The sequence below is a fragment of the Rhodococcus sp. BS-15 genome (assembly GCF_000813105.1).
GTDB lineage: Bacteria > Actinomycetota > Actinomycetes > Mycobacteriales > Mycobacteriaceae > Rhodococcoides.
Window position 1 is genome coordinate 1 of the sequence record NZ_BAOX01000010.1, and the last position, 45,449, is coordinate 45,449.

The 45,449-nt window shown below is 64.4% G+C and carries 35 protein-coding genes and 9 pseudogenes; 23 read left to right on the forward strand and 21 right to left on the reverse strand.

Annotation, left to right across the window (positions count from 1 at the left end):
• From RHBS_RS28675 to RHBS_RS02600, 7 genes are all read left to right on the forward strand, one after another.
• On the forward strand, positions 1-659 hold a 659-nt coding region (locus RHBS_RS28675), incomplete at its 5' end, for an alpha/beta hydrolase family protein (RefSeq protein ID WP_374700519.1).
• 184 nt (positions 660-843) lie between these two features.
• Positions 844-1,794, forward strand: a complete 951-nt coding sequence (locus RHBS_RS02575; RefSeq protein WP_094630578.1) for a carbohydrate ABC transporter permease — start codon at positions 844-846, stop codon at positions 1,792-1,794.
• 5 nt (positions 1,795-1,799) lie between these two features.
• The gene (locus RHBS_RS02580; RefSeq protein ID WP_128644744.1) at positions 1,800-2,681 is read left to right on the forward strand and encodes a carbohydrate ABC transporter permease; all 882 of its coding nucleotides are present in this window, start codon (positions 1,800-1,802) and stop codon (positions 2,679-2,681) included.
• Between the two features lie 26 nt (positions 2,682-2,707).
• Positions 2,708-4,030 carry a sugar ABC transporter substrate-binding protein gene (locus tag RHBS_RS02585; RefSeq protein WP_237668949.1) on the forward strand — a complete coding sequence of 441 codons (1,323 nt, stop codon included), beginning with the start codon at positions 2,708-2,710 and terminating at the stop codon, positions 4,028-4,030.
• Between the two features lie 13 nt (positions 4,031-4,043).
• The gene (locus RHBS_RS02590; protein ID WP_128644746.1) at positions 4,044-5,204 is read left to right on the forward strand and encodes an enolase C-terminal domain-like protein; all 1,161 of its coding nucleotides are present in this window, start codon (positions 4,044-4,046) and stop codon (positions 5,202-5,204) included.
• Between the two features lie 45 nt (positions 5,205-5,249).
• Positions 5,250-6,065: an IclR family transcriptional regulator gene (locus RHBS_RS02595; RefSeq protein WP_237668950.1), complete on the forward strand. Its 816-nt coding sequence runs from the start codon at positions 5,250-5,252 to the stop codon at positions 6,063-6,065.
• A 102-nt stretch (positions 6,066-6,167) separates the two neighbouring features.
• Positions 6,168-7,436, forward strand: coding sequence for an EAL domain-containing protein (locus RHBS_RS02600; RefSeq protein ID WP_187298336.1), 1,269 nt, complete (start codon positions 6,168-6,170; stop codon positions 7,434-7,436).
• A gap of 16 nt (positions 7,437-7,452) precedes the next feature.
• Here the strand turns inward: RHBS_RS02600 and RHBS_RS02605 are convergent, their stop codons facing one another.
• From RHBS_RS02605 to RHBS_RS02615, 3 genes and pseudogenes are all read right to left on the reverse strand, one after another.
• On the reverse strand, positions 7,453-8,652 hold the full coding sequence (locus RHBS_RS02605) for a mandelate racemase/muconate lactonizing enzyme family protein (RefSeq protein WP_128644749.1): 1,200 nt from the start codon (positions 8,650-8,652) through the stop codon (positions 7,453-7,455).
• Between the two features lie 72 nt (positions 8,653-8,724).
• Positions 8,725-9,678: a 2-hydroxyacid dehydrogenase gene (locus RHBS_RS02610; RefSeq protein WP_187298339.1), complete on the reverse strand. Its 954-nt coding sequence runs from the start codon at positions 9,676-9,678 to the stop codon at positions 8,725-8,727.
• 14 nt (positions 9,679-9,692) lie between these two features.
• A pseudogene (locus RHBS_RS02615) lies at positions 9,693-11,038 on the reverse strand (enolase C-terminal domain-like protein).
• 288 nt (positions 11,039-11,326) lie between these two features.
• On the opposite strand from RHBS_RS02615, the gene RHBS_RS02620 reads away from it, so the two are divergent.
• The 4 genes and pseudogenes from RHBS_RS02620 to RHBS_RS02635 all read left to right on the forward strand — a co-directional run bounded on the left by RHBS_RS02620 (position 11,327) and on the right by RHBS_RS02635 (position 16,150).
• Positions 11,327-12,925: an aldehyde dehydrogenase (NADP(+)) gene (locus RHBS_RS02620; RefSeq protein WP_128644751.1), complete on the forward strand. Its 1,599-nt coding sequence runs from the start codon at positions 11,327-11,329 to the stop codon at positions 12,923-12,925.
• A 33-nt stretch (positions 12,926-12,958) separates the two neighbouring features.
• A complete protein-coding gene (locus RHBS_RS02625) occupies positions 12,959-13,885 on the forward strand; it encodes a 5-dehydro-4-deoxyglucarate dehydratase (protein ID WP_128644752.1) in 927 nt (308 codons plus the stop codon).
• A pseudogene (locus tag RHBS_RS02630) lies at positions 13,885-15,152 on the forward strand (glucarate dehydratase family protein). Before RHBS_RS02625 ends, RHBS_RS02630 begins: the two are co-directional and overlap by 1 nt.
• Before the next feature lie 50 nt (positions 15,153-15,202).
• Positions 15,203-16,150 carry a GGDEF domain-containing protein gene (locus RHBS_RS02635; protein ID WP_128644753.1) on the forward strand — a complete coding sequence of 316 codons (948 nt, stop codon included), beginning with the start codon at positions 15,203-15,205 and terminating at the stop codon, positions 16,148-16,150.
• On the opposite strand, the gene RHBS_RS02640 is transcribed toward RHBS_RS02635, so the two are convergent.
• Positions 16,151-16,699 carry a TetR/AcrR family transcriptional regulator gene (locus RHBS_RS02640; protein ID WP_128644754.1) on the reverse strand — a complete coding sequence of 183 codons (549 nt, stop codon included), beginning with the start codon at positions 16,697-16,699 and terminating at the stop codon, positions 16,151-16,153.
• 82 nt (positions 16,700-16,781) lie between these two features.
• Here RHBS_RS02640 and RHBS_RS02645 point away from each other — a divergent pair, with 82 nt between their 5' ends.
• Entirely contained in the window at positions 16,782-17,714 is a 933-nt protein-coding gene (locus RHBS_RS02645; protein WP_128644755.1) for an alpha/beta hydrolase, read from the forward strand.
• On the opposite strand, the gene RHBS_RS02650 is transcribed toward RHBS_RS02645, so the two are convergent.
• The 4 genes from RHBS_RS02650 to RHBS_RS02665 all read right to left on the reverse strand — a co-directional run bounded on the left by RHBS_RS02650 (position 17,711) and on the right by RHBS_RS02665 (position 22,295).
• A complete protein-coding gene (locus RHBS_RS02650; RefSeq protein ID WP_128644756.1) occupies positions 17,711-18,370 on the reverse strand; it encodes a TetR/AcrR family transcriptional regulator in 660 nt (219 codons plus the stop codon). The two genes, RHBS_RS02645 and RHBS_RS02650, sit on opposite strands and share 4 nt — an antisense overlap.
• A complete protein-coding gene (locus RHBS_RS02655) occupies positions 18,367-19,212 on the reverse strand; it encodes an SDR family NAD(P)-dependent oxidoreductase (protein ID WP_128644757.1) in 846 nt (281 codons plus the stop codon). Before RHBS_RS02655 ends, RHBS_RS02650 begins: the two co-directional genes overlap by 4 nt.
• The gene (locus tag RHBS_RS02660) at positions 19,209-20,699 is read right to left on the reverse strand and encodes an NAD(P)/FAD-dependent oxidoreductase (RefSeq protein WP_128644758.1); all 1,491 of its coding nucleotides are present in this window, start codon (positions 20,697-20,699) and stop codon (positions 19,209-19,211) included. The genes RHBS_RS02655 and RHBS_RS02660 overlap by 4 nt, the downstream gene beginning before the upstream one ends.
• Positions 20,700-20,804: 105 nt before the next feature.
• Positions 20,805-22,295: a SulP family inorganic anion transporter gene (locus RHBS_RS02665; protein WP_128644759.1), complete on the reverse strand. Its 1,491-nt coding sequence runs from the start codon at positions 22,293-22,295 to the stop codon at positions 20,805-20,807.
• A 340-nt stretch (positions 22,296-22,635) separates the two neighbouring features.
• On the opposite strand from RHBS_RS02665, the gene RHBS_RS02670 reads away from it, so the two are divergent.
• From RHBS_RS02670 to RHBS_RS02675, 3 genes are all read left to right on the forward strand, one after another.
• A complete protein-coding gene (locus RHBS_RS02670; protein ID WP_128644760.1) occupies positions 22,636-24,261 on the forward strand; it encodes a ribonuclease J in 1,626 nt (541 codons plus the stop codon).
• Between the two features lie 212 nt (positions 24,262-24,473).
• A complete protein-coding gene (locus RHBS_RS31375) occupies positions 24,474-25,175 on the forward strand; it encodes a lipase family protein (protein ID WP_272913836.1) in 702 nt (233 codons plus the stop codon).
• A 2-nt stretch (positions 25,176-25,177) separates the two neighbouring features.
• On the forward strand, positions 25,178-25,729 hold the full coding sequence (locus RHBS_RS02675; RefSeq protein ID WP_272913837.1) for a lipase family protein: 552 nt from the start codon (positions 25,178-25,180) through the stop codon (positions 25,727-25,729).
• An 8-nt stretch (positions 25,730-25,737) separates the two neighbouring features.
• Here the strand turns inward: RHBS_RS02675 and RHBS_RS02680 are convergent, their stop codons facing one another.
• Together RHBS_RS02680 and RHBS_RS02685 are read right to left on the reverse strand one after the other, a co-directional pair.
• A complete protein-coding gene (locus tag RHBS_RS02680; protein WP_128644761.1) occupies positions 25,738-26,145 on the reverse strand; it encodes a MerR family transcriptional regulator in 408 nt (135 codons plus the stop codon).
• A 34-nt stretch (positions 26,146-26,179) separates the two neighbouring features.
• Positions 26,180-27,687, reverse strand: a pseudogene (locus RHBS_RS02685) (SulP family inorganic anion transporter).
• A 151-nt stretch (positions 27,688-27,838) separates the two neighbouring features.
• On the opposite strand from RHBS_RS02685, the gene RHBS_RS02690 reads away from it, so the two are divergent.
• The 3 genes from RHBS_RS02690 (at position 27,839) to RHBS_RS02695 (ending at position 30,307) form a co-directional block, all read left to right on the forward strand.
• The gene (locus tag RHBS_RS02690) at positions 27,839-28,732 is read left to right on the forward strand and encodes a LysR substrate-binding domain-containing protein (protein WP_128644762.1); all 894 of its coding nucleotides are present in this window, start codon (positions 27,839-27,841) and stop codon (positions 28,730-28,732) included.
• 185 nt (positions 28,733-28,917) lie between these two features.
• Entirely contained in the window at positions 28,918-29,094 is a 177-nt protein-coding gene (locus tag RHBS_RS28680; RefSeq protein ID WP_187298337.1) for a hypothetical protein, read from the forward strand.
• 139 nt (positions 29,095-29,233) lie between these two features.
• Entirely contained in the window at positions 29,234-30,307 is a 1,074-nt protein-coding gene (locus RHBS_RS02695; protein WP_237668952.1) for an NAD-dependent epimerase/dehydratase family protein, read from the forward strand.
• Positions 30,308-30,393: 86 nt separating this feature from the next.
• On the opposite strand, the gene RHBS_RS02700 is transcribed toward RHBS_RS02695, so the two are convergent.
• The 3 genes and pseudogenes from RHBS_RS02700 to RHBS_RS02710 form a co-directional block, all read right to left on the reverse strand.
• On the reverse strand, positions 30,394-31,812 hold the full coding sequence (locus tag RHBS_RS02700; protein WP_128644763.1) for a xylulokinase: 1,419 nt from the start codon (positions 31,810-31,812) through the stop codon (positions 30,394-30,396).
• Between the two features lie 39 nt (positions 31,813-31,851).
• Positions 31,852-33,547: pseudogene (locus tag RHBS_RS02705) on the reverse strand (SulP family inorganic anion transporter).
• A gap of 108 nt (positions 33,548-33,655) precedes the next feature.
• Positions 33,656-34,000: a helix-turn-helix transcriptional regulator gene (locus tag RHBS_RS02710; protein ID WP_128644764.1), complete on the reverse strand. Its 345-nt coding sequence runs from the start codon at positions 33,998-34,000 to the stop codon at positions 33,656-33,658.
• A 116-nt stretch (positions 34,001-34,116) separates the two neighbouring features.
• Here RHBS_RS02710 and RHBS_RS02715 point away from each other — a divergent pair, with 116 nt between their 5' ends.
• The 3 genes and pseudogenes from RHBS_RS02715 to RHBS_RS02725 all read left to right on the forward strand — a co-directional run bounded on the left by RHBS_RS02715 (position 34,117) and on the right by RHBS_RS02725 (position 36,923).
• The gene (locus RHBS_RS02715) at positions 34,117-34,764 is read left to right on the forward strand and encodes a TetR family transcriptional regulator (protein WP_121871343.1); all 648 of its coding nucleotides are present in this window, start codon (positions 34,117-34,119) and stop codon (positions 34,762-34,764) included.
• A gap of 139 nt (positions 34,765-34,903) precedes the next feature.
• Positions 34,904-36,069, forward strand: a pseudogene (locus RHBS_RS02720) (acyl-CoA dehydrogenase).
• Between the two features lie 5 nt (positions 36,070-36,074).
• Positions 36,075-36,923 carry a 3-hydroxybutyryl-CoA dehydrogenase gene (locus tag RHBS_RS02725; RefSeq protein WP_272913838.1) on the forward strand — a complete coding sequence of 283 codons (849 nt, stop codon included), beginning with the start codon at positions 36,075-36,077 and terminating at the stop codon, positions 36,921-36,923.
• A 78-nt stretch (positions 36,924-37,001) separates the two neighbouring features.
• On the opposite strand, the gene RHBS_RS02730 is transcribed toward RHBS_RS02725, so the two are convergent.
• The 5 genes and pseudogenes from RHBS_RS02730 to RHBS_RS02750 form a co-directional block, all read right to left on the reverse strand.
• Positions 37,002-37,760: an SDR family oxidoreductase gene (locus RHBS_RS02730; protein ID WP_032396725.1), complete on the reverse strand. Its 759-nt coding sequence runs from the start codon at positions 37,758-37,760 to the stop codon at positions 37,002-37,004.
• A gap of 67 nt (positions 37,761-37,827) precedes the next feature.
• A pseudogene (locus RHBS_RS02735) lies at positions 37,828-38,564 on the reverse strand (lysophospholipid acyltransferase family protein).
• 15 nt (positions 38,565-38,579) lie between these two features.
• Complete coding sequence (locus RHBS_RS02740) at positions 38,580-39,335, reverse strand: ABC transporter permease (RefSeq protein WP_128644766.1); 756 nt, start codon at positions 39,333-39,335, stop codon at positions 38,580-38,582.
• A complete protein-coding gene (locus RHBS_RS02745) occupies positions 39,332-40,315 on the reverse strand; it encodes an ATP-binding cassette domain-containing protein (RefSeq protein ID WP_128644767.1) in 984 nt (327 codons plus the stop codon). The genes RHBS_RS02740 and RHBS_RS02745 overlap by 4 nt, the downstream gene beginning before the upstream one ends.
• 96 nt (positions 40,316-40,411) lie before the next feature.
• On the reverse strand, positions 40,412-41,272 hold the full coding sequence (locus RHBS_RS02750; RefSeq protein ID WP_374700521.1) for a lysophospholipid acyltransferase family protein: 861 nt from the start codon (positions 41,270-41,272) through the stop codon (positions 40,412-40,414).
• Between the two features lie 234 nt (positions 41,273-41,506).
• Here RHBS_RS02750 and RHBS_RS02755 point away from each other — a divergent pair.
• Positions 41,507-42,911: pseudogene (locus tag RHBS_RS02755) on the forward strand (GntP family permease).
• An 8-nt stretch (positions 42,912-42,919) separates the two neighbouring features.
• On the opposite strand, the gene RHBS_RS02760 reads toward RHBS_RS02755, so the two are convergent.
• Positions 42,920-43,882, reverse strand: a complete 963-nt coding sequence (locus RHBS_RS02760) for an SMI1/KNR4 family protein (RefSeq protein ID WP_128644769.1) — start codon at positions 43,880-43,882, stop codon at positions 42,920-42,922.
• A 129-nt stretch (positions 43,883-44,011) separates the two neighbouring features.
• On the opposite strand from RHBS_RS02760, the gene RHBS_RS02765 reads away from it, so the two are divergent.
• Positions 44,012-44,494, forward strand: a complete 483-nt coding sequence (locus RHBS_RS02765; RefSeq protein WP_128644770.1) for a YdeI/OmpD-associated family protein — start codon at positions 44,012-44,014, stop codon at positions 44,492-44,494.
• A 16-nt stretch (positions 44,495-44,510) separates the two neighbouring features.
• Here the strand turns inward: RHBS_RS02765 and RHBS_RS31705 are convergent.
• Positions 44,511-45,214: pseudogene (locus tag RHBS_RS31705) on the reverse strand (M50 family metallopeptidase).
• 61 nt (positions 45,215-45,275) lie between these two features.
• Positions 45,276-45,449: pseudogene (locus RHBS_RS30085) on the reverse strand (acyl-ACP desaturase); the annotation flags it as partial.

A 45,449-nucleotide genomic window follows, 5' to 3' on the forward strand; every position in this document is an offset into this window, starting at 1 on the left:
GTTTCGCGGTCCTGATCCACGACGTGTTCCCGTGGGGCTCCCGCCGGGTGCCGTGGGAGCAGCTTCCCGAGCGGGCTCGCCGGGCCGGAGCACACCTGGACGGACTGGAGCGATACGAGGCGGCCGCCCGCGAGCACGAGCACGGCCTGGCGAAAGTTGCTGCGCTGCAGAGCAGCTCGCTGGCAGGCCGGATACTGACCGAAGATCTGACGGCGCTGCACGTGCTACGCGCCTGCGCCGAGGTGGACCCCGATCGCATCGCCACCGCCGGATTCTCCGGCGGCGGAGCCCGCGTCGCACATCTACTGGCCTGCAGCGACCGACTGCGAGCCGGGGTGATCACCGCCTCGATGAGCACGTACGCCGACATCGCCGACGGTCGTGCGGACGACACCAGCTGGCTGATGATCACGCCGGGCATGCCCGCGGTCTGCGACTGGCCGGAGATCGCGGGCTCGGCCGCCCCGACTCCACTGCTGGTCCAATTCGCCGAGCGGGACTCACATTTCGGCACGGCAGGCATGCACGACGCCGAGGCATCACTGCGCCGAGACTATGAGTGCTCGAAAAGCTTTCTTACTCAATGGTATTCGGAGCCGCACCGCTTCACGACGGCGATGCAGGACGCCGCAGCGAGCTGGTTGAGGCTGCACGTGTGACCGGCCATGCTTGACAGCGCTTGTGACTGCGTCATAGTTGGTCCAGAAATTCACATAGCAGACGACAGTTCAGATATGTGAACAGCACAGACTTTCCACAGCCCGGCTCCTCAGGGCCGGAAGAATCCGCCAGACCCACTCGCCGGCTCCCCGATCCGGCCCCGAACGCTTCGGAGCGTCCCCCATGGTCACCACCACACCACCTCGGTCGGGAGGCACCCGTGCGCAGAGCTCGGCCGTCCCTCCCGTCCGGCCGAAACGCAAGCGCCGCATCTCGGCCCCGTACATTCTGATCGCACCGGTCGTCATCCTGCTCGCCGTGTTCATCTTCTACCCGGTCGGCAGTGTCTTCTACTACAGCCTGCAGTTCTACAACCCGACGACGCCGTGGGACAACGGCTTCGCCGGCCTCGAGAACTTCAAGTTGATGTTCGCCGACGACCTGTTCTGGAACAGCCTGCTCGTCACCGCCAAGTGGGTCGGCGTTCAGGTCGTGTTCCAGCTGATCCTCGGCCTCGGACTGGCTCTGCTGGTCAACGAGGTCTTCCGTGGACGCGGACTCGCCCGAGCCCTGGTGTTCTCTCCCTGGGCCGTCTCCGGTGTGCTCACCACCGGAATCTGGCTGCTGATCTACAACCCGTCGACCGGTTTGTTCAAACTACTCGGAGACATGGGCATCGGCGACGGCACCGCCGCCCCGATCGCAGATCCGGACACCGCGTTCTGGGCCACCAGCGTCGCCGAGCTCTGGCGCGGCGTTCCGTTCTTCGCCATTCTCATCCTCGCCGAACTACAGAGTGCACCGAAGGACCTGTACGAGGCAGCAAACGTGGACGGTGCGAACCGGTGGCAGCGCTTCCGATTCGTGACACTGCCGCACCTGAAGGCCGTGATCATCCTGTCGACCCTGCTGCGCGGGGTCTGGGAGTTCAACAACGTCGATCTTCTGTACACCCTCACCGCAGGCGGACCGGCCGACGTCACCACGACGTTGCCGCTCTACGTCTCTCAGCTCGCCACCACCGCGCAGGACTTCGGATACGGGTCGGCTCTGACCACCGTGGCCTTCGTCATCCTGCTGTTCTGCTCGATCCTCTACTTGCGCCTCAGCAAATTCAACAGCGATAAGGCCTGACGCACATGACCACTACCGCAGACCGTCCCGTCGTGACCACTCCGCCGCAGGACCACCCCGAGAAGGTGCGCGTGCATCGCACCAAGCCCCGCGTGTTCAGCGTCGGCCTTCCGTTGGCCGTCTACCTGCTCTTCACCCTTGTCCCGTTCTACTGGATGATCGTCTTCGCATTTCGGCCCGCCGGTTCCAATTCGATGCTCCCCTGGCCCATCACGCTCGACCATTTCGACACCGTCTGGAACACCCTCGGTTTCAGTTTCTTCTTCAAGAACAGCCTCATCGTGGCCGGCCTGTCTCTCGTGCTCACCACCTTCGTCGCGCTGGCGACCGGCTATGCGTTGGCACGCTTCAAGTTCCGCGCCAAGATACCCCTGGTGATGGCCCTGCTGTGCAGCCAGTTCGTGCCCGGCGCGATGCTGCTCATCCCGCTGTTCCAGGTGTTCCGCGAGATGGGACTGGTGAACAACCTATTCGGCCTCATCGTCGCCGACACTGTCTTCCAACTGCCGCTGGCGGCAATGTTGATGGCCGGCTTCATCTCTCAGATTCCCGTGGAACTCGAGGAGGCCGCGATGGTCGACGGCTGCTCACGCCTGAAGGCCTTCCGCATCATCATGCTCCCGCTGCTGCGCCCCGGCCTGATCGCCGTCGGTTCCTTCGCGTTCATCGGCAGTTGGAACAACTTCCTGTTCGGCCTGATGTTCATCAGCAGCCAGGACAAGTTCACCCTCCCAGTCGGATTGAGCTACACGATCGGTTCCTACAACGTCGACTTCGGCGTCCTCGCGGCCGGCGGTCTGATCGCCGCGGTACCGGTGGTCGCTGTGTTCGCCGTCATCCAGAAGTACCTCGTCCAGGGCCTCAGCGCCGGCGCGGTCAAGGGCTGATCATGACGCACGGAAAGAGAATCGACATGAATCGACGCACCCTGCTGCGCACCACCCTCGTCGGCGCGGTCGCGACGCTGGTTCTGGCATCCTGCAGTTCCGAGACCTCACTGCCCGACGGTGAACTCGGAGATCCGAACAGCGGCACCCTCACCTTCTGGGACAACAATGCCGGACCGGATCGAACCCCGTTGTACGAGGAACTGATTCGACGCTTCGAGGAGGTCAATCCCGGCATCGACATCCAGTACGTCGGGCTACCATCCGACAGTGCTCAGCAGAAGTATCAGACGGCCCTCGCCGGTGGGTCGGCACCCGATCTGGGGATCGTGTCCACCGCATATCTGGCGCCTCTCGTCGCGCAGGATGCCGTCGTTCCGCTCGACGACTTCATGGCATCCTCTCCGCAGCGCGGCGAGTACGACCCGAAGATCATCGAGTCGGCGATGGAATCCGGTGGCGGTGAGAACCTGTACGGTCTGCCGTTCACCAGCAACAACGCGACGCTGTGGTATCGGGCGGATTGGTTCGACGAGGCCGGCATCGAGCCTCCGGAGACCTGGGACGAATTCTACGACGCTGCAGACGAACTGACCGACAAGTCCGATGGCCGCTACGGGTTCACCATCCGAGGCGGTGCCGGTTCGATCTACCCGTTGCTGCAGCACATGTTCGCCACCACCGGCATCGACAACTTCTTCGACGGCAGCGAATCCACCGTCAACCGGCCCGAGATGGTGCAGGCCATCGAACGTTTCGCCGCCCTGTACGACGTGGACACCCCCACCGCCGACGTCAACAACGGCTTCCCGCAGATGGTCGCCAGCTTCGGCGGTGGCTCGGTGGCGATGATGCAGCACAACCTCGGATCGTTGAGCAATCACCGTAAGGCGCTCGGCGACAACGTCGGTGCCGTCGCACTGCCCCGCGCGGACAACGGTGTCCGTACGGTGATGACGGACCCGTTCCCGTCCTACACGGTGTTCAAGAGCAGCAAGCATCAGGCTGCGGCCTGGAAGTTCCTCGAGTTCATGACCTCGCCGGAATCGCAGACCTACTGGAACGAGAACGTGGGTCAGATTCCGGTCAACGCCGCCGCTCGCTCCGCTCCCGCCTTCCAGGCGATGCCGTCGGTGCAAGCCGCTCAGGCCGCCCTAGACGATCCGGAGACAGTGCTTGTCACCCCACCGGACTACCTGCCGGATTTCGGCAAGATCGTTCAGGTTCAGATGCTGGGCCAGTGGCAGAAGGTCCTCATCGGGCAACTCAGCGCTCAGGACTTTGCCGACGACTTCGCCGAGAAGCTCGACCGCTCCAAGGCCAAATACGATGCCCGACAGGGTAAATAGGGGATTCGCAGCCATGTCCAGCGTCATCACCGAGGTTGCCGTCCAGGTCTTCAAGACCGAGGCGCGCACCGCCGTCGATTCCTACGGACATCGACACCCCGGACCGTCCGTCCCGACCACCCAGGCACTGTTGCGCATCACCGATTCCGACGGCGTCAGCGGCTACGTCCTGGGCAAGCCCAACTACCTGCGCGAAGACCAAGTGGAGCAACACTTCCGGCCGGTCATGATCGGCACCGACCCGTTGCACCGCGAGGAGATGGACCGCAAGTTCGCGATCCGACAGCGCACCAGAGCCGTCGAACTCCCCGAGCACACCTGCAGCTACCTCGATCAGGCACTGTGGGATCTGGCGGGCAATCGGTTCGACACCCCGGTGTGGAAGCTGCTCGGCGGGGCCCGCAGCGAGGTCAAGGCCTACGCGAGCACCATGTGTGGGGACACCATCGAGGGCGGACTGTCGAGCCCGCAGGAGTACGCGGATTTCGCTGTGGCGCTGAAGAATCAGGGCTACCAGGGAATCAAACTGCACACCTGGATGCCGCCGCTCGAAGGGGCACCGAGCCTCACCAGGGACATCGAGGCCTGCGCCGCGGTGCGAGATGCCGTCGGGCCCGGGTTCTCGTTGATGCTCGACGGCTATCACTGGTACTCGCGTACCGATGCGCTCGAGCTCGGCCGCGAACTGGACGCGCTGAAGTTCGATTGGTTCGAGGAGCCGATGGACGAGTTCTCGATGCGCTCGTACAAATGGCTGGCGAATCAGATCGACACCCCCGTGATCGGCCCGGAGACCACTCCCGGTCGGCATCGTTCGCGGGCGGACTGGATCGCCGACGAGGCATGCGACATCCTGCGTGTCGGCGCGATGAACGGCGGCGGCATCACGCCTGCACTCAAGACGGTGCACATGGCCGACGGGTTCGGGCTCGAGTGCGAGATCCACGGCAACGGTGCGCCCAATCTGGCACTCGTCGGCGGTGCCCCCAACATCCAGTGGTACGAGCGCGGCCTGCTGCATCCGCTGGTGGACTACGACTGGGTGCCACCACACCTGAAGTCCATCGTCGACCCGATCGACGCGAACGGAATGGTGCAGATGCCGACCCGTCCGGGCCTGGGCGAGGACATCGACCTCGAGTACATCTCGAACAATCTGATCGCCGAGTACTGATGGCCGTCGACAATATCGGTGTCCGCGTATGAAACATCGTTCATCATGAGGGACACTGTCTTCATGGTGAACGATGTCACGGCCACAGCTGCGCCGGATAGTCAGCCGGTGAAGTCGGCCGAACGCACGATCCACATCCTCGAAACCCTGGCCGCGTCCCCCACGCGCATGAGTCTCGGCGAGCTCCAGGAGGCCTGCGGGTACCCACGGTCGAGTCTGCACGCCCTGCTCCGGACGCTCAAGGACCTGCGCTGGATCGAGGCCGACGAGTCCGGCTCGCGGTACGGCATCGGCACCCACGCCCTGCTCACCGGCACGTCCTACCTCGACAAGGACTCCGTCGTCGGCCGAGCCGCGGCGGTGCTCGAAACACTGCGCTCCGATGTGCGGCACACCGTGCACTTCGCCAGACGCGACGAGGACTGCGTCATCTACCTCGCCAGCCGCGGTTCCAAGCTCGAGGTGCGTCGCATGCACCGCGTCGGACGCAAGTTGCCGTGCCACGTCACCGCCCTCGGGCAAGCGCTGCTCGCCGAGCTGACGACCGACGAGGTGACGACGCTACTTCCGAAGAAGCTCGAGCGGTACACCGCGAACACCATCGTCGACCGACATGCCCTCATCGCCGAACTCGCTCAGGTGCGCAGGCGCGGCTGGTCGCTCGAGCAGGAGCAGGGCACCGTCGGCGTCGTGTGCATCGCGACCGTCGTGCCGTATCGAATCCCTGCCACCGATGCGCTGAGCGTCTCGATGCCGGCCGAGATCGCCTCCTACCCCGGCGAACTGGAACGCATCGCCGGGGTGCTCACCGAACACGCCGCCGCCTGGGCACGAGAACTGCGCGCCGAGGGAGTTCGCTGACGTACCCGGATGCGTGTCCTACGTCTACCGAACGCCGACCAGGCGGGTAACGTCGGAAATGAGCTGAAAACTTACTGTTCGATCGCGAAGAAGGACACCTTCATGCCGGACGACGCTGTGCGCGGGCGTTCCTCGCACGAGGCGATTTCCTCTGTCCTCGCCGATGTGAACGCTGTCCGCCCGGTGTTCCAACCCGTGATCGAACTCGCCACCGGAACCGTCCTCGGGTACGAGGCTCTGGCGCGGTGGCCCGAGTGGCCCTTACTGGACCTGGATTCCGTGTTTTCGACGGCGGCAGATCTGGGCGTGGTGGACGATCTCGATTGGGCGTGTCGCACAGGCGCGGTCGACGCGGCACTCGCTGCAGGGATGGCACAGGAACTGTGTTTGTTCGTCAACGTAGAACCCCATACCGCGACCGGACCGACCGACGCCGCCAAGCGCGCGTTCGCAGCAGCCGAGGGCCGATTTTCCGTGGTGCTGGAGTTGACGGAGAGGTCACTGCTGGCCGATCCCGCAGTGTTGTTGGCCGTGGTTGCCGACGGTCGGCGGGCAGGATGCCGCATCGCTCTGGACGACATCAGCGTGCATCCGGACACGGTGACCATGCTCGAGTTCGTCGCACCGGACATCATCAAGCTCGACCGTTCGTTGGTCCAGCGAGATCCGAATCGAGCGCAGGCGCGCGTGATCGCCGCGGTACGGGCGCATTCCGAGGCGACCGGGGCGACCGTTCTGGCAGAGGGGATCGAAAACGACGAACACCTCGCCCGCGCTCACTCACTCGGGGCGGTACTGGGCCAGGGATGGATGTTCGGAAGGCCCGGTCCGCTGCCCGAGTCGGTGCGGACCGCACCGGGTGCGCTGTCGATTCTGAGCGAGCCCGTTGCCAACTCCGGTCTGGTGCCGAACATGCCATCGGATCTGTTCGAGCTCGTGGCTCCGTCGATCGGAACCAAAGCCTTCATCCGCGCCATCTCCCGCCAGATCGAGGACCACGCCCGCGATACCAACGATTCGCTGGCCCTCATCTCCACCTTCCAGCATTCCCGTTGGTTCAGCCCGTCTGTCGCCGAGCAATACGCCTTGCTGGCCACCAAGCACGCATTCGTCGCGGCCGTGGGCGTCGGTCTGGGAGGCGAACCTGCACCGGGTGTGCGCGGGGCAGATCTCGACCCCACGGAGGAGTTCACCCGGGAGTGGACGATCACCGCGGTCGGTCAGCACTATTTCTCGGCGCTCATCGCCCGCGATCTGGGCGATACCGACTGCGCCGACGCGGATCGACGATTCGAGTTCGTGCACACGCACAATCGGCAGCTCGTCGTCGCCGCGGCCAGATCGCTCATGCGCCGCATCATTCCCATGTGACCGGGGCTGATACCGGCTAGCGCACCTGCACCCTCGCCACGGTCCACGCACGACCCTGCTCGCTCAACGTGAAGCCCAGACCCGGGCGCGCGGACAGATGCATGCGTCCGTCCCGGGTCTCCAGGTGCTCGTCGAACAACGGGTCCAGCCAGTCGAAGTGCTCCACCCACGTCTGCAACGGATACACCGCCGCGAGGTGAAGATGGATCTCCATGGCGAAGTGCGGGGCCAGCTGCAGATTGTGGTGCTCTGCCAACGCCGCCAACTTCAGGAACTGCGTGATTCCGCCGATGCGGGGAGCGTCGGGCTGGAGGATGTCGACCGATCCGGCCTCGATGAGCCGGACGTGCTCGCCGACGCTGGCCAGCATCTCCCCCGTCGCGATGGACGTATCGAGACCACGAGCGAGCTGCGCGTGCCCCTCGGCGTCGTAGGCATCGAGTGGCTCCTCGATCCAGACGAGATCGAACTGCTCCAGGATTCGGCCCATGCGCTGCGCCGTCGGCCGATCCCACTGTTGGTTGGCATCGACCATCAACGGGACGTCGTCGCCGAGAAACTCGCGCACCGAGGTGACTCGGGCGATGTCGGTGCGCCAATCAGGCTGTCCCACCTTGAGTTTGATCCCGCCGATGCCGTTGGCCAGTGAGATGGCGGCGTTCTCGATGACCTCCTCGATCGGAGTGTGCAGAAATCCGCCGGAAGTGTTGTAGGTCTGCACCGAATCGCGCGCCGAGCCGATCAGCTTCGCCAGCGGCAACCCCGCACGCTTGGCTTTGAGATCCCACAGCGCGACGTCGATCGCGGCAATCGCCTGCGTCGCAACACCGCTACGCCCCACCGACGCTCCGGCCCACACCAGTCTCGTCCAGATCTTGCCGATGTCATTGGGGTCCTCGCCGATCAGAACTGGGGCGATCTCCTGGGCATGCGCAAATTGGGCGGAACCACCTGCCCTCTTGGAATAGCTGAAACCGATTCCCTCGTGGCCTTGTTCGGTGCGGATTTCAGCGAACAGGAAGACCACCTCGGTCATCGCCTTCTGCCGGCCGGTGAGCACCTTGGCGTCGCTGATCGGATTCTTCAGCGGTAGCACGATCGAGGACAGTGTCACCTCGGCAATGCGGTCGAGACTCGCGGCACCGGGTGCAAGTGCAGCGATCGCAGCACCCGGGGCGGTGAGGCCGCTGATGGGCTTGTCGGTGTCGATGGTCATCTGCGACTCCTGAGATCGTCGATTGCTTAGCTTCACAGCCTATTTCGACGATCGATGTGGGTCCAACACCATTTATCGGCGGATCGATACCGCCAGAGCATCGATGTTCGACGCGATGTCCGCGACCCGACCCACGAACGTATGATGCGTGACGCCCGACGAGTGGGGCGTCATCAGCACATTGTCGAGATCGCGGAACGGCAACACACTCGGCTCGCCCACGCCGTCCGGTCCGGGGTATCGGTACCAGACGTCGACCGCGGCCGCGGCAATCTGTTTGCGCGACAGGGCGTCGAACAATGGTTGTTCCTGGACCAAGGGTCCACGCCCGACATTGACGAGTACCCCGTCGCGACCGAGCCGGCCCAGTTCCTCGGCACCGATCATCCCGCGCGTGCGGTCGTTCAGCGGTGCGGAGACCACGAGGACATCCGCGAAATCGGCGAGCCTTCCCACATCCCCTGCATCCGAGACCCATTCGAGTCTCTCATCCGGAGCCCGTCCGCTCCCGGTGACCGCAGCACCGGTCGCCCCGTACGCCTGAAAGAGCTGCCAGGTTCGCCTGCCGATGTGTCCGAACCCGACGAATCCGATGCGGGCACCGCTCAGCGACAACGGTTGCGGGATGCTCGGGTCGTAGACGGCGGTCGCGAACCTCCCCTCGCGCAGTGCCCGATCCTGTTGCAGAAACTGTCGGCGCAGCATCACTGTTGCCGCAACCACGTACTCGGCGATCGACTGTTCGTGGTGAAAGGTATTGCACACCTGCACATCGGGGCCCAATCCGGAGCGGTCGACGTTGTCCGTTCCCGCGCCGACAACGTGCACCATCCGTAACCTCGGCGCAGCGGCACCCATGGCCGCACTGAACTTGCCGCCGACGTACACGTCCGCGTCGGCGAGTTCTTCGATGACTCGACTTTCGTCGAACGGAACACACCAGACGACCTCGGTGCCGACGGGCAGACCCGCCTCGAACTGCTCACGATGCGGCAGCACATTTCGATCGCCGACGACGACCTTCATCAGCGTACGAGAACTCATCGAACCAGGGCCGGCCGCTTGCTGTCGAACGTCCATCCCTCGATCAGGTACTGCATTCCGATGGCGTCGTCGCGGGCACCGAGACCCTCCTTCTGGTACAGCTCGTGCGCCGCATCGATCTGTTCGAAGTCGAGTTCCACGCCGAGTCCGGGCTTGTCGGGCACGGTGAGGAAGCCGCCCTCGATGGCGAACGGCTCCTTGGTCACTCGCTGCCCGTCCTGCCAGATCCAGTGTGTGTCGATGGCGGTGATGGTGCCGGGGGCTGCCGCCGCAACGTGCGTGAACATGGCCAGGGAGACGTCGAAGTGGTTGTTGGAGTGCGACCCCCACGTCAGGCCCCAGGCGTCGCACAGCTGAGCGACACGCACCGAGCCGGCCATCGTCCAGAAATGTGGGTCGGCCAGCGGGATGTCGACGGCACCGGACCGAACGGTGTGGCCCATCTCGCGCCAGTCGGTGGCGATCATATTGGTCGCAGTCTGCAATCCAGTGGCACGTTTGAATTCGGTCATCACTTCGCGGCCGGAGTAGCCACCCTCCGGTCCGACCGGATCCTCGGCGTAGGCCAACACGTCACGCAGGCCACGACAAGTCTCGATCGCGTCCTTCAGCAACCAACCGCCGTTGGGATCCAACGTGATTCGAGCCTCCGGGAACCGCTCGGCCAGTGCGCGAACGGCGGCGGCCTCCTCGGCGGCAGGCAGTGCGCCACCCTTGAGCTTGAAGTCCTGAAACCCGTACCGGGCCTGCGCAGCCTCGGCAAGACGCACTATTGCCTCGGGATCCATGGCCTCCTCGTGCCGGACGCGCATCCAGTCTTCGGCACCGGACGCCTCGTCGGCTGCACCGCGGTAAGGGAGGTCCGTCTTGGTGCGATCGGCGACGAAGAACAGGTATCCCAGAGCTTGCACCTTCTCGCGCTGCTGACCGTCGCCCAACAGCGCTGCAACAGTGACGCCGAGATGCTGGCCCAGCAGATCGAGCAGAGCGGATTCCACCGCGGTCACTGCGTGAATCGCAATCCTCAGATCGAACGTCTGCGCGCCGCGGCCGCCGGAATCACGATCGGCGAATGCGCGGCGCATGTCGGCGAGAATCGCGTTGTAGCGGCCGACTCCCTGGCCCTCGACGAGCACGCGCGCATCCTCCAGGGTCTGGCGAATAGCTCCCCGCCCGGCACTTCCCCAACACCGGTGCGACCGTCGGAATCGGTGAGTACCACCAGGTTGCGGGTGAAGTACGGAGCGTGTGCACCACTGAGGTTCAACAACATGTCATCGTGACCCGCTACAGGAATCACACGCATTTCGGTGACGACGGGCGTGCTGGTGTGGACGTTCATGTCCGACCTTTCTCACATACTTCTGGTGACTCGGCTCACACGGGACACTAGGTCGCACGGTCGATGCACGTCCAAGACCACTTACGCATCGACCGATGCAGTAGCGGTATCGGCTATCGCAGGACGTACTCATCGAGCCTGGCAGCGGGATCGATACCGAGACTGAATCGAATGCGACTTTTTTCGACTTGGACATGTATCGATCGGCCTTCTACCGTGTTGTGCTATGAGCCAGGTCACGCCCTGGCGTCAGTGCACGTATCGCACCACAGCCCTAGGAGTCACCCCATGACAGCGTCGACGACACAGTCCACCAACCTCACCGGCCGGATGATCATCGCCGGCGTCCCGGTCTTCGGTGCCGGCACGCAGATTCACGGAATCGACCCCATCACAGGCGAGAGTCTCGAACCTGCCTACGGGCACGGAGACAACGCCGACGTCGACAAGGCCTGTGCGGCAGCGGCCGAAGCGTTCGCCGACTACCGGGCCACTTCCTCGGAGACCCGAGCTCAGTTCCTCGAAACCATCGCAGACAATATCGCCGCTCTCGGCGACACTCTGATCACGCGCACCGTCGCCGAGTCGGGCCTGCCGCTGGCCCGCATCACCGGTGAAGTCGGCCGCACCACCGGACAACTGCGCCTGTTCGCTTCCGTTCTGCGCGAGGGTAGTTGGAACGGCGCCCGCATCGACCCGGCGCAGCCCGAGCGCACACCACTCCCCCGCGCCGACATCCGCCAGCGGCAGATCCCGTTGGGCCCGGTCGCAGTGTTCGGAGCCAGCAACTTCCCGCTCGCCTTCTCCGTCGCCGGCAGCGACACCGCTTCTGCCCTCGCGGCCGGATGCCCCGTGGTGGTCAAGGCACACGATGCCCATCCGGGAACGTCCGAGCTGGTCGGTCGAGCGATCGCCGACGCGGTGTCCTCCACCGGAATGCCCTCAGGCACATTCTCTCTGCTGTTCGGCTCCGGTCGCGGACTCGGTACCGCGCTGGTCACCGATCCGCGCATCAAGGCTGTCGGCTTCACCGGATCGCGTTCGGGTGGAACGGCGCTCGTCGCCGCAGCAGCCGGTCGTCGTGAGCCCATCCCGGTGTACGCGGAGATGAGCTCCATCAACCCCGTGTTCGTGATGGACGGCGCACTCGCCTCCCGCGGGGCCGATCTCGGTCGCGCTTTCGTGGCATCACTGACGATGGGCTCGGGCCAGTTCTGCACCAACCCCGGTCTCGTGATCGCTGTCGACGGCCCGGGCCTGCAGTCCTTCACCGAGGCGGCCACCGCCGCCGTACAGCAGTCCTCGCCCACCACGATGCTGACCCCGAACATCGCGTCGAGCTACGCCGAGGGTGTCGCCACGCTGTCCGACTCGGTCACCGAGATCGCCCGCGGTGCAGAAACGGACGCCCCGAACGCCTGTCGCGCAGCACTGTTCGGTACCGATGCCGATACGTTCCTCACCTCCGAGGCTGCTCAGGCCGAGGTGTTCGGTGCCTCGAGTCTCATCGTTCGTTGCACAGACGCTCAGCAGGTACGCGACGTTGCCGCACTGTTGGAAGGCCAGCTCACCGCCACGGTGCACGCCGACGAGTCCGATCACGCCGAGGCAGGCAAGCTCCTCTCGGTTCTCGAACTCAAGGCCGGCCGCATCCTCTTCGACGGATGGCCCACCGGCGTCGAGGTCGGCCACGCAATGGTGCACGGCGGCCCCTTCCCCGCCACCTCCAACTCCCGCACCACCTCGGTCGGATCGCTCGCAATCGAGCGCTTCCTGCGTCCCGTTTCGTACCAGGACGTGCCGACATCGTTGCTGCCCAGCGCAATTGCCGACGGAAATCCCGACAGGATCTTCCGCCGCATCGACGGCCAGCTCATCCAAGACTGATTCACCCACACCTAGTTCAACGAGGAGACCCCCATGCTCGACGGAGTCCTGTTCTTCCCCGTCACCCCGTTCACCGCCGCCGGTGAGGTCGACTACGACCTACTCGCCGCCCACATCGCGAAGGGTGTCGACGCCGGGCCCGGTGGAGTGTTCATCGCCTGCGGCACAGGTGAATTCCACGCCCTCGAAATCGAGGAGTTCGGCACGATCGTGCGCACCGCAGTCGACGTCGTCGCAGGCCGTGTTCCGGTCTACGCCGGCGCGGGTGGATCCGTCGCGCAGGCCAAGGCATTCGCGATCGCTGCGAAAGCCAACGGGGCCGACGGCATCCTGCTGCTCCCGCCGTACCTGGTGACCATGCCGCAGGCCGGTCTGGTCAACTACACCAAGGCCGTTGCCGGTGCATCGGATCTACCGTTGATCGTCTACAACCGCGGCAATGCCCGCTTCACCGAGGACTCTGCCATCGAGGTAGCGCAGCTGCCCACCGTTGTCGGATTCAAGGACGGCACAGGAGATCTCGATCAGGTCGGCCGCATCGTCCGCGCGGTGCTGGACGCCCTGGAACCGTCGGGCAAGCCCTTTCAGTTCTTCAACGGACTGCCTACGGCGGAGGTCTCGCAGCAGGCGTACCGAGCCATCGGTGTCACGCTGTACTCCTCGGCGACGTTCGCCTTCGCACCCGAGCTGGCTCTGGCGTTCTACCGCTCGCTCGACAGCGGCAACGACGAGCTCACTGCCGCACTGCTTCGCGAGTTCTTCCACCCGCTGGTTCGTCTGCGCGACAAGGTCCCCGGTTACGCCGTCTCACTCATCAAGGCGGGCGTGACGATGGAGGGCATCGAGGCAGGCCCCGTTCGCCCGCCGCTGGTGGACATCAGCGCCCCACACCTCGAGGAACTGACCGCAATCGTTGCCGCCGGCCGGGCCGTGCTTGCAGGCGAGCTCGCGGTGCACTGATGCAGAATCCGGTTCTGATCACCGGCGCTCGAATCACTCCGATCGCCTTCGTCGATCCTCCGCTGCTCAACACCGTGGGCGTACATCAGCGGTACGCACTGCGCGCGATCGTTCAGCTGGATACCGATGCCGGCGTCGTCGGGCTCGGTGAGACCTACGCCGACACCGCTCATCTTGCTCGTCTCGATGCGGCCGCCAAGGCCATTACGGGCCTGGACGTGTTCGCACTCCACTCCGTTCGAGAGGCCATCGACACCGTGCTGGGAACGCTGTCGATCACCGGCGGAGACGGCGTCGCCGGCATGATCACCACGGCCAGTACCACCGACCGCGTGTTCTCCCCGTTCGAGATTGCCTGCCTGGACGTTCAGGGCAAGGTGCTCGGTCGGCCGGTCTCCGACCTGCTCGGCGGCAAAGTTCGGGACTCGGTTCCCTTCAGTGCGTACCTGTTCTACAAATGGGCAGCGCATCCCGCGCTCAGCCGGACGAGTGGGGCGAGGCAGTCGACCCGGCCGGTCTGGTACGACAGGCCCGAAAGATGATCGACGAGTACGGCTTCGGAGCCATCAAGGTCAAGGGCGGAGTCTTTCCGCCCGACGAGGAGATAGCCGGAATCAAAGCGCTCCGCGAGGCATTCCCCGAGCTGCCGCTTCGGCTCGACCCCAACGCGGCGTGGACGGTCGACACCTCCATCCGCGTTGCCGCCGAGCTCGACGGGATTGTGGAGTATTTGGAAGATCCGACACCGGGACTCGACGGGATGGCAGAAGTCGCGCGTGAGGCGAAGATGCCACTGGCGACCAACATGTGCGTCGTCGCTTTCGACCATCTGAAGCCTGCAGTACTGAAGGATTCGGTGCAGGTGGTGCTGTCCGACCATCACTACTGGGGCGGTCTGCAGCGATCGAGGTTGCTCGCCGGAATCTGTGACACTTTCGAGCTCGGACTGTCGATGCACTCGAACAGCCACCTCGGAATCAGCCTGGCCGCAATGGTTCACCTGGCCGCGGCGACACCGAACCTCACTTATGCGTGCGACACGCACTGGCCGTGGAAGAGCGAGGACGTCGTCGTACCAGGGGTGTTGAACTTCGTCGACGGCGCGGTGGCAGTTCCCACCGGGCCCGGTCTGGGCGTCGAGATCGACGAGGACGCCCTCGCGGTACTGCATCGGCAGTACCTCGAATGCGGTATCCGGGACCGCGACGACACCGGATACATGCAGAGCATCGATCCGAGCTTCGAGAATACTTGCCCGCGCTGGTAGCGGACTAAGCTCGCAGCAGGTCGTGGGGATCTGTGCGAGAGGCTCGTCGTGTGAACAGCGGTTGGCAGTATTCCCCGGCGTCGGTGGCCCGAACGTCCGGGGTCAATTGCCTCGTCAGTGGACTGGTAGGTGTCGTCACCGTCCTCGGGGCGTCGACGCGGGCCCAGCCGGTCCTGGCCCTGCTGGGCGTGCTGTGGTGCGGAATAGGCGTCTACATGATCGCCGGAGCACCTGTTCTATCCCGTCGCCTGTATCTGACGATGCACCTGTCGGGCCTGACGAGTATCGCTTTGTTCTGTACTGCTGCGGGCGACGAGGTTGCAGCGCTGTCCGGGATCTTCCTCCAGCTACTGTTGGTGACGCCGGCATTCATCGTCCTGCCCAACCGTATCGCCTGGCGTACAACGGTTCTCAATGCAAGCTACATTGCGTACCTGGGGCTCGCTGTGGGAGACCTGCACCCAGTTCTGGTGATCAACGCCGAGCTCGTGCTGGTCGCGGTCGCAATTTCCGCTGCGTGGGTGCAGAGCGTGGCATCGACCTCCGAGATCGACGATCTCACCCGACTGGCGAATCGGCGAAGCCTCACTCGCGAGTTGGACGCGCGGCCGGGAACGGTGACGAGCGGAAAGATCGACGCCATCGCGGTGGTGGACATCGATCGGTTCAAGGTGATCAACGACGACTTCGGGCACGCAGCCGGCGACCACGCGCTCGAAGTCGTCTCGGCTGCACTTCGTCGATGCCTACCGCCGAGATATCTGTTGAGCCGCTCCGGCGGCGACGAGTTCACCGTGTTGTGCACGTCCGGCACGGTCGCGGAGCTGAGCGACGCCGTCGACCGCGTTCGGGCCGAGCTTCCGCCGGACCTGACGATCTCGGTGGGCGTGGCGGGAAGGCAGGGCACCGAGGCCGCCCGCACCACACTCGGTCGGGCCGATCGAGCCCTGTACGAGTCCAAGAATCTCGGACGGAACCGCACGACCGTCCACGAGTAGTCAGCGCGAGACGCCGACCTTGCGGAACAGCAGATCGATGATGGACCGTTTCGACGCCTCGTCCTGCGGGTGCGTCAGCATGGCCTCGATGACGAAGACGATCATTCGGGTCGACGGTTCGATATCGGCATCGTCCACGCCTTCGCTGCGTAGCTCGACGGCGATCCACTGTTCCCACAACGCGTGAAAATCGTTGTGCCACTTGTCGATGCACGCCGATGCGGACGTGCGGGCGTGGACCGTGTCGACCAGCCGGTGATACTTCTCGAGCTCTTCGACCACCCAGAGAACCTGCTCGTTCACTGGATGCCCCGCAAGGGCACCGAATCGACCGAGAGCCTCGCTGTGAATGTCGTCGAGCACCCCGACTAGTAACTCGTCCTTGTCGCCGAAATACCAGTAGATCGTATTGGTGGTCACTCCGGCAGCGGTGGCGATTCGCCCCATCGGGGTGTGCTCGTAGCCGTCGTCGACGAACAGCGATCGAGCGGCGTCCACGATCTCGGAGCGTTTCTCGGCTCGGTCGACGGGTCGGCGGTTACGCGGCATTCGATCATCGTATCTTGATCGAGGTTCAAGATAATGCTATTTTCTTGAATGCCGATCAAGAATCCGACGAAGGACGACCGACATGAGCGCCGACGACCAGCCCGAATACACCCGAACCGACGAGTGGTTCGAATCGGAGGGAGTCCGTTGCGCCGCAGCCGTGTACCGGCCGTCCGGGTCGACCGCCGATACCCCGGCCGTGGTCATGGCCCACGGATTCGGCACCCCTCGCGCCATTCGCCTCTTCGCCTACGCCGAGAGCTTCGCCCGCGCCGGCTATGCCGTCCTCGTCTTCGACTACCGCCATTTCGGTGACAGCGACGGACAACCGCGGCAGCTGCTCGACATCGGCAAGCAACTCGTCGACTGGCGCAACGCCGTCGCCTACGCCCGGACGCTCGACGGCATCGACTCAGACCGCATCGTCGGTTGGGGTACCTCCTTCGCCGGCGGACACGTGCTCACCAGGGCAGGCGCGGGAGAGAACTTCGCCGCCGTCATCGCCCAGATCCCGCATGTGGACGGACCAGCAGCCGTGCGCGCGACCGGACTTCGGCGCACCGTCAAGCTGGCCCCGTCGGCGGTGATCGACCAGATCCGCGCGTTGCGCGGGAGATCACCCCTGTACGTCGACTCGGTCGGCAACCCCGGCGATCGAGCCGTCATGACCTCACCCGACGCCGTCCCCGGCCGCGACCTCCTCCTCGCCGAATCCGGATTGACGGACGGCGACTACCCGGAAACCGTTGCAGCACGGATTCTTCTGCGTATCGGGCTGTACTCGCCGGGTCGCACGGCGTCGTCCATCACGTGCCCCGTTCTGTTGCAGATCATGTCCGAGGACGTCGTCACACCGGCCTACGTGACCGTGAAGGTCGCAGCGAAGATCCCCGACGCCACCGTGCACATCCACAAAGGTGGACACTTCGACCCCTACGTGCAGCCGCTGTTCCCGACCATCATCGAAGAACAACTCGAGTTCCTGAAAAGGGTTGTGCCGCTCAGCCAGAGCTAGCGGCGCGCCGTTTCCGCGGCCAGCGGCTCGACGATACTGCCCAGCAGTGTCGCGAGGGTGGCGACGACGACTCGGCGCTCTGCAGCGTAGCCGCTGAGATACCAGGTCATGGCGGTGTGGCTGATGCCGCCGATGGCCGCGGTCGCGAGCAGATCGACATCGAGATCCGGTCCCGACGAGACGTCCCCTGCGAACGTACGGAGGTAGGCGAGCAGCAGTGCACCGAACTCGTGCATCACCGCCAGATACGTCTGCTCGACGCGGGAGCTGACCCCGAGTACCTCCAACCACACCACTCGGGCCAGGTGCGGGTCCTCGATCACCTCGAAGAAGGAATCGAGCACCTGCACCGCGACGGCCCGGACATCACTGCGCGGATCCACCTCGGACATCGCCTCCACGGCCGAATCATTTAGGCGAGCAATACATTCGCCGTAGACCGCGAGCAATAGGTCCTCGGTTCCGTCGAACTGCCGATAGAAGTGACGGTCGGCGACCTTGGCCTCGCGGCACAATCCGCGAACGGTGGCAGCTCGATAGCCGACGCTGCCGAAGACCCGAAGACCCGCGTCCAACAGTTGCCTGCGCCTGCGGTCGTCGCGATCAGCGGCACTCTCACCGCCGTACGCTCGACCCGAGGTCTCGACTTCACTCATCGGTGCCGAGCGTCGAGTTCGCCTGTCAGGCGGATCAATTCGGCGTCGCGTTCCATCTTGGCGTCCAGGATCGGGTTGACGATGCCGCGCAATACGGAGATCGGTATCCACCGACCGGGTGCGGCGATGCGCGAGGCTCGGCGGCCGATCCCTCGAACCGCTGCGCGAGCCAGTTGGTCCGGCGTGATCGGACGTAGCAGCGGACCGGGAAAGGCCCGGGCGATCATGGCGGTCGCGATGTCGTCGCCGCCGAACGCCACCTCGGCGATCGGTGTCGCAACCCACCCCGGGTACAGCACTCCGGCCGTCGCCTTCGTACCTGCCAGCTCGAGACGCAGAGCTCGCCCGAGTTGTTCGACGGCTGCCTTCGATGCCGCGTACGGCGCGTTCGCCAGTCCGTTGAGGTACGCGTACGTCGAGGAGGTGAGCAACACGTATCCGCCGGATTCGACGATGTGCGGCAGGGCAGCACGAACGGTGTTCCACACGCCGACGAGATTGACGCCGATGACCTTCTCGAAGACACCGTCTTCGACGGAGCGGACCGTCGATGCCTGTGCACCGCTGGAAATTCCGGCATTTGCCATCACGATGTCGAGCGTGCCGAAGGTCTCGATCGCGGTGGCGACGGCCGCGTCCAGCTGCTCTCGCACCGTGACGTCCGCGTAGGCGATCGCCACGCGCTGGTTGCCCAGTTTCGCCGCCACGGACTCGAGGTCGGTCGATCTCATGTCGACGAGGACGATCGACGCACCGCGTCGATGCAGCGCCGACGCGACGGCGGAACCGATGCCGCCTGCCGCTCCCGTGATCAGCGCTACCTGGCCCGAATGATCCTTCACGCCGACACCTCGTCTTTCGTGATCGCACCGGTGGGCGCGAAGTGAATGTGGTGCTCCTGCGGACGAAAACGCTTGGCCCACCGACGGAAGGTGAAACTGAAACCGGGGAACATGGCCACGACGTGCCCGGACTTGGACTGATACCAGCTGTGGCAGCCGCCGTCCTTCCAGACGGTGCCCTCCATCTCGCGGTGAATCTTGTCGGTGTAGGACTGTTCGGCATCTGCAGTGACCTCGATCGCCAGTGCCCCGCTCTGCCGGACGGCGTCGACGGCCCGCACGATGTACTCCATCTGCGCCTCGATCAAGAAGATCGCGGAGGTGTGCCCGATTCCGGTATTGGGTCCGGTGACGACGAAGAGGTTGGGGAATCCGGGAACTGTCGTGCCGAGGTAGGCACGTGGATAGGGATCCCAGACGTCGGACAGTGCCCGGCCGTCTCGGCCGATCACCGGGTACGAGATGACTCCGTCGGTGGCGTCGTAGCCGGTGGACCACACCAGAAGGTCGACGTCGACGTGTTCGCCTGTGGTGGTGACGATTCCGGTCTCGGTGATCTCGGCGATGCCGTCGTTCTTGTCGTGCAGGGTTACGTTCGATTTCCCCAGGGCGGGATACAACGTGTTGGACAGCAGTACCCGCTTGCACCCGATGGTGTAGTCCGGGGTGACCTTGGCTCGAAGCTTGGGATCCGAGACCTGAGACCGGATGTGCTTCACCGCAGTTCGCTGCGCCACGGCCTTCAGCATCGTCCGTGAATACTTGAACCCGATGATGCGGGTCTCGAGGGTCCAGTAGATGCCGGCGCGAACCGCCCTGCGAATCGGTTCGATACGCAGCAGCTTTCGCTGGAGCGCCGTGAATTCGCGATCGTGGCGCGGCATCACCCAGTGAGGGGTGCGCTGAAAGACGTGCAGTTGCTCCACATCGGGTTGGATCGCCGGGATCACCTGCGCGGCGCTGGCACCGCTGCCGACGATCGCCACCCTTTTGCCGGCATGGTCGTACTCGGTGTCCCAGTCGTTGGTGTGAAACTGCTTGCCGCGAAATGTCTCTCGCCCCGGAAACGGCGGAATCACCGGCGTGCTGAGCGGGCCCGACGCATTCACGACGAACGTGGCGGCGTAGTCACCGCGTGAGGTGGAGATCAGCCAGTGATCTCCCACCCATTCGATTTTCCGGACGTCGGTGTCGACATGCGTTCGAGCAGGCAGACCGTTCGATTCGAGCACATGGTCGGTGTACCGCTCGAGCTCCTCGCGTTCGGCGAACATGCGCGACCATTCGAACGGTTCCGACGCGATCGAGTACAGCGGACTCTGCACGTCGACGGCTGCACCCGGGTATCGGTTCTGCTTCCATGTGCCACCGAGGAAGGGACGCCTCTCGAGGATGACGAAGTCGTCGATCCCTCGATCGAGCAGTGCTTTGGCTGCGCATTGGCCACCGAAACCGCTGCCGATGATCACCACATTGTGTACATGCATCCTGATGGACCCCTCCCACGAGCGCGGCATCCGATGACGCGCGTCATCACTTTAAAGTGATGACGCGCGATTCCGCAATGAAATCGGCTGATCGGCGAGCGCTCGTCAATGACCGCCCGAGAGCTGCCCGGTCAGCCGAACATGTCGCTGCGCAGAGGCCGCGTCGAGACCGACGATCACTGCTCGCTTGCCCTTCGCCTCGTACTTCGTGGTGATGGCATCGAGCGTGGCGACCGTGGACGCATCCCAGACATGGGCACCGCTGAGGTCGATGACGATGTTCTTCGGATCTCCCGCGTAGTCGAACTGATAGACCAGATCGTTGCTCGACGCGAAGAACAGCTCCCCCTTGACTGCGTAGATGCGAGTGTCCTCGTTCGGATGCGCTACGTCGATCACCTCGGTCAGGTGCGCCACCCGCCGAGCGAACAGCACCATCGCGGTGACCACGCCGACGACGACGCCGTACGCGAGGTTGTGGGTGGCGACGGTGACGACCACGGTTGCCAGCATGACTGCCGTTTCGCTCTTGGGCATGCGCCGCAACGTCTTCGGGCTGATACTGTGCCAATCCATCGTGCCGATCGCAACCATGATCATCACGGCGGCGAGTGCGGCCATCGGGATCAGTGCCACGACGTCGCCCAGTCCGACCACGAGTATCAACAGGAACACCCCGGCGAGGAACGTGGAAATGCGCGTCCGGGCACCCGAGGCCTTGACGTTGATCATCGTCTGGCCGACCATCGCGCACCCGCCCATGCCGCCGAAGAAGCCGGTGATGACGTTCGCTGCGCCCTGACCCCAACTCTCCCGGGTCTTGTTCGAGTGAGTGTCGGTGACGTCGTCGACGAGTTTGGCCGTGAGCAGCGATTCGAGCAGTCCGACGATGGCCATGGCGAGGGCGTACGGAGCGATGATGCTCAGCGTCTCGAGGTTCAGCGGTACGTCGGGGATCAGCAGCGCGGGCAGGCTCGACGGCAGTTCGCCCTCATCGCCGACGTCGGGGACGTTCAGCGTGAAGACCACTGTGGCAACGGTCAGCAGCACGATGGCGACGAGCGGTGCGGGCACGACCGACGTGATCCTCGGCAGCAGGAACATGATCAGCAGACCGACGGCCACCAGCGGGTAGACCAGCCACGGCACGCCTATCAACGCAGGAAACTGGGAGGTGAAGATGAGAATGGCGAGCGCGTTGACGAAGCCGACCATGACGCTACGTGGGATGAAGCGCATCAACTTGGCAACCCCGAGGACCCCGAAGATCACTTGGAAAACGCCGGCGAGGATGACGGTGGCGATGAAGTAGTCGAGACCGTACTGCTTTGCGACCGGAGCGATGACCAGGGCAATAGCGCCGGTAGCGGCCGAAATCATCGCGGGGCGACCGCCCAGGAACGCAATCGACACGGCCATGGTGAAGGACGCGAACAGGCCCACGCGCGGATCGACGCCGGCAATGATCGAGAAGGCGATGGCCTCGGGAATCAGCGCCAACGCGACGACGAGGCCTGCCAGTACCTCGGTCTTCAGCATCCGCGGGGACCGCAGGGCACCCATGACAGTCGGAATCCGCTCGGCGGAGTCGGTCATATCTCTCCATTCGTGATCGATGGACGCAGACGTGCCGACGAACGGCCGCTCTCATCCATGGGGTGGACGCATCGCTGCGCCCGAAGGCTTTGTTCGTGGAGCCCGATGGGCATCTCACGCGTCCCGCACACATCGGCGGGGGAGGAACTGACTGGAAACTGATCCCTACTCTTACGCAATAGTAGAGTTGATGCAAATCAACAGTCTTCGGACCGGGGTCGACACCAGGTCGGAGGCCCCCCGTAGCGTAAGAGGCATGTCGAGATCACCACGCAACCGCAGATCCCCCGCCGCACCGAGAAAGCGATCCTCTTCCGCGCTTTCGGCAGGGCACCTTCGCGTGATCGCGACCGGCGGTCTCGGCGAGATCGGCCGGAACATGACCGTCTTCGAGTTCGACGGAAAACTGCTCATCGTCGACTGCGGTGTGCTCTTCCCCGAGGAACATCAGCCCGGTGTCGACGTCATCCTCCCCGACTGGAGTTGCATCCGAGATCGCCTCGACGACGTCGTCGCGATCGTCCTCACCCACGGACACGAGGACCACATCGGCGGTGTCCCCTATCTGCTTCGCGAACGGGGCGACATCCCCGTCATCTCGTCGCGGCTGACACTGCACTTCCTGGCTGCCAAATTCGAGGAGTTCAAGGTCTCGACAAAGCTGATCGAGGTCGAGGCGGGGCAAACCCGTCAAGAGGGCCCGTTCGAGCTCGAGTTCATTGCCGTCAACCACTCGATTCCCGACGGTCTCGCCATCGCCATTCGCACCGACGCCGGGCTGGTGCTGCACACCGGCGACTTCAAGATGGACCAGTTCCCGCTCGATGGTCGGATCACCGACCTCCGCAGCTTCGCACGCCTCGGCGAGGAAGGGCTCGATCTACTCCTGGTCGACTCGACCAATGCCGAGGTTCCCGGGTTCATGGTCTCCGAACGCGATCTGGTCCCGGCCATCGAGAAGGTATTCCGCGAAACCTCGGGACGGGTGATCGTCTCGAGCTTCGCCAGTCACGTACACCGCATCCAGCAGGTCCTCGACGCCGCGCATGCGCAAGGCCGCAAAGTTGCATTCGTCGGGCGATCGATGGTGCGCAACATGAAGATTGCGACCGATCTGAACTACCTCGATGTGCCCGACGGACTCGTGGTCGATCTACCCAAGCTCAACCGACTTCCGGCACACAAGATCACCTTGATCTGCACCGGATCGCAGGGCGAGCCACTCGCCGCGCTGTCGCGGATGGCGTCGGGTGAGCATCAGATCAAGGTAGGCGACGGCGACACCGTACTGATGGCCAGCAGCCTCATTCCCGGAAACGAGAATGCGATCTACCGCGTCATCAACGGCCTCGTGGACAAGGGTGCACGCGTGGTGCACAAGGGAAATGCCAAGGTGCACGTCTCCGGGCACGCGAGCGCCGGCGAGTTGGTCTACTGCTACAACATCCTCGAACCCGCGAATGTGCTTCCCGTACACGGCGAGTCGCGACACCTGCGCGCCAATGCCGATCTTGCGATCAGGACCGGCGTTCCCCGCGATCGCGTGTTGATCGCCGAGAACGGGAGCGTCATCGACCTGTTCGACGGCGTTGCGCAGATCACCGGCTCCGTCCCCATCGAGCTGATCTACGTCGACGGCAGTTCCGTCGGTGGTGTGACCGAGGATTCGCTGGCCGATCGACGCCTGCTCGCCAACGAGGGCGTCCTGACCGTCATCGCGATCGTGGACCCCGACACCGGTCTGCTCGTCGACGACGTCGACTTCATCGGGCGCGGATTCGCCCACGAGGCCAACGCTTTCGACTCACTGGCCAAGGCGATCGGCAAGACCCTCACGCGCGAGAGCGACGTCAAGGTTGCCTCTCGCGAAAACATCGAGAAGCGCATCGTGCAGGAATCGGCCCGGTGGGCCAAGCAGACCCTGGGCCGTCAGCCCCTCATCGTCCCGGTGGTCGTGGACGGCTAAAGCACGTCTTCTCAGTGGCGAGGTGGGTGACCACAAGAAAGCCGCGCGCAGAACGGCTCCTGCCCGGTACGCCAAGGCCAGCTTGTCGTACCGGGTCGCCAGCCCCGCCCGATCCGAGCAAATTTTGCGTTCGGCCCCCGCAGATGATTCCGGCCCCTAGAGTCATTTGGAAAGCTCCGGTAACGATCCGGAGCTTCGACCGGGGGGTCTCGATGGGGAAGTACGCGAAGTTCGGCCGTCGGTGTGCGGCGGTGGTCGCTGCGGTTTCACTGGTGGTGTCGGGCGGGCAATGGTCGGCGGGTGCCGATCCACTCGGCGATTTCCAGAATCCGCCGCGCACCGCCGAATCGATCGCCGCGACACCGCTCGACGATCCGTGGGTCGTTCCGCCGCCCGGATACGAAACAGCCGCTCCCGGAACAGTTCTACGGACCCGCAGCGTCACCGTCGGACCACTTGTCACCCCGGTCACCACCACCCAACTGCTGGTCGCCTCGACCGACGCGAAGGACCGCCCCGCTGCCATCGTCACCAGCGTCATCGTCCCGACCGCGCCCTGGACCTCGCCCGGTCCGCGCCCTGTTGTTGCATACAACATGGCCATCGATTCGCTCGGCGCCACGTGTGAGCCATCGTGGACCATGCAACGCGGCATCGCTCCGGAAGTGGCACCCGTGCAGCTGCTTCTGGCGCGGGGCTACGCCGTCGTCGTCACCGACCATCAGGGGCCACGCCATGCGTACGCCGTCGGACCGATGGCAGCGCACGCCGTACTCGACGGTCTGCGCGGCGCGGTCACGACCGCTGCGGTCGGCCTCGATCCGACTGCGCCCCTGGGCATTACGGGCTACTCGGGCGGGGCGATCGCATCGGGCTGGGCCGTGCAGGAGCTCCGGCCTATGCCCCCGAACTGAACATCGTCGGCGCAGCGTTCGGCGGAACGCCCACCGACTTCGCGCTGCTACGTCAGTCCATGAACGGCAACGCGGCGTCGGCGGTGTTCCTCGCGGCAGCGATGGGCGTTGCGCGCGAGTACCCGGAGATGCTGTCGCTTTACAACGACGACGGGTGGCGGCTCGCACAGGCGTCGAAGGACCTGTGCATCATCGGGATTGCACCGTTCGGAGTCGTTGCTCCGATCCGCATCGAGTCTCTGTCCATCACTCCCGATGCTTTCAATTCGCCGCTGGCGCTCGCGGTTGCTGATCAGAATCGATTGGGAGACAGCGGAACCCCGACGGCACCGGTGTTCCTGTATCACGGACAGCAGGAGTTCTGGATTCCGAAGGAAGGTCCCGAGGCCGTGTTCGACAAGTGGTGTTCACGCGGAGCCGACGTCCGCCTCGAGGAATACCTGGGTGAGCACAGCATCGTTGCCGGCAGCGGAGCTCCCGGTGCGTTCGCGTGGTTGGACGACCGCCTCGCGGGAATTCCGGTTGAACCCGGATGCAGTAGCTTCGGCCGCTAGAGCCGAACCTATTCGCTCCGGGCTGCTGCTCCGCGAGTCGACAACACCTCGGTGAGCTCCTCTGCGTAGGCGAGCTGCCGCCGCAACGTGCGGCAGCTGTCCTCGGCCTTGGTGTGACATTCACGAACGAAGGCCGCGGCCGACGACCTGGCCTCGTCGGTCGCGTTCTCGTCTCCGAGAATGTCGAGAGATTCCAGTAGCTGTTTCATTTCGGCCAACGTGAAGTCGAGTGGCTTCATCCGGCGAATGACGAGCAGGCGTTCGACGTCGGACTCGGTGTATAGCCGGAAGCCGCCGACGGTCCGAGCAGAGGGCGTGACCAGACCGACATCGTCGTAGTGACGAACCGTGCGAATCGACAACTCGGTTCGCTGAGCTACCTGCCCGATCTGCATGTGCATGCCGTCGTCCGCCATGTGCCACCTCTCTTCGCCCGAGCGTCCACCCTAGTCAGTGATCGGCACCCAGGTTTCCGCTGAGGCGATCGTGCCGCTCGATGGACGGCGCATTCAGACCCACGATCTCGACCGTCTTGCCCTTTGCGGCGTACTTGGTGGTGATGGCGTCGAGGGTCGCGACGGTCGACGCGTCCCAGATGTGCGACTCCGACATGTCGATGACGACGTTCTTCGGATCTCCCACGTAGTCGAACTGATAGATCAGGTCGTTGCTCGACGCGAAGAACAGCTCGCCCTTCACTGCGTAGACGCGGGTGTCCTCGTCGGGATGAGCCACATCGATCACCTCGGTCAGGTGCGCAACCCGCCTGGCGAACAGCACCATCGCGGTGATCACTCCGACGAGCACGCCGTATGCGAGGTTGTGGGTGATCACGGTGACTGCCACGGTCGCGACCATCACGAGGGTTTCGCTCTTGGGCATGCGCCGCAACGTCTTCGGGTTGATGCTGTGCCAGTCGAAGGTTCCGATGGACACCATGATCATGACGGCGACGAGCGCGGCCATCGGAATCAGCGCGACGATGTCGCCGAGGCCGACCACCAGAATCAGCAGGAAGACGCCGGCGAGGAACGTCGAGATCCGAGTGCGCGCACCGGAGACCTTGACGTTGATCATGGTCTGGCCGATCATCGCGCAACCGCCCATGCCGCCGGTGAACCCGGTGACAAGGTTGGCCACTCCCTGGCCCCAGCCTCGCGGGTCTTGTTGGAATGCGAATCGGTGATGTCGTCGACGAGCTTGGCCGTCATCAGTGATTCGAGTAGACCCACCAACGCGATGGCAAGCGCGAACGGCGCGACGATCGACAACGTGTCGAAGGTGAACGGCACATCCGGGATCAGGAACGACGGCAGCGAGGACGGCAGTTCACCTTCGTCGCCGACGTCGGGCACGGCCAGCGCGAAGACGAGTGTGACGCCGGTCAGTATCACGATCGCGATCAGTGGTGCCGGCACGATGGTGGTGAGCTTGGGCAGGAAGAACATGATGGCCAGGCCCACGGCGACCATCGGGTAGACCAACCACGGCACACCGATCAGGTACGGGATCTGCGAGGAGAAGATCAGAATCGCCAGTGCGTTGACGAACCCGACCATGACGCTGCGTGGGATGAACCGCATCAGTTTGGCGACGCCGAGGACGCTGAGCAGGACCTGCAGGATTCCGCCGAGGATCACGGCTGCGATGAGGTAATCGAGGCCGTAATCCCGTGCCAGCGGGGCTACGACCAGCGCGATGGCACCGGTCGCAGCGGATATCATCGCGGGACGGCCACCGACGATGGAGATCGTGACCGCCATCGTGAACGACGCGAACAGCCCGACGCGCGGATCCACCCCGGCGATGATCGAGAACGAAATGGCTTCCGGAATGAGCGCCAGTGCCACGACCAGGCCTGCGAGCACTTCGGTCTTGAGTCGCTTCGGTGAGCGCAACGCACCGAGCACCGAGACGTCTTCGATGGAGGTGGCAGGCACCTGGGCAGCTCGAGACACGACGGCTCCATTCGATGGGTGCAAGGGGGTGCTGCGCGGGAACTCTACTCTTACCGGAGGGAAGGTTACCAATCGTCGGGATCGGGCTCGTACGCTAGTTTTATACGCAAAGGCACGCCGAAACTCCCCGCGCGATGCAAGGAATCAATCGATGTTTTCGCTCAACAGGCTGTCCTGCTTCATCGCCGTCGCCGAGGAGCTGCACTTCGGACGCGCCGCCGAGCGGCTGCACATGACCCAGCCGCCCTTGAGCAGACAGATTCAACAGCTCGAAAGCGAAGTCGGCGTACAGCTGATCGACCGGACGAGCAGATCGGTCACCCTGACTGCGGCCGGCCTGGCCTTCCTTCCCGAGGCTCGACGCATTCTCGACCTCGCCGAGGGCGCACTACTGACTGTGCGACGAGTCCCCACCGGCGACCTGGGGACCGTGGTCGTCGGATTCACCGGCGCATCGGCCCATGCGGTGCTGCCGCAGTTGCTCGACACTGCACGCGCGAAGCTCCCGGATGTGAAACTCGTTCTGCGCGAGATGGTCTCGGCCGTGCAAATGGAGTCCTTGGCCGTCGGCGATCTCGATCTTGCCCTGGCCAGGCCGCCGCTCAAGCGACCGGGAATCGCATCGCGGCCGGTGCTGCACGAATCCTTGATCGCAGCGATGCCCGACACTCATTCGCTGGCCGAGAAGGACGAACTGTCGGTGGAGGACTTCGACGAGCAGCCGACCATCATGTACTCCCCCGTCGACGCCCGCTACTTCCACGAGCTGCTGATCAGCACCTTCACCATCGTCGGCGTGACCCCGCGTTACGTGCAGTACGTGACCCAGGTGCACACGATGCTGGTGCTCGTTCGCTCCGGCATCGGACTGGCATTGGTACCGGAGTCCGCGTCGACCATGCGTCCGGAAGGTGTTGTGTTCCGGCCGGTTCGGACCGTGAGGGAACGGCCCGTGGAACTCGACGCCGCCTGGCGGGTGGACAACGACAACCCGGCACTGCATCGCTTCATGTCCGATGTTCTACCGACACGTGAGTGGGCGTGATGCGACGCTGATCGAGCTGTAAGCCTCGAAGGCCCGCCCCATGGTTGGTGGCGGCGACGCCGTTCCCGGCCAACGATCACGCGTGGTGCTGATGGCGAACAATCGTTACCTACCCTTATGATTTACCCGTGCGCCTGAAAGACCACCGGCGCTGCTGCATCCAGCTTCCGACCCAGGAGGACCGCATGCATACCGTTTTCTGGACACCGCGTTTCGCTGCTGTGTACTTTCTCGCGGCGCTCGCGGCGTTCGTTTTGTTCACTGCGATCGGCTCGAACATGGCGATAGTCGCACCACTGATCCTGACCCTGATCGGACTGGGCATCGCCGTGTTGATTCGACACGGCAAGACCCGTCGATGAAGCGTTGACGAAAGCCCACCCCTCGATCGCGGTCCGACAGGCACCCAACGCGGCAATCCCAGCGGCGATTGTCAGGACATCGACGCTCTCTGCGAGACGCGTCACGTGTTGCATCGGCTCCAGTGGGTAGTCGGGTCGAATGACTACGAACAACACGCGCGCGCTGATCGTCGGTGCCACCGGTATTTCCGGGCAGGCCCTGTGCCGCGCCGCACTCGATGCCGGCTGGACCACCTACGGACTGAGTCGCAGCGGCAGTGTCCCCGTCGACGGCGTCATCCCCGTGGCCGCGGATCTGCTCGACGTGAACTCGCTCGAGAAGGCTCTGAACGACGTCCGCCCCGAGGTCGTGTTCTTCACCGCCTGGATGAAGAAGGACTCGGAGCAGGAGAACATCGAGGTCAACTCGGCGACCCTGCGCAACGTGCTGAACGTGCTCGGACCCCTCGACTCGGTGAAGCACGTCGCGCTGATGACCGGACTCAAGCACTACCTCGGTCCGTTCGATGCCTACGGCGAGGCAGTGATGGCCGAGACGCCGTTCCACGAAACCGAGGATCGCCTCGACACCCCCAACTTCTACTACGCGCAGGAAGACGAACTGTTCGCCGGTGCCGAGAAGTTCGGATTCGGCTGGAGCGTGCACCGCGCGCACACCATCTCCGGCTTCGCGGTCGGCAACGCGATGAACATGATGTTGACGCTGTCCGTGTACGCGTCGATCTGCAAGGAACTCGGCGAGAAGTTCGTCTTCCCCGGCTCCGAGATGCAGTGGAACGGGCTCACCGACCTCACCGACGCGACCTGCTCGCCGAGCAGATGGTCTGGGCAGCAACCGACGAGAACGCACACAACCAGGCGTTCAACATCGCCAACGGAGACGTCTTCCGCTGGCGCTGGCTGTGGCCGCAGTTCGCCGCGCACTTCGGGGTCGAGCCCGAGGGCTTCGACACCGAGCCGCGTCCCCTCGAACCCCCGCATGTCCGACGCGGCCGCCGCGTGGAAGCGCATCGCCGAGAAGCACGATCTGGTCGAAAGCGACGTCTCCCGTCTGGCGTCGTGGTGGCACACCGACGGTGACCTCGGCCGCGACATGGAATGCCTGACCGACATGAACAAGTCCAAGAAGGCCGGGTTCCTGGGCTTCCGATCCACTCCGGATGCCATTGCCTCGGTGATTCAGCGCTACCGAGACGCGCGCCTGATTCCCTGAGAGCGGCTGCGCCGCATGTGAGCGACTGAGCATTGGGTCGTTCCGCAGGCTCCACTCCTGGCTCGTAGTGGGCTACGAAGTTTCGCTCACATGGGGGAGGCGCCCTCGGTCAGATCCCGCACCTCGGCGTAGCGTTCCCGCACCGCCGGGGTCGGGTCTGCCTCGTACGTCTGCGACGGTGCCTGAGCCCAGGTCGGCGGCTCACTGGTGCCGGCCAGCGTCCACGCGGCCTGACGCGCGGCACCGTCGGCGACATATTCACCCGGCTCGGGCACGGTCACCGGCACTCCGAGAATCGCCGGAGCCAATGCACGCAACGCTGCGGATTTTGCGCCGCCGCCGATGAGAAGCACCCGTTTCGTCTCCACACCCTGTGCACGCAGGTGATCGATGCCGTCGGCCAAGCCACACAGCAGACCCTCGATTGCCGCGCGGGCCAGGTGACCCGGCGTCGAATTGTTCAGTCGCAGGCCGTGAATCGCGCCGGATGCATCGGGACGGTTGGGGGTGCGCTCACCCTCGAGGTACGGCACCAACACCAATCCCTCGCTGGTCGTCGACAGCGCCAATCGAGACAGTTCGTCATGGTCGACGCCCAGTAGACGCGCCGTCGCATCGAGCACTCGGGCAGCGTTGAGGGTGCACACCAACGGCAACTGCCTGCCGGTGGCGTCGGCGAATCCGGCGACCAGGCCCGAACCATCTTTTGCTGCAACCGATGTCACAGCCGATACGACGCCGGAAGTGCCCACCGAGACCACCACGTCACCGGGCTGGGCATCGAGGGCCAGGGCCGCGGCGGCGTTGTCTCCGGTACCCGGTCCGATCAGTCCACCGCTGCGCAATCGGCCGATGGCCTCGTTCGGCGCGGCGACCCGCGGAAGCTGCGGGTTGCGCCCCCGAAAACCGAACTGCAACAGGTCGGTTCGATACTCGTTCGAGGCGGCGGAGAAGTACCCGGTGCCACTGGCGTCGCCCCGATCGGTGGCCAGCGAATCCAGCCCGGACGCGCCGCCGAGTTGCCAGCTGAGCCAATCGTGCGGAAGACACACGGCCGCAGTGCGATCGGCGTTCTCCGGCTCGTGGTCGGCGAGCCATCGCAGCTTCGCGACCGTGATCGAGGCCAGCGGAACCACTCCGACGGCGTCAGCCCAGGCCTGCCCGCCGTCGACGCCGGTGTTCTTCCCCAACTCGGACACCAGGTCCGTCGCGGCCTGCGCCGACCGAGTGTCGTTCCACAGCAGGGCTTTACGAACCACTGATCCTGCGTCGTCGAGGCACACCATGCCGTGCTGCTGCGCACCGACCGACACCGCGTCCACGTCGTCGAGTCCGCCTGCTGCTGCCACCGCCTCGTCGAGCGCGTCCTTCCAACGCTGCGGGTCGATCTCGGTGCCGTCGGGATGAGCAGCTCGCCCCTGGCGCACCAGCTCTCCCGATTCGGCATCACGAACGAATACTTTGCACGATTGGGTGGAGGAGTCGATTCCTGCAACGAGAGCCACGATGAGCCGGTCCTTTCCTACGCAAGTGTGACTTGGACCCTACCCGCGGGGTTCGGCTGCCTCGGTCACGACGGTGCGTGCGTAGGCGATGGCCTGCGGCGTGGTCTCGAAAACACGGCGCGCCTCGTCGTCCTTGGTGGTGAACACACCCAACGCCGTCAGCGGCCGCAGGTGTTCGGGTTTGGCCGCAGAGATGAGGACGGTGATATGGCGGTGTTCGAGTGCGGTGATCGTGTCCTTGAGGACGATGGCTCCGGTGGCGTCGATCGTGGTCACTCGCGACATGCGCAGGATCACCACTTTCACATCCGACACGTCGGCGAGCTCGAGCAGAAAGCTGTGCGCGGCTCCGAAGAACAACGCTCCGTCGATTCGGTAGGCGACGATGTGCTCGCGCAGCAAGCTTCTTCTTCCGTCGAGACCGCGTCGAGTGCGTCCAGAGGAACCTGCTCGACCCTGGCGGATCGCGCGACAGCCCGCAGGGCCAGCACCGCAGCGAACCCGACGCCGACCGCCACCGCCGTCACCAAATCGAAGACGACCGTGACGAGGAAGGTCGCCACCATCACCACGGCGTCGCCGCGGCCCGCACGAGTGATCGCTCGAATCGACGCGGTTTCGACCATGCGCACCGTCGTTGCCAGGAGTACCCCGGCCAGCGCCGCGAGTGGAATGTCGGCCACCAAGCCCGCGGCGGAGTACATGATGGCGGCGAGGATCACGGCATGGGTGAGCGCTGCAAGCCTCGTCCGCGCCCCTGATCGAACGTTGACGGCAGTGCGGGCGATGGCACCGGTGGCGGGGATCCCGCCGAACAACGGTGCGGCGATGTTCGCCAGCCCTTGCCCGAACAGTTCACGGTCGGGGTTGTGCCGCGCGCCGACGCCCATCGAGTCCGCCGCGGTCGCGGACAGCAACGATTCCAGGGCCGCGAGTGCAGCGACGGCGAACGCCGGTGCCAACAACGCCGTCACGTCACCGAGGTGGAAGAAGCTCAGGCTCGGCGCGGAGAGCGACGACGGAATTGTGCCGATGCGGGCGATGTCGAGGTCGAACAGTTGGGTGATCACCGTTGCTCCGGCGACCGCAACCAGGGAGAACGGGATTTTCGGAGCCAGGCGGCCGCCGACGAGCATCACGATCGCGACCGTGACGGCCACGGTGGGCGTCAGAACGCTCGCGTGCGAGACGAACGAGCGGACCGCGTCGAACGCGGATTGCCACACCTTTTCGCCCTCGCGTCGGTGATACCCAGGGCCGACGGAACCTGTTGCAGCGCAATGACGACGGCGATGCCGGCGGTGAACCCTTCGATGACGGGTGCCGGCATGTACCGGACGGCTCGACCGACTCCGGCGGCGGCGAGTGCGAGCAGGATGACTCCGGCCATCAGCCCGACGGCGAGTACGCCGGTCGGCCCGTACTCGGCGACGATCGGCACGAGCACCACCGTCATGGCACCGGTCGGACCGGACACCTGGAACCGTGACCCACCGAATACCGCGGCGACGACGCCGGCAATGATCGCCGTGGTCAGGCCGGCCGCAGCACCCAATCCAGTGCTGACCCCGAAGCCGAGCGCCAGAGGCAACGCGACAAGGGCCACGATCAAACCGGCCAGCAGATCCGCACCGGGCGCGCGGAAGGCGGGTTTCCACTCGCTCCACCTGGGCAGGAGCGCTGTCACAGCACTCGAGGCGTCGGTCTTACGGTCGGGTTTCGTCGGTTCGGACATGTGACGCTCTCTGAGAACTCATCGATCCTGATCCAGCTGATTGCTAAGTTTAGCAAGTAATGAATCAGGTGAACAGCGACGTGAGACAGACCATTCGAAGCCGTCGGGTCAGGTGCGCGCCCCGGACTCGCCTTCCAGCAGCTCGGCCTGGTTGGCCACCACTCCCGTGAGTATTTCCCGCGCGACGAGCAACAGGTCGGCCACCTTCGGCGACGTCAACGTGTAGGACACCGACAGGCCTTCCCGAGTGCCTTCGATGAGACCGGCACGCCGCAGGATGGACAACTGCTGAGACAGATTGGCCGGCTCGATGCCGATCTCCGGAAGCAGCTCGGACACGGCATGCTCGCGCTCGCTCAGCAACTCCAGCACCCGAATGCGCGCGGGATGTGCAAGTGTCTTGAAGAAGTCGGCTTTCATTCTGTACAGCGGCCGGCTCTGATCCGTGGCCATGAAGTCCTCCCGTGGCACCCGCCGCCGCGCAGCAGGCTACTTGCGAACACTAGCAATCAACGGACGAAAGAGGACGACCTCCCTGCCCGTCCCGAAACTCGGCTACCTTCACTCCCATGCGCGGAGAACCCGAAGAATCCACCGACTTCAGGCTCACCGTGGCCACCGCTGCCCTCGACCTGTTCTCCGTCAAGGGCTACGAGTCGACGACGGTGGACGACATCGCCGGTGCCGCCGGAATCTCGCGTCGGACATTCTTTCGTCAGTTCCGCGCCAAGGAAGACGTGGTCTTCGCCGATCACGAAATTCTGCTCGAGCAGGCCGGCGCGTTTCTCGAATCGAACGAGGGCGATCCGTGGCGAGCCGTGTGCGATGCCGCGCAGTTGGTGTACGAGCGGTTTTCCGAGTGGCACGAGATGTCACGCCTGCGCTACCAGGTGGTCCACAAGATCCCCGCGCTGCGTGACCGAGAAATCGTCACCGTGTTTCGCTACGACAGACTCTTCGTCGAGTATCTGCAGCGCGTTCTGCCCGATCACCCTCACCTGGAGATCCTGCAGTTCTCGGCCACGGTGACCGCGACGCACAACTACATCCTTCGTCGGATGATTCGCGACGGCCTGCCGACGTCCGTCGAGGATCTGCGTTCGGCACTCGCGCAAGTCCGCGCGCAGTTCTTCGGTGAGATCGTCGTCGCGTCGTTCCCCCGGGGCACGTCCGTCACCAAAGTCGTCGACGCGTTGGCTGATCACACAAGCGCCTGACTGACCCGGCCCGAGTGGCACTGAGTGCCGGATGCCCGAGACCCGGTCTTGAATCGGTCCGAATTCGGACGTACACTGGGGCAATCCTTGGCACTGAGTGCCCTCTGTGGGCAGTGCTACCCCCGACATACCGAGGAGCGTGGCCGACATGGCCGGAAATCCCGACTTCGATCTGTATCAATCGCCCGAAGAGCACGACGAACTGCGCGCGGCCATTCGGGCGCTCTCGGAGAAGGAGATCGCCCCGTACGCCAAAGAGGTCGACGAGGACTCCCGCTTCCCCGAGGAAGCACTCAAAGCGCTGAACGCCTCGGGCTTCAACGCCATCCACGTTCCCGAGGAATACGACGGCCAGGGTGCCGATTCTGTCGCTGCCTGCATCGTCATCGAGGAGGTTGCACGCGTCTGCGGTTCATCCTCGCTGATTCCCGCGGTCAACAAGCTCGGCACGATGGGCCTGATCCTCAAGGGCTCCGAGGAACTCAAGAAGCAGGTCCTGCCCTCCCTCGCCGGTGGCGCGATGGCGTCGTACGCCCTGTCCGAGCGTGAAGCAGGATCCGACGCCGCCGCCATGCGCACCCGTGCCAAGCGGACGGTGACGACTGGATCCTCAACGGTGCCAAGTGTTGGATCACCAACGGCGGCAAGTCCGAGTGGTACACCGTCATGGCCGTGACCGATCCCGACAAGGGTGCCAACGGCATCAGCTCGTTCATCGTGCACATCGACGACGAGGGCTTCAGCATCGGCCCGAAGGAGAAGAAGCTCGGCATCAAGGGCTCGCCCACCACCGAGCTGTACTTCGAGAACTGCAAGATCCCCGGCGATCGCATCATCGGCGATCCCGGCACCGGCTTCAAGACTGCGCTGGAAACGCTCGACCACACCCGCCCGACCATCGGCGCACAGGCCGTCGGTCTGGCACAGGGTGCTCTCGACGCAGCCATCGCATACACCAAGGACCGCAAGCAGTTCGGCAACGCGATCTCGAGCTTCCAGGCTGTGCAGTTCATGCTCGCCGACATGGCGATGAAGGTCGAAGCCGCACGTCTGATGGTCTACAGCTCCGCGGCCCGCGCCGAGCGCGGCGAGAAGAACCTGGGATTCATCTCCGCGGCAGCGAAATGCTTCGCCTCGGACGTGGCCATGGAGGTCACCACCGACGCCGTGCAGCTCTTCGGCGGTGCCGGCTACACCACCGACTTCCCGGTCGAGCGCATGATGCGCGACGCCAAGATCACCCAGATCTACGAGGGCACCAACCAGATTCAGCGTGTCGTCATGTCGCGGGCGCTGCTCAAATGAGCAACATCGAACTCGTAGGCGTCATCGGCGGCGGCACCATGGGAGCCGGCATCGCCGAGATGTGTGCTCGCTCCGGCAGTTCCGTGATGATCCTGGAAACGAGTCAGGCCACCGCCGACGCTGCCGAAGCTCGCCTGGACAAGTCCTTCGCGCGTGCCGTGAAGTCCGGCCGCATCGAAGCCGACGCAGCCGAGAAGGCTAGGGCCGCAATCACATTGACGCTCGACATCAACGATTTCGCAGACCGCGATCTGGTGGTGGAGGCGGCTCCGGAGATCGAATCGCTCAAGCTGGATCTGTTCGGCAAGCTCGATTCCATCGTCAAGCCCGAGGGAATCCTGGCGACCAACACCTCGTCGATTCCGGTCATCAAGATGGCCAACGCGACGAAGCGTCCCGACAAGGTCGTCGGAGTTCATTTCTTCAACCCCGTGCCGGTGCTGCCGTTGGTGGAGATCGTCGTCAGCCTGCTCACCAGCGAAGAGACCGTGGCAGCGGTGACGGACTACGCCGGAAACACGTTGGGCAAGAAGACGATCCGCGCGGGCGATCGCGCCGGATTCATCGTCAATGCCTTGCTCATCCCGTACATGGTCTCGGCCATCCGCATGCTCGAGTCCGGCTTCGCCAGTGCAGAGGACATCGACGAGGGCATGGTCAACGGTTGCGCACACCCCATGGGCCCGTTGCGTCTGACCGACACCGTCGGCCTCGACGTCACCCTCGCGGTGGCCGAGTCGCTCTACGCGGAGTTCCGCGAGCCGCACTACGCCCCGCCGCCGCTGCTGCAGCGCATGGTGGACGCCGGAATGCTGGGTCGCAAAACCGGTAAGGGTTTCTACACGTATTCGTAGTAGTCCCCCGCGTCTGCGTGAATGGTCCATTCACCCCCGTCAGGCCGGTGAATGGACCATTCACGCCTTCGCGAGAGGTCAGTCCTTCGGCCCACCGGCGGCGTAGACGACCTGGCCCGAGATGAAGCCGGCACCCTCGCTGACGAAGAACGACGCCAGGTGCGCGATGTCGTCGGGGTGTCCGACGCGATTGACCGGAATCTGCGACGCCGCAGCGGCTTTGAAGTCCTCGAAGGGCATGCCGACGCGTTCTGCGGTGGCCGCCGTCATCTCCGTCTCAATGAACCCGGGGGCGATGGCGTTGGCGGTGACGCCGAACTTGCCGAGTTCGATGGCGAGGGTCTTGGTGAAGCCCTGCATTCCGGCCTTGGCGGCGGAGTAGTTGGCCTGGCCGCGGTTGCCGAGGGCGGACGTGCTCGACAGGTTGACGATGCGACCCCACTTGGCGTCGATCATGTGCTTCTGGACCGCGCGGGTCATCAGGAACGATCCACGCAGGTGTACGCCCAGAACGGAATCCCAATCCTGCACCGTCATCTTGAACAGCAGGTTGTCGCGGGTGATGCCGGCGTTGTTGATCAGTACGGTCGGCGCACCGAACTCGCTCGCGATGCGATCGACCGCAGTCTGGACCGATTCCTCGTCGGCGACGTTGGCACCGATGGCCACTGCCTGTCCACCGGCAGCCTGGATTGCGCCGACGGTGTCGCTGCACGCGGCCTCGTCGAGGTCCACAACGGCGACTCCGAAACCGTCCTTGGCCAGCCGCTTCGCTACCGCAGCGCCGATTCCACGCGCACTACCGGTGACTATGGCCGTCTTGATCTGATCACTCACGAATATCTCCTGACAATGGCCGAATCGAATTACCTGTCATCTGTTTCTACCAACCCCGGCAGCGCAGTCAGTACGCAGCCACCGCACCGTCGAGTGCCTTCTGCATTCCCTGCGCCACCACGCGGGTGAAGTCGATCGGCTTTTCCGGCAGATCGGTGATGGGCGAATCGATGTAGACGCTCGCCTGCTTCACCTTCGGTACGCCGGGGCCGTAGCTCAGACCGATGCAGATCAGCACCGGCTCGACCCCGAGCTTGCGCGCCCGCATCGCGATGTGGCCGATACCGCTGCGACGTGCTGCACCGTCGTCGGATCCTCGAGATTGCAGGTTCCCTCGGGAAACACCGCGAGGTCGTCGCCCCGCTTCATTCGCTCGGCGCTGACGTCCATCATGCGGCTGCCGGCTGCGCTGACGGCCCGCATGCCGTGATTCTTGCCGCGAAAGACGGGGATGCCACCCATCATGTCGATTCGCTTGCGCTGCTTCGGTTCCTGAAACAGCTCATCCTTGGCCAATACCCGTGTGCGGCCGATGACCGGACGCAACGGCGACGCCCATGCCGCCGCTGCGAGCGTGTACGGATCGTTCTCGGTCAGATGATTGACCGCGATGAGCAGACGCGTGTTGTCGTAGACAAGACGACGCAGCTCCTCACGGGCACCGTCGGGATACGACACCCGCGGGCGGAAGCGTCGGGCGAGGGTGGCATACGCCAACCTCGCGACCTGACGATTCTGCTGGTGTCGCAGGTAGAAGTCGTACACGGTCACATCGTTTTCGAGAATTACCGCAGGCCGATCCATGACGCGAGCTTAGCCTCACACCCGCTTCGAACCCATAGCCCGGATCCCGACGGCAAGTCCGACCGCCGCAGTGGCCGCGGCCGCCACGACACCTGCCGTCACCGTCGAACTCGCGAAGTCGCCGGCGAACAGTGCACGTTCGGCGTCGACGAGATATCCGAGGGGGTTGATGTTCACCAGGAACTGCATCCAACCGGGGGCGGCCGTCAGCGGCAGCATCGTGCCGGAGAGGATGAGCAGCGGGAACATCAAGGTCTGCTGGATGGACCAGAACACCCAATCCTGCCCGCGCACAGCCAGAGCCAATGCATAGGACAGTGCACCGAGTCCGACGCCGAACACACCGAGCAGCACGATTCCGACGGCGGCACCGATCGGATTCACGGACAGGCCTAGCGGTAATGCCACCAGAACGATCAGCACGGCCTGTGCGCCCAGCGGCACCATTTCCTTGAACGCACGCCCGACGAGCAGCGCCGATCGCGGCAACGGTGTCACCAGCATTCGTTCGTGAGACCCCTGTTGCAACTCGGCCAACAGATTCGAGCCCGTCATGGACGTTCCGAAGATGGTGATCATCGCGAGCACACCGGGAACGAACCAGTCCCACACACTTCCGTCCCCGAGACCGGGAACATCGGCGAGCAGTGGGCCGAACAGCGCGAGCAGGATCAGGGGTTGAATGAGGCTGAAGATGACGGTGAACGGATCGCGGACCATCGGCCGCAGCTCCCGACCCATCACCAACGTGCTTCCGGAGAGAACGTTCATCGCAGTTCTCCTGCCATGTTTGCGTTGTCGAGTGCCGCGGCGCTCTCGCGCAGACTGCGCCCGGTGAGGCCGAGAAACACATCGTCGAGAGTAGGCCTCGTCATGTCCGCCGTGAGCACCCGTATGCCGTGAGACTCACTGAGTCGCAGCAACTCCGGCAACACCGACTCGGCGCGCTCGACCCGGATGTTCAGCCTCGAACCCGCAACCGTCACGTCCTTGATACCGGCAACCCCGGCCAGGAGCGGAGCCAGCGCCGACGCGTCGGACACGGTGAGGACGACGAGATCGCCTGCCAGTTCGGACTTGAGCGCCGTGGCGGTGTCGTCGGCGATGACGGTGCCGCGGTCGACGACGATCACCCGCTCGGCCATGGAATCGGCCTCGTCGAGATAGTGCGTGGTGAGCACGATGGTGGTGCCCATCTCGCGTCTGAGCCGCAGAATGTGGTCCCACAGATTGGCTCTGCTCTGCGGATCCATGCCGGTGGTCGGCTCGTCGAGAAACAGCAGGGGTGGCCGATGCACCAAACCCAGCGCGATGTCGAGCCGTCGACGCTGCCCACCGGACAGAGTCGAGACCGTACGGCCCGCGAGTTCACCGAGTTCGAGCGCCTCGATCAATTCGTCTGCGCGACTGCGCGATCGGGGACGCGTCATGCCGTAGCACAGGCCTTGCACGACGAGTTCGTCCCGGACGCGCTGATTGTGGCCCGCGCCGTTCCCCTGCCCCACGTAGCCGAGGCTGCGTCGAACTCGATCCCGGTCCTTGCCCACGTCGAACCCCGCGATGCGGGCCGAGCCCGACGTCGGTGACAGCAGGGTGGTCAGCATCCGCAGAGTGGTCGACTTACCGGCCCCGTTGGGACCCAGCAGCGCCACCAGTTCTCCCTCACCGATCGTCAGATCGATGCCGCGCACCGCCTCCACGGTCTTCTTGCCTTGCCGAAAAGTCTTGGTCAATCCCGATGTTTCGATCATGTGTGACGCCCCTCGTCGTAGCGGTGAATCCCTACGACGGAGACGCTAGAAACGATCGCGGTCAGCTTCGGTCCGCGTTGCCGATACCGCGAGGAATCAGCCGAAGACGGGAAACTTTCGCTTGCTGGCGAGGGCGTCCATCCCGGACTGGATGCTCGCGCGCACCTCGTCGTATTTGGCTTCGACGTACGCCCCGTCCTCGCACCGAGCCGGATCGTGGTCCAGTTCGACCGGCGGCATGAAACGGGTACGGATCTTGGCGGGCAACGGAATCTGTGGCAGCGCGGCGGGCGCGATGATCCAGGGAAGCGAGATCGCGATGGGAAACACCTTCAACCGTGCAATCTTGTCCAGCTTCAGCGCTTTCGACAGCTTGTCACCGCGAATCAGTACCGGCATCGCGTCGGCCCCACCCACCGTCGCCACCGGCACGATGGGTACACCCATCCGAATGGCAAGCTTGATGAAACCGGTTCGACCACCGAGGGTGGCCTCGTCACGCTTGCTCCAGGGCCGCAACGAATCGACCTCACCGCCCGGCCACACGATGACGTCCCGGCCCTCGGCCAGTGCCGTCGACATCGAGTCCGGTGCTGCGGGCAGCACGCCCATGGATCGAAAGACTTTGCCGATCAACGGGAACGCCATCAGCGCATCGTGCGCGGTGCCGTGCAGAATCCGCTTCTCGCCGAAGTGTCGCCACCATTGCGCGCCGACGGTCCACGCGTCCCACACGAACGGCGCACCCGAATGCACCCCCACGACCAGTACCGGCGACTCGGGGATGGTCTCCCAACCATCGATCTCCATTCGGAAGTACCGGTCCATCACCCCGTTCCACAGCCGCTGCTGACGGTCCATCGCGACGGTGTTCTGATCGTCGAGGTCCCAGCCGCCTGCGCGTTCGGCAACAACGGCTCCGAGACCACCGGACGCGTTCGCCCGTCGCTCCTTCATCTTCAGGCGCGCGGCTGCGGCGTACCGCTGCGCTTGCTCGCGCAACTGTTCCGCCGTCGGTTCCCCCGGCGAGTCTCCAGTGCGATCCCCACCCGTTACGTGATCCCCATCACTCATACTGGCACCGTACTCTACCGCACCCGAGTCGACCGACGACCGGAGCTCGTAACCCCACGGGGCTTGCAGACTGTCCGATATGGTCGAAATTCGAGCCGAACGAACGAGGTAACCCCCATGGATCCGATCGAACCGGCATACGGAACGACTGTATTGCTGCTGATCGCAGCCGCAGCCGTAGCAATCTTGTTGTTCCTCATCATGAAGGTGAAGCTGCACGCCTTCGTCTCACTCGTCCTGGTCAGCGCGGTCACCGCTGTCGCGGCGGGAATTCCGCTGACAGACGTACCGTCGGCCCTGCTCTCGGGCTTCAGTTCCACGCTCGGATCGGTTGCCCTACTCGTCGCCTTGGGCGTGATGGTCGGCCGACTGCTCGAAATCACCGGTGGCGCACAAGTATTGGCCGACACCCTGATCAACCGCTTCGGTGCCAAACGCGCACCGCTCGCCCTCGGTGTCGCCGCACTCATCTTCGGCTTCCCCATCTTCTTCGACGCCGGGCTCGTCGTGTTCCTGCCGATCATCTTCACCGTCGCCAAACGTTTCGGTGGATCGGTGCTGCTGTACGCACTCCCCACCGCGGGCGCGTTCGCGGCGATGCACGCCATCGTTCCCCCCGCATCCCGGTCCCGTCGCCGCCACCGAGCTTCTCGGCGGCGATATCGGATCGGTACTGCTGGTCGGCGTCCCCGTCGCCGTCATCTCCTGGTTCGTCGGCTCGTACCTCGTCGGTACCCAGCTCGGTAAGCGGTTCCACACCTTGCCCGCCGACATCTTCTCCGGCGGAGCACCCGCCTCGGAGGAGCACGACAAGGAGATGGCTGCACTACGCAATCCGGCTCCGAAGTTCGCCGCGGTGCTGTTCATTCTGCTGACGCCTCTGGTGCTGATCTCCCTCAACACCGTGGTCAACACTCTGACCACCTCGGGCGTGCTGACCGGAGACGAGACCTGGGCCGCTGCCCTCACGCTCATCGGTCAGACACCCATCGCACTGCTCATCACCTTGCTCCTGGCTTTGTTCATCCTCGCGCCGGGGCGCTTCCCGGTGGCCGACGGTGCCAAGTACATGGATCAGGCTCTCGGGCCCATCTGCTCGATCATCCTGATCACCGGTGCTGGCGGCATGTTCGGAGGTGTGCTTCGGGCCAGTGGCATCGGGCAGTCCCTCACCTCCTCGTTGTCCGATCTAGGACTGCCGATTCTGTTGCAGGCCTTCCTGATCGCCACCGCGCTACGCGTCGCGCAGGGTTCGGCCACCGTTGCGCTCACCACCACCGCTGGGCTGATCTCGGTGCAGGTGGCGGAGCTGGATCTGAGCAACTTCAAGATCGCGCTGCTCGTCTTCGCGCTCGCTGCAGGAGCCACCGTTCTCTCTCACGTCAACGACTCCGGCTTCTGGCTCGTCAGCCGCTTCTTCGGCATGGACGAGAAGACCACACTGAAAACCTGGACCGTCATGGAAACCACGCTCGGACTGGCGATATTCGCACTCGCGTCGCTGCTGTGGGTGGTGTTCTAGCGGGGACCTCACTCGTCGGCTTCGAAGACGCATCCCCCGGATGGAAGCTCCAGGACGATGACGTCGTGGTCCTCTCCGGTGACGATTGCGGTGAAGACCACCTCCAACCCATTCATCGACACCCACCAGTTCATGTTGGCACCGCGCACACGCGGCACCTGCCGGTACACCGCTCGGGCGTCCTCGACCATGGCCGACGGATGCAGCCTCCGAGCAGTCTCGATGACGATGCGGCGGACATGGTCGAGATCGATCAGGTCGTCGTCGTCAGACAGCTGCGATGGGCGAAAGTCGACGAGCGCGAACGGTATTCGAACAATCGGGAGCGCAACCGCATGTGCCATCGATCCCCCCGGCAACCCGGGGTCGCACCACTGGAGCGCGCCGTCCTCGAACGAGGGTGTCAGCTCGTCGTAGATCGCCGATCCGGTCTCGACGCTACGGCACAGGGCTGCGATGAACTCGGTCAGCGAGTCGAACCAGGGTCCGCCCTCGTCGGCACCTTCGTAGGTGAACATACGGACACAACCTTGCCGGGCACCTGGGCGCGTGTCGACGTAAAGTGGGCCGCCTCCACCGTCTTCGGCGAACGGAACATACGCCGGGACGAACATCTCCGCCGTCTCGCCGGCCTCCTGGGCTCGAACGACGGCCGGCCAATCGTCGCCCAGATCGTCGATCGAATGCGGGCCTTCGAGGCTGAACCTGTGCCTATCCACAACTCGGTCGAGCGAGTAGAGCGTAAAGCCCGGCAGCACGGATCCGACCGGAACATGCTCCTCGCCTGAGGTTTCGTGCTGACCGTCGTGCAGTCCGTAGAACTCGCACAGCTCGTCCGTCCACGGAGTCGTCGCTCGTTCCGCAGCCTCGCGCTCGTCCACCGACCGTGGGGGCCGAATCGCGGCAGCGGTGACTGGTGCACGCTCACGCAGTGTCGCCATGTACGCAGTCCATACCTCGGTGAGGTTCACGACTCGAACTTAACGGGTCTCGATCCGCGTGGGGGTTCGACGCGAGTCTTCATTCCGCAGACAACCGCTCGTTTATGCTGCGATTATGGGCGAAATCCCCTTCAGTCGTATCGATGATGCGAGGTAATCGTGAGTGATCGCATTCGATTCGACGGAGTGCTCGAACCGTTGACGTGGGGCAAGAACACGTACACGATCATCCGAGTTCCGACTCGATTGGTCGAGGCAGCGGAGCGGTGGCCGACTCGCCGAATCGACGGCTCGATCGACGGACTGAGTCTCAATCTCGGTCTCACCAAAGCGGGTTCGGATGTGATGCCCGGGTCGTTCGTCTACATCGGTGCGGGGCTTCAGCGCCGATTGGGTGCCCGCGCCGGTGATGCTCTCTCCTGCGAGTTCAAGCCGGCCGACCCCGATCTGGTTCCGGTGCCGCAGGACGTCGCGGAGGCGATGGAGGCGGCGCACTGCACATCCGCGTGGGAGCGGAAGCGGCCGAGTGAGCGGCGTCAGTTGTTGATGCCGATCGACAACGCTGCACGAGAGCAGACCCGAGCAGATCGCGTAGCGCGACTGGTCGGGATGTTGACGGAGAATCCGCAGCCGGACAGTTGAGGGCCCAGGCCCTTCGTCACTGCACCGGCATCAGGATCCGCCACGCCCCCAACGCCAGTGAGCCGACGGTCACGAGCAGGAACAGGCCGACCCAGACGATGCCGGGAAGGAAGGTCAACCGAGCCAGCTGATCGGCGTCGGAGTCCCGAGCCCGTCCTGCGCTGCGTGATTTCTGCAGTTCGAGAACGGGACGCGGACCGGCGATCAGCAGGAAGAACGTGATGAAGTACGCCGCAGCGACCTGTTGCTCGCCGGTGCCCCACCAGGACACGACGAACAGGGCAGCGCCGACGACGACAAGCGAGAGCAGCCCGTAGATGTTGCGAATCATCAACAGCATCAACGCAATCGACACCACGCCGATCCACAGCACCGCGACTGCATGCTGGGTTCCGAGCACGAACGCGGCACCCAGACCGAGCAGCGACGGCCCCACGTAGCCGGCGAAGGTCATCGCGATGCGCCGAGGCCGGTGGGCTTGCCCTTGGAGATCGCGACGCCCGAGGTGTCCGAATGCAACCGCAGGCCCATCAACTGACGACCGGTGATCAGTGCGACGAACAGATGAGCGCCTTCGTGCGCGATGGTCACGACGTTGCGCGCGATCCGCCAGGTCTGCGGCAACACGACTATGACAAGTGCAGCCAGGGCAGCGACTTGGACGATCCACACCGGTGGATCAGGACTCACCGCGGAAATGCGGTCCCAGAATTCGTTCACACCACACCCTATGTGAACGGAACTTCGTAGCAGACTACGAAGTTCCGTTCACCTGGGACGGTCAGGACGCGCGTGCTTCGGCCTTCGCGCGTTCGCGGGCGAGGGAGCGATCGCGCATCTCCTCGAACTTGGTGGCCTGACGTTCGAGGTCTTCGAGGAACGCGGCGAGTTCTTCGCGCTTGTTCTCACCGCGTGCGGTGAAGTCGTTGCGCTCGAAGACGCTCCACTTGCGCAG

Coding starts and splice junctions, on each gene's coding strand:
- RHBS_RS02580 (WP_128644744.1), top strand. CDS start 1,800: ATGACCACTACCGCAGACCGTCCCGTCGTGACCACTCCGCCGCAGGAC.
- RHBS_RS02715 (WP_121871343.1), top strand. CDS start 34,117: ATGCGCGGAGAACCCGAAGAATCCACCGACTTCAGGCTCACCGTGGCC.
- RHBS_RS02650 (WP_128644756.1), bottom strand. CDS start 18,370: ATGAGTGAAGTCGAGACCTCGGGTCGAGCGTACGGCGGTGAGAGTGCC.
- RHBS_RS02740 (WP_128644766.1), bottom strand. CDS start 39,335: ATGAACGTTCTCTCCGGAAGCACGTTGGTGATGGGTCGGGAGCTGCGG.
- RHBS_RS02680 (WP_128644761.1), bottom strand. CDS start 26,145: ATGGCGGACGACGGCATGCACATGCAGATCGGGCAGGTAGCTCAGCGA.
- RHBS_RS02605 (WP_128644749.1), bottom strand. CDS start 8,652: ATGACCATCGACACCGACAAGCCCATCAGCGGCCTCACCGCCCCGGGT.
- RHBS_RS02600 (WP_187298336.1), top strand. CDS start 6,168: ATGCCGGACGACGCTGTGCGCGGGCGTTCCTCGCACGAGGCGATTTCC.
- RHBS_RS02710 (WP_128644764.1), bottom strand. CDS start 34,000: ATGGCCACGGATCAGAGCCGGCCGCTGTACAGAATGAAAGCCGACTTC.
- RHBS_RS02595 (WP_237668950.1), top strand. CDS start 5,250: ATGAGGGACACTGTCTTCATGGTGAACGATGTCACGGCCACAGCTGCG.
- RHBS_RS02665 (WP_128644759.1), bottom strand. CDS start 22,295: ATGACCGACTCCGCCGAGCGGATTCCGACTGTCATGGGTGCCCTGCGG.
- RHBS_RS28680 (WP_187298337.1), top strand. CDS start 28,918: ATGCATACCGTTTTCTGGACACCGCGTTTCGCTGCTGTGTACTTTCTC.
- RHBS_RS02690 (WP_128644762.1), top strand. CDS start 27,839: ATGTTTTCGCTCAACAGGCTGTCCTGCTTCATCGCCGTCGCCGAGGAG.
- RHBS_RS02745 (WP_128644767.1), bottom strand. CDS start 40,315: ATGATCGAAACATCGGGATTGACCAAGACTTTTCGGCAAGGCAAGAAG.
- RHBS_RS02695 (WP_237668952.1), top strand. CDS start 29,234: ATGACTACGAACAACACGCGCGCGCTGATCGTCGGTGCCACCGGTATT.
- RHBS_RS02620 (WP_128644751.1), top strand. CDS start 11,327: ATGACAGCGTCGACGACACAGTCCACCAACCTCACCGGCCGGATGATC.
- RHBS_RS02590 (WP_128644746.1), top strand. CDS start 4,044: ATGTCCAGCGTCATCACCGAGGTTGCCGTCCAGGTCTTCAAGACCGAG.
- RHBS_RS02750 (WP_374700521.1), bottom strand. CDS start 41,272: ATGAAGGAGCGACGGGCGAACGCGTCCGGTGGTCTCGGAGCCGTTGTT.
- RHBS_RS02610 (WP_187298339.1), bottom strand. CDS start 9,678: ATGAAGGTCGTCGTCGGCGATCGAAATGTGCTGCCGCATCGTGAGCAG.
- RHBS_RS02645 (WP_128644755.1), top strand. CDS start 16,782: ATGAGCGCCGACGACCAGCCCGAATACACCCGAACCGACGAGTGGTTC.
- RHBS_RS02640 (WP_128644754.1), bottom strand. CDS start 16,699: ATGCCGCGTAACCGCCGACCCGTCGACCGAGCCGAGAAACGCTCCGAG.
- RHBS_RS31375 (WP_272913836.1), top strand. CDS start 24,474: ATGGGGAAGTACGCGAAGTTCGGCCGTCGGTGTGCGGCGGTGGTCGCT.
- RHBS_RS02660 (WP_128644758.1), bottom strand. CDS start 20,699: ATGCATGTACACAATGTGGTGATCATCGGCAGCGGTTTCGGTGGCCAA.
- RHBS_RS02585 (WP_237668949.1), top strand. CDS start 2,708: ATGAATCGACGCACCCTGCTGCGCACCACCCTCGTCGGCGCGGTCGCG.
- RHBS_RS02575 (WP_094630578.1), top strand. CDS start 844: ATGGTCACCACCACACCACCTCGGTCGGGAGGCACCCGTGCGCAGAGC.
- RHBS_RS02625 (WP_128644752.1), top strand. CDS start 12,959: ATGCTCGACGGAGTCCTGTTCTTCCCCGTCACCCCGTTCACCGCCGCC.